Source organism: Acetobacter aceti (assembly GCF_002005445.1).
Classification (GTDB): domain Bacteria; phylum Pseudomonadota; class Alphaproteobacteria; order Acetobacterales; family Acetobacteraceae; genus Acetobacter; species Acetobacter aceti_B.
Genome location: NZ_CP014692.1, coordinates 3,660,686 through 3,717,527 on the forward strand (window position 1 = coordinate 3,660,686; position 56,842 = coordinate 3,717,527).

54 protein-coding genes (2 of these 54 cut by a window edge) are annotated in these 56,842 nt (G+C 57.8%); 28 read left to right on the forward strand and 26 right to left on the reverse strand.

Going from position 1 to position 56,842, the window contains the following annotated elements; all coding sequences use genetic code 11:
- The 3 genes from A0U92_RS16775 to A0U92_RS16785 form a co-directional block, all read left to right on the forward strand.
- Positions 1-77, forward strand: partial view of a sterol desaturase family protein gene (locus A0U92_RS16775; RefSeq protein WP_077814107.1) — the final stretch only. Its footprint begins 718 nt before the window's first position; only the last 77 of its 795 coding nucleotides appear in the window; its start codon lies beyond the left edge, outside the window; it ends in the stop codon at positions 75-77.
- Positions 74-847, forward strand: a complete 774-nt coding sequence (locus tag A0U92_RS16780) for a nucleotidyltransferase family protein (RefSeq protein WP_077814108.1) — start codon at positions 74-76, stop codon at positions 845-847. Before A0U92_RS16775 ends, A0U92_RS16780 begins: the two co-directional genes overlap by 4 nt.
- Positions 848-1,143: 296 nt before the next feature.
- Positions 1,144-1,980, forward strand: a complete 837-nt coding sequence (locus A0U92_RS16785; RefSeq protein ID WP_077814109.1) for an aldo/keto reductase — start codon at positions 1,144-1,146, stop codon at positions 1,978-1,980.
- Positions 1,981-2,187: 207 nt separating this feature from the next.
- On the opposite strand, the gene A0U92_RS16790 is transcribed toward A0U92_RS16785, so the two are convergent.
- The 5 genes from A0U92_RS16790 to A0U92_RS16810 all read right to left on the reverse strand — a co-directional run bounded on the left by A0U92_RS16790 (position 2,188) and on the right by A0U92_RS16810 (position 7,254).
- Complete coding sequence (locus A0U92_RS16790; protein ID WP_077814541.1) at positions 2,188-2,751, reverse strand: NifU family protein; 564 nt, start codon at positions 2,749-2,751, stop codon at positions 2,188-2,190.
- A gap of 339 nt (positions 2,752-3,090) precedes the next feature.
- A complete protein-coding gene (locus A0U92_RS16795) occupies positions 3,091-4,344 on the reverse strand; it encodes an O-antigen ligase family protein (RefSeq protein ID WP_077814110.1) in 1,254 nt (417 codons plus the stop codon).
- Positions 4,317-5,363: a glycosyltransferase family protein gene (locus A0U92_RS16800; protein WP_077814111.1), complete on the reverse strand. Its 1,047-nt coding sequence runs from the start codon at positions 5,361-5,363 to the stop codon at positions 4,317-4,319. The genes A0U92_RS16795 and A0U92_RS16800 overlap by 28 nt, the downstream gene beginning before the upstream one ends.
- Positions 5,364-5,536: 173 nt before the next feature.
- A complete protein-coding gene (locus A0U92_RS16805) occupies positions 5,537-6,868 on the reverse strand; it encodes a hypothetical protein (protein WP_077814112.1) in 1,332 nt (443 codons plus the stop codon).
- A 74-nt stretch (positions 6,869-6,942) separates the two neighbouring features.
- Positions 6,943-7,254: a hypothetical protein gene (locus tag A0U92_RS16810; protein ID WP_236748198.1), complete on the reverse strand. Its 312-nt coding sequence runs from the start codon at positions 7,252-7,254 to the stop codon at positions 6,943-6,945.
- Between the two features lie 125 nt (positions 7,255-7,379).
- On the opposite strand from A0U92_RS16810, the gene A0U92_RS16815 reads away from it, so the two are divergent.
- The gene (locus A0U92_RS16815; RefSeq protein ID WP_077814113.1) at positions 7,380-8,861 is read left to right on the forward strand and encodes a sodium:solute symporter; all 1,482 of its coding nucleotides are present in this window, start codon (positions 7,380-7,382) and stop codon (positions 8,859-8,861) included.
- A 72-nt stretch (positions 8,862-8,933) separates the two neighbouring features.
- On the opposite strand, the gene A0U92_RS16820 is transcribed toward A0U92_RS16815, so the two are convergent.
- Together A0U92_RS16820 and tcuC are read right to left on the reverse strand one after the other, a co-directional pair.
- A complete protein-coding gene (locus tag A0U92_RS16820) occupies positions 8,934-10,628 on the reverse strand; it encodes a porin (protein ID WP_077814114.1) in 1,695 nt (564 codons plus the stop codon).
- 49 nt (positions 10,629-10,677) lie between these two features.
- Positions 10,678-11,994 (reverse strand): MFS transporter, encoded by a 1,317-nt coding sequence (tcuC, locus tag A0U92_RS16825; protein WP_077814115.1) that lies wholly within the window; start codon positions 11,992-11,994, stop codon positions 10,678-10,680.
- Positions 11,995-12,266: 272 nt separating this feature from the next.
- On the opposite strand from tcuC, the gene A0U92_RS16830 reads away from it, so the two are divergent.
- Together A0U92_RS16830 and A0U92_RS16835 are read left to right on the forward strand one after the other, a co-directional pair.
- Positions 12,267-12,518, forward strand: a complete 252-nt coding sequence (locus A0U92_RS16830; protein WP_077814116.1) for a GNAT family N-acetyltransferase — start codon at positions 12,267-12,269, stop codon at positions 12,516-12,518.
- A gap of 104 nt (positions 12,519-12,622) precedes the next feature.
- Positions 12,623-14,083 (forward strand): mannitol dehydrogenase family protein, encoded by a 1,461-nt coding sequence (locus A0U92_RS16835; protein ID WP_077814117.1) that lies wholly within the window; start codon positions 12,623-12,625, stop codon positions 14,081-14,083.
- Positions 14,084-14,297: 214 nt separating this feature from the next.
- On the opposite strand, the gene A0U92_RS16840 is transcribed toward A0U92_RS16835, so the two are convergent.
- The 3 genes from A0U92_RS16840 to A0U92_RS16850 all read right to left on the reverse strand — a co-directional run bounded on the left by A0U92_RS16840 (position 14,298) and on the right by A0U92_RS16850 (position 17,984).
- Positions 14,298-15,908, reverse strand: a complete 1,611-nt coding sequence (locus A0U92_RS16840) for an AAA family ATPase (protein ID WP_077814118.1) — start codon at positions 15,906-15,908, stop codon at positions 14,298-14,300.
- A 359-nt stretch (positions 15,909-16,267) separates the two neighbouring features.
- On the reverse strand, positions 16,268-17,377 hold the full coding sequence (nagA, locus tag A0U92_RS16845) for an N-acetylglucosamine-6-phosphate deacetylase (RefSeq protein WP_077814119.1): 1,110 nt from the start codon (positions 17,375-17,377) through the stop codon (positions 16,268-16,270).
- 160 nt (positions 17,378-17,537) lie between these two features.
- Entirely contained in the window at positions 17,538-17,984 is a 447-nt protein-coding gene (locus A0U92_RS16850) for a hypothetical protein (protein WP_077814120.1), read from the reverse strand.
- Positions 17,985-18,137: 153 nt separating this feature from the next.
- Between A0U92_RS16850 and guaA the strand changes: the two genes are divergently transcribed.
- On the forward strand, positions 18,138-19,739 hold the full coding sequence (guaA, locus tag A0U92_RS16855; RefSeq protein WP_077814121.1) for a glutamine-hydrolyzing GMP synthase: 1,602 nt from the start codon (positions 18,138-18,140) through the stop codon (positions 19,737-19,739).
- A gap of 357 nt (positions 19,740-20,096) precedes the next feature.
- Here the strand turns inward: guaA and A0U92_RS16860 are convergent, their stop codons facing one another.
- Positions 20,097-20,711, reverse strand: a complete 615-nt coding sequence (locus A0U92_RS16860) for a PadR family transcriptional regulator (RefSeq protein ID WP_077814122.1) — start codon at positions 20,709-20,711, stop codon at positions 20,097-20,099.
- A 164-nt stretch (positions 20,712-20,875) separates the two neighbouring features.
- On the reverse strand, positions 20,876-21,958 hold the full coding sequence (locus A0U92_RS16865) for a glycosyltransferase (RefSeq protein ID WP_236748199.1): 1,083 nt from the start codon (positions 21,956-21,958) through the stop codon (positions 20,876-20,878).
- 246 nt (positions 21,959-22,204) lie between these two features.
- Here A0U92_RS16865 and A0U92_RS16870 point away from each other — a divergent pair, with 246 nt between their 5' ends.
- Positions 22,205-22,444, forward strand: a complete 240-nt coding sequence (locus tag A0U92_RS16870; RefSeq protein WP_077814124.1) for a (2Fe-2S)-binding protein — start codon at positions 22,205-22,207, stop codon at positions 22,442-22,444.
- Between the two features lie 160 nt (positions 22,445-22,604).
- Here the strand turns inward: A0U92_RS16870 and A0U92_RS16875 are convergent, their stop codons facing one another.
- Together A0U92_RS16875 and guaD are read right to left on the reverse strand one after the other, a co-directional pair.
- Positions 22,605-24,308, reverse strand: coding sequence for an OprO/OprP family phosphate-selective porin (locus tag A0U92_RS16875; protein ID WP_077814125.1), 1,704 nt, complete (start codon positions 24,306-24,308; stop codon positions 22,605-22,607).
- 120 nt (positions 24,309-24,428) lie between these two features.
- Positions 24,429-25,766: a guanine deaminase gene (gene guaD / locus A0U92_RS16880; RefSeq protein WP_077814126.1), complete on the reverse strand. Its 1,338-nt coding sequence runs from the start codon at positions 25,764-25,766 to the stop codon at positions 24,429-24,431.
- A gap of 202 nt (positions 25,767-25,968) precedes the next feature.
- On the opposite strand from guaD, the gene A0U92_RS16885 reads away from it, so the two are divergent.
- The 3 genes from A0U92_RS16885 (at position 25,969) to A0U92_RS16895 (ending at position 30,831) form a co-directional block, all read left to right on the forward strand.
- The gene (locus A0U92_RS16885; protein ID WP_077814542.1) at positions 25,969-27,006 is read left to right on the forward strand and encodes an ion channel; all 1,038 of its coding nucleotides are present in this window, start codon (positions 25,969-25,971) and stop codon (positions 27,004-27,006) included.
- 346 nt (positions 27,007-27,352) lie between these two features.
- On the forward strand, positions 27,353-29,791 hold the full coding sequence (locus A0U92_RS16890) for a membrane-bound PQQ-dependent dehydrogenase, glucose/quinate/shikimate family (RefSeq protein ID WP_077814127.1): 2,439 nt from the start codon (positions 27,353-27,355) through the stop codon (positions 29,789-29,791).
- 143 nt (positions 29,792-29,934) lie between these two features.
- The gene (locus tag A0U92_RS16895) at positions 29,935-30,831 is read left to right on the forward strand and encodes a transporter (RefSeq protein WP_077814128.1); all 897 of its coding nucleotides are present in this window, start codon (positions 29,935-29,937) and stop codon (positions 30,829-30,831) included.
- A 113-nt stretch (positions 30,832-30,944) separates the two neighbouring features.
- Here the strand turns inward: A0U92_RS16895 and A0U92_RS16900 are convergent, their stop codons facing one another.
- The 3 genes from A0U92_RS16900 to A0U92_RS16910 all read right to left on the reverse strand — a co-directional run bounded on the left by A0U92_RS16900 (position 30,945) and on the right by A0U92_RS16910 (position 33,588).
- Entirely contained in the window at positions 30,945-32,384 is a 1,440-nt protein-coding gene (locus A0U92_RS16900; protein WP_077814129.1) for a glucoamylase family protein, read from the reverse strand.
- Positions 32,385-32,878: 494 nt separating this feature from the next.
- Positions 32,879-33,298 carry an EVE domain-containing protein gene (locus tag A0U92_RS16905; protein ID WP_077814130.1) on the reverse strand — a complete coding sequence of 140 codons (420 nt, stop codon included), beginning with the start codon at positions 33,296-33,298 and terminating at the stop codon, positions 32,879-32,881.
- Positions 33,295-33,588, reverse strand: coding sequence for a YciI family protein (locus A0U92_RS16910; protein WP_077814131.1), 294 nt, complete (start codon positions 33,586-33,588; stop codon positions 33,295-33,297). The genes A0U92_RS16905 and A0U92_RS16910 overlap by 4 nt, the downstream gene beginning before the upstream one ends.
- A gap of 217 nt (positions 33,589-33,805) precedes the next feature.
- On the opposite strand from A0U92_RS16910, the gene A0U92_RS16915 reads away from it, so the two are divergent.
- From A0U92_RS16915 to A0U92_RS18070, 13 genes are all read left to right on the forward strand, one after another.
- Positions 33,806-34,588: a heme ABC transporter permease gene (locus A0U92_RS16915; RefSeq protein ID WP_077814132.1), complete on the forward strand. Its 783-nt coding sequence runs from the start codon at positions 33,806-33,808 to the stop codon at positions 34,586-34,588.
- Positions 34,585-34,743: a hypothetical protein gene (locus A0U92_RS17930; protein WP_187668806.1), complete on the forward strand. Its 159-nt coding sequence runs from the start codon at positions 34,585-34,587 to the stop codon at positions 34,741-34,743. The genes A0U92_RS16915 and A0U92_RS17930 overlap by 4 nt, the downstream gene beginning before the upstream one ends.
- Complete coding sequence (ccmE, locus tag A0U92_RS16920; protein WP_077814133.1) at positions 34,740-35,252, forward strand: cytochrome c maturation protein CcmE; 513 nt, start codon at positions 34,740-34,742, stop codon at positions 35,250-35,252. The genes A0U92_RS17930 and ccmE overlap by 4 nt, the downstream gene beginning before the upstream one ends.
- Before the next feature lie 190 nt (positions 35,253-35,442).
- Positions 35,443-37,422, forward strand: a complete 1,980-nt coding sequence (locus A0U92_RS16925; protein WP_077814134.1) for a heme lyase CcmF/NrfE family subunit — start codon at positions 35,443-35,445, stop codon at positions 37,420-37,422.
- On the forward strand, positions 37,419-38,012 hold the full coding sequence (locus A0U92_RS16930) for a redoxin domain-containing protein (protein ID WP_077814135.1): 594 nt from the start codon (positions 37,419-37,421) through the stop codon (positions 38,010-38,012). The genes A0U92_RS16925 and A0U92_RS16930 overlap by 4 nt, the downstream gene beginning before the upstream one ends.
- A 23-nt stretch (positions 38,013-38,035) precedes the next feature.
- On the forward strand, positions 38,036-38,494 hold the full coding sequence (locus A0U92_RS16935; protein ID WP_187668807.1) for a cytochrome c-type biogenesis protein: 459 nt from the start codon (positions 38,036-38,038) through the stop codon (positions 38,492-38,494).
- A 33-nt stretch (positions 38,495-38,527) separates the two neighbouring features.
- Complete coding sequence (ccmI, locus tag A0U92_RS16940; RefSeq protein WP_077814137.1) at positions 38,528-39,256, forward strand: c-type cytochrome biogenesis protein CcmI; 729 nt, start codon at positions 38,528-38,530, stop codon at positions 39,254-39,256.
- A gap of 247 nt (positions 39,257-39,503) precedes the next feature.
- Complete coding sequence (gene metX, locus A0U92_RS16945) at positions 39,504-40,715, forward strand: homoserine O-acetyltransferase MetX (RefSeq protein ID WP_077814138.1); 1,212 nt, start codon at positions 39,504-39,506, stop codon at positions 40,713-40,715.
- A gap of 1 nt (position 40,716) precedes the next feature.
- Complete coding sequence (gene metW / locus A0U92_RS16950; protein WP_077814139.1) at positions 40,717-41,319, forward strand: methionine biosynthesis protein MetW; 603 nt, start codon at positions 40,717-40,719, stop codon at positions 41,317-41,319.
- A complete protein-coding gene (locus A0U92_RS16955) occupies positions 41,316-42,218 on the forward strand; it encodes a glucosamine kinase nucleotide-binding domain-containing protein (protein WP_236748200.1) in 903 nt (300 codons plus the stop codon). Before metW ends, A0U92_RS16955 begins: the two co-directional genes overlap by 4 nt.
- A 359-nt stretch (positions 42,219-42,577) precedes the next feature.
- Positions 42,578-43,873: a DEAD/DEAH box helicase gene (locus A0U92_RS16960; RefSeq protein ID WP_077814544.1), complete on the forward strand. Its 1,296-nt coding sequence runs from the start codon at positions 42,578-42,580 to the stop codon at positions 43,871-43,873.
- A 206-nt stretch (positions 43,874-44,079) separates the two neighbouring features.
- The gene (ybaK, locus tag A0U92_RS16965; RefSeq protein ID WP_077814140.1) at positions 44,080-44,562 is read left to right on the forward strand and encodes a Cys-tRNA(Pro) deacylase; all 483 of its coding nucleotides are present in this window, start codon (positions 44,080-44,082) and stop codon (positions 44,560-44,562) included.
- Between the two features lie 63 nt (positions 44,563-44,625).
- Positions 44,626-45,288 (forward strand): hypothetical protein, encoded by a 663-nt coding sequence (locus A0U92_RS18070; protein ID WP_222927834.1) that lies wholly within the window; start codon positions 44,626-44,628, stop codon positions 45,286-45,288.
- 444 nt (positions 45,289-45,732) lie between these two features.
- Here the strand turns inward: A0U92_RS18070 and A0U92_RS16975 are convergent, their stop codons facing one another.
- The 4 genes from A0U92_RS16975 to queG all read right to left on the reverse strand — a co-directional run bounded on the left by A0U92_RS16975 (position 45,733) and on the right by queG (position 48,420).
- Positions 45,733-46,560, reverse strand: a complete 828-nt coding sequence (locus tag A0U92_RS16975; RefSeq protein ID WP_077814141.1) for a TerB family tellurite resistance protein — start codon at positions 46,558-46,560, stop codon at positions 45,733-45,735.
- 90 nt (positions 46,561-46,650) lie between these two features.
- On the reverse strand, positions 46,651-46,827 hold the full coding sequence (locus A0U92_RS17940; RefSeq protein ID WP_187668809.1) for a hypothetical protein: 177 nt from the start codon (positions 46,825-46,827) through the stop codon (positions 46,651-46,653).
- Between the two features lie 268 nt (positions 46,828-47,095).
- Complete coding sequence (locus A0U92_RS16985) at positions 47,096-47,305, reverse strand: ribbon-helix-helix domain-containing protein (protein ID WP_077814143.1); 210 nt, start codon at positions 47,303-47,305, stop codon at positions 47,096-47,098.
- The gene (queG, locus tag A0U92_RS16990; protein WP_077814144.1) at positions 47,302-48,420 is read right to left on the reverse strand and encodes a tRNA epoxyqueuosine(34) reductase QueG; all 1,119 of its coding nucleotides are present in this window, start codon (positions 48,418-48,420) and stop codon (positions 47,302-47,304) included. Before queG ends, A0U92_RS16985 begins: the two co-directional genes overlap by 4 nt.
- Positions 48,421-48,962: 542 nt before the next feature.
- Between queG and hemF the strand changes: the two genes are divergently transcribed.
- Together hemF and A0U92_RS17000 are read left to right on the forward strand one after the other, a co-directional pair.
- On the forward strand, positions 48,963-49,892 hold the full coding sequence (gene hemF, locus A0U92_RS16995; RefSeq protein ID WP_077814145.1) for an oxygen-dependent coproporphyrinogen oxidase: 930 nt from the start codon (positions 48,963-48,965) through the stop codon (positions 49,890-49,892).
- Between the two features lie 128 nt (positions 49,893-50,020).
- A complete protein-coding gene (locus A0U92_RS17000) occupies positions 50,021-51,166 on the forward strand; it encodes a type 2 periplasmic-binding domain-containing protein (protein ID WP_077814146.1) in 1,146 nt (381 codons plus the stop codon).
- A 48-nt stretch (positions 51,167-51,214) separates the two neighbouring features.
- Here A0U92_RS17000 and ptsP read toward each other — a convergent pair whose 3' ends face one another.
- From ptsP to A0U92_RS17025, 5 genes are all read right to left on the reverse strand, one after another.
- On the reverse strand, positions 51,215-53,056 hold the full coding sequence (gene ptsP / locus A0U92_RS17005) for a phosphoenolpyruvate--protein phosphotransferase (protein WP_077814147.1): 1,842 nt from the start codon (positions 53,054-53,056) through the stop codon (positions 51,215-51,217).
- Positions 53,057-53,168: 112 nt separating this feature from the next.
- Complete coding sequence (locus tag A0U92_RS17010) at positions 53,169-53,477, reverse strand: HPr family phosphocarrier protein (protein ID WP_077814148.1); 309 nt, start codon at positions 53,475-53,477, stop codon at positions 53,169-53,171.
- Positions 53,477-54,013 (reverse strand): PTS sugar transporter subunit IIA, encoded by a 537-nt coding sequence (locus A0U92_RS17015; protein ID WP_077814149.1) that lies wholly within the window; start codon positions 54,011-54,013, stop codon positions 53,477-53,479. Before A0U92_RS17015 ends, A0U92_RS17010 begins: the two co-directional genes overlap by 1 nt.
- Positions 54,010-55,080: an RNase adapter RapZ gene (gene rapZ, locus A0U92_RS17020; RefSeq protein ID WP_077814150.1), complete on the reverse strand. Its 1,071-nt coding sequence runs from the start codon at positions 55,078-55,080 to the stop codon at positions 54,010-54,012. The genes A0U92_RS17015 and rapZ overlap by 4 nt, the downstream gene beginning before the upstream one ends.
- Positions 55,081-55,281: 201 nt before the next feature.
- Complete coding sequence (locus tag A0U92_RS17025; protein ID WP_077814151.1) at positions 55,282-55,749, reverse strand: HPr kinase/phosphorylase; 468 nt, start codon at positions 55,747-55,749, stop codon at positions 55,282-55,284.
- Between the two features lie 158 nt (positions 55,750-55,907).
- Here A0U92_RS17025 and A0U92_RS17030 point away from each other — a divergent pair, with 158 nt between their 5' ends.
- Positions 55,908-56,342, forward strand: a complete 435-nt coding sequence (locus tag A0U92_RS17030) for a Rid family hydrolase (protein WP_077814152.1) — start codon at positions 55,908-55,910, stop codon at positions 56,340-56,342.
- Positions 56,343-56,500: 158 nt separating this feature from the next.
- Positions 56,501-56,842, forward strand: the start of a protein-coding gene (locus A0U92_RS17035) for a glycosyltransferase (protein WP_077814153.1). The gene runs 2,016 nt beyond the window's last position; 342 of the gene's 2,358 nt are visible here — the first part of the coding sequence; the start codon lies at positions 56,501-56,503; its stop codon lies off the right edge, out of view.

The following is a 56,842-nucleotide window of genomic DNA, read 5'->3' on the forward strand; positions in this document are numbered from 1 at the left end:
TGACCGGCTCTCCGCCACGCGACCGGCCCGATGGTGGCCGTCCTGCCGCCCGCCCAGCCAGCCGTGACGCCGCGTGAGTGAGTCCGGGCTGACAGCGATCGTTCTGGCCGGGTCACGCGCAGGAGCCGCTGACCCGATGGCCGTCACCGCCGGACTTTCGCACAAGGCGCTGCTCCCGATTGCCGGAACACCGATGATCTCGCATGTGCTCGATACGCTGCGTGCTGTGCCGAGTGTCGGGCGGATCATCGTCTGTATTGAAAACCAGAATGTTCTGAAGGGGATTCTGCCGGACGGCGTGGAGACCATGAGCGCCGCACAGGGACCGAGCGCGAGCGTTCTGGCGGCCATTCGTGACTGTGGGACTCCTCTGCTGGTCACCACGGCTGACAATCCGCTTCTGCGCCCGGAATGGGTGCAGTTTTTTCTGGATGACGCCGGAACAGCCGATATTGCCGTCGGTGTCGCCAGCGAGGCTTCTGTGACGCGGGATGTGCCTGGAACCAGCCGGACTTTCATCCGTCTTTCCGATGCCGCCTTTTCAGGGTGCAATCTTTTTCTGTTCCGTACACCCGCTTCCGCAAGAGTCGCCATGCTCTGGCAGAAGCTTGAAAAGGAACGCAAACACCCGGTCCGGATGGGGTGGCTGCTTGGTCCTTCCATCCTGCTGCGGTTCCTGCTGAAGCGTCTGGCGACAAAAAACCTGCTTGCACGTATTCGGAAACTCACTGGGGCGCAGGGGAAATTTGTCTTCATGCCGGATGGACGTGCGGCTGTGGACGTGGATAAACCTGCTGATCTCGTGCTGGTAAGCCGTCTGATGGAAGCGACTCCGGACTTTCGGTGATTGTTCAGAGAGAGTTATGGTTTGTTGGAAGTCGTCTTGGGTGGAATGTTTTCCTGCATGATACTCTCTGAAGCTTTTTGAAAAGAGTTTCTTTTGGTTTTCACGGCCGGTATTTGAGCGCCATATCGTTTCGAAACTTCGGCGCCTGTCGAAGGTTATATTTTTATCGTGATAAAACAGCTTAACGCTGTCGTATGAATTTGCATGCGCCTGTGATGCGTTGACGTCTGTCTGATGCCCGGTGCAGGCGTGACGCCGTCTCGGACATCGGGCGTTATCAAACCAGGGAGATCACCATGCACATTCCTGAACTTACGCTGAATGATGGGCTGACATTCCCCGTTCTGACGTTCGGAACCTATAAGATGAACGGCAATCCGGGCGTCGATGGTATGAAAAGCGCCATTGAGGCGGGGTACCACGCTCTGGATAGCGCCTTCAATTACGAGAATGAAGGCGCGGTAGGAAAAGCTGTTCGTGAAAGCGGCCACAAGCGCGGGAATCTGCGGATTGCGTCCAAACTTCCCGGTCGTCATCATAAGTTTGACGAAGCCATCCTGACCATTGAGGAATCTCTTTATCGCGCCGGGCTCGATTATTATGACCTCTATTATATCCACTGGCCCAATCCCAAACAGGGACTTTATGTCGAGGCATGGAAGGCTCTGATTGAAGCGAAGAAGCGTGGTTATGTAAAATCCATCGCTGTCTGTAATTTTCTTCCCGAGCATATTGATCGGCTGAAAGAAGAAACCGGCGTTCTGCCGAGCATCAATCAGATTGAGCTTCATCCCTATTTTCCACAGGAAGACATGCGTGCCTACAACAGGAAGCACGGCATTCTGACGCAGTCATGGAGTCCGCTCGGTCGCGCCAGTGATCTTCTTACAAATCCTGTGCTGGAAAAGATTGCGGAGAGTCACAGCAAGTCGGTCGCGCAGGTTATTCTGCGCTGGCACCATCAACTGGGATGCGTCCCTATTCCCAAAGCCGCCAGTCACAAACGTCAGATGGAAAACAAATCGATCTTCGATTTTTCCCTGACCGATGAAAATATGCAGAACATTGCATCACTGGCCCGTCCGAATGGACGACTGAACGGTCAGGACCCTGCTGTTTACGAAGAATTCTGATCCCACAAAAAAGGAGTGTCCTCCACTTCAGGGAAGGCGCTCCTTTCTGCTTTCATAACCGCAGACAGAGCGCTGCCGGCAGAATTCCTGAAAATCATAAAGAAAGCTTTTGGTGACGCTTTTTTCAAAAAAGCTTCGAAGAGCATATCTCGTTTAAAAGATGCACTCCTCGAACGCTCAGCATATTTATCTGGAAACTCCAGTATATCAGTCGACAACCTGTTCGACGGACACGATTTCCGGAACATAATGCCGAAGCATGTTCTCGACGCCATGCTTGAGTGTTGCCCCTGAAGACGGACAGCCTGAGCAGGCGCCCTGCATGCTCAGGCGGACAATGCCTTCACGATAGCCGCGGAAAACAATATCACCGCCGTCACTGGCGACGGCCGGACGGACACGCGTCTCAAGAAGCTCCTTGATCTGCTGGACAATCTCTTCGTCACCCGGAGCCACAGGATCTTCAACCGAGGCAGCACCGGCTTCGACGGTCGGCCGGCCGGAGACGAAGTGATCGACCAGCGAAGACAGCACCAGTGGCTTCAGCTCTGACCAGTCTTCGGAATCCGCCTTGGTCACGGAGACGAAATCCGATCCCATGAAGACCCGCGAGACACCGGGCAATTCGAACAGCGCTTCAGCCAGAAGAGAGCGTCCAGAGACAGCGTCCGCATCGATAAAGTCAATGGTCCCGGCCTCGCCAGTGACATCGCGACCGGGAAGGAACTTCAGCGTGTTGGGGTTGGGCGTACCCTCGGTTTCGATAAACATGACAAACTCTCCTTCAGGCGCACCACTGGCGCTGATTCTGCCAGTCAAAGCATCCCGGCCACCAAAGAGGACTTTTCAAGTCCTGTATCTCTTTCAGGAGATGAGCCAGCCGCCCCGGAAACGCAAGCCCTCCCCGGTAATATCAGTTCTCCGTTGCACGGAAAGCGAGAGAGGGCTTGATCAGAGATACCGGTATGTCGCGCATGGAGGTCTGAGGCCGCCTCACGGAGACAGGGGAAGCATTATAAGATATTTTTCAAGGCGTTACCCCTACGCCACAGAGGAACTGGCTCTTTTGCGGGACTGTTCACAAACGGCACGCATCTCATACAGAAGGGTTTAAACCGGAGGGGAGGGAGGCGCCTTTATCTCCGGTTCTCCCGGTGACCGCGGACTGATCTGCGCCACGAACAGCGTGGTCAGCCAGAACATGTACCACATGGGCGCCGGTCCTTTCACAAGCTGCGCGAAATCTGTCATCGCACTGACCAGCGTATGCAGCAGGATGGCAACGCTCAGAGGGCGAGCGCTCTTTTCAAAAGACATGAACAGGCTTTTGCACACGACAGTCAGATAGATCAGAAGAGCCGCGACTCCGACAGCGCCGGCGTAAAGCCATGTGGAAAGCAGCAGGTTGTGAGGAAACGGCTCGTCGGGCGTATTGAATTTCCATGCCGGGCCGTGTCCGAAAACAGGCATGTGCCAGATATCGCGCCAGGCGAGCGCCCAGAGTCTGAAGCGGTGGGAGTCTCCGCGTCCGATCTGCTCCTGGATCAGGTGGAATACTCCGACATCCGCCCGGAGTCCGATCACCATGATGACGGCAAGGACCGGGAGCGCCATCAGGATGATTTTTGGATGCCGCATGCCCGCCAGTACCGGCACCGCCACCAGGATGCCCACCAGAGGCCCTCGACTTCCTGTCAGGAGAATAAACAGCAATGCCGCACAGGCAGCGCCCCAGTATTGCCACTGGTGCCGGGACAGCGCCCTTGAGAGGGCCATCAGCAGGACGCTGCCCATGATGACGGCACCCAGAATGGGATGCCGCGTCAGCCCCCACCCCTGCATTCTCATAATATCGCCCTGCCATTCGAGAGACCGGAAACCAAGCCGCAGGATCAGGGCGATCAGGATGTTGATCATGCCTGCCGTGATCATCAGTGTGACCAGACGGTTTCGGTAGTCGCTCCGGTTCGCAAATCCATCCGCCAGCAGGAAGACAAAAATGGATGTGCAGATGATATTCCACATCCAGAAAGCCGCTGCGCCGATCTGGGAAGTGGCTGTCACATTGGCGAGCGTGCTGATGCAGAAAGAGAGTATGACACCAGCCCCAGCAAGAAGGGGAGCGGGAGCGGATGTCCAGCGAAGATCAAAGTCCTTTTTACAGGCCGCGCAGATGAACAGTGGTATGATTCCGATATAGAATACATCGGACCAGACGGGCTCATTGGGAAGAATGAAGCCTGAACCGATGAAGAAGAGCATCAGTTCATGCAGGAGTGCACGGCGGTCTTCCCGCCATAACCGTATCAGAACGCGGGGAGAGGCGAGCATGTTCGTCACCAGGGCATCGCTTCTGGATGACATTCGTCCATGATCACGTCGACCATGAACTGAGCCACTGCCTGCTCATTGAAATGCTCCGCATAACGGGCGCGACCTGCCGTGCCGGTGCGCATACGCATGTCAGGCTCGGCGGAGAGCCGGGCAAGTTTTTCGATCAGTTCATCAAGATCGGAAAAGAACAGCATTTCCTCTTCAGAGAAGTAATCCGTGTAACCCGTTGCGCGTTCAATCGCCACCACACAGCCATTGCCGGCAAGATGCGCAATGCGGTCGGACGTGTACAGATAATAGTCGGCGCGTCGCGAAATATTCAGCCCGACAGCACTGGTTTCCAGAACCTGTTGATAACGCGCGCCTGAAAAATGCGGGCGTCCTTCAATTCCGCCTAGCGCCATGCGCAGGGAAGGCAGGCGTGAAGAAACAAATCCGATGAATTCATCCATGTTCCACTCCCGGCCGCAGATCTCACGAAGAGGACGGGAAGGATGGCCGCAGGCGTAGAACAGGTCATTGGGAAGATTGCTGACCAGATCCGCGCGTCCGGTTTCGACTGAAAAATCAACCGGATTGGGCAGAAAACTCATGGCATGGCCACCGGCCCGCATCAGATCAAGCGGTTCTCCCGCCGTTGAAATGAAGGTCTTGTCGACCACTCCCAGCTTGTTCCGGATGCGCTGCACATTATCCGGCTCGAATAACGGGTCCACATTCCACTGCGCAATCCGCACGCCCGGAACGATGCCCCTCACGGCGGCGACCGTCTCCGCGTCAATCATGTCCGCATGCCCCATCAGAAGAATGTCGGGACAATGCTGACGGCAAAATGCCAGAAGCGCTTTGTTGACTGCGCGTCGCCCGAATTTACGGCTCCCGAAAAGAGAGCTGGCGCGTGCGACATCGCGGTCGGCGAAGTTGAGCACGAGGTGGCCTCGTCTGATGAGGCCGTTCGACAGTTTGATCTGGACGGAATGCTTCGGTCCCACACGCAGGCCGGTCATGAACGGACCGACATGAACGATGGTGAGAGAGGGCTTGTGCATGCCTTGAAATACTGCCTTGTCTGTCAGGGCTCCTGAACCCGTAATAACGGACAGATTATGGCAGGCTTTTGGCAGACGCCATACAGCCGGCAGATCTTTTATCGGCTGATCGATCTACTGCGGTGGACAGTGCAGGCAGCGGGGACGCTCCTGCGGCTTCTGCGATGCGTCGATTACAGCAGTATCTTGGAAAAAGTCTCGTAACTCAGACATTCCTGTGCCCATCCCGAAACGAAATCCGCCACGATCGAGACGAAGGTTCCATCTTCCGCAAGGATACAGCTGCATTTACCCTGTTTCACCACAGACAGGTTGCCCGGCGTCGCTCCCAGCGAAATCCAGCCCTCCCGTTTTTCAGGAAAAAAGTTTTTTCCAAGGTAGGAGACTGTCGGATAGACGACTCCATCATATTCAATGGAGCTGACAGGCACTGCATCGCCTTCCATCCAGACGATGTTCGAACTCGTGAACTGACGCCGTTTCAGCGAGTATCCAAGCGTTCGCCCCCGATGGTCCAGAAAGATGGGACGGCCTTCGATAAAAGGCTCATCCTTAAGGGAATACAGACGAAAATCCCCGGTTGTATGGTAGCGGATCATGGCCCTGAGCAGGGTCCGCGCCTGATGGGTGTATCCCCGATTGTTCAGGATGGCCGCGAGCCTGTAAAATATCGTTTCATCATTCAGGATGTCGTCAACTTTCCGCACATCCGCAAAGCGCCTGCTGGCAAGCAGTTGCCATGTCAGCAGCGGATGCCGTTCAAACCCGGCCCGAATGCGGTTGTAGATATTGACGGCGTTCTCGCGTCGGAAGGCGCGTGTCTGTTGCGCCAGCAGGGCCTGACGCTCCCGCACGGGGAGGGTGGAACTGGCCGTCTCGATCAGCGCCATCAGGTTTTTGCTGCCCTTGAGGCTCTCATAGACAATATGGCCTGCGCTCGGGACGTTGACGAGCCCGACCAGAACGTCTGAACGACCAAGCGTATAGCCGAGAATGGTCTCAGCCGACTGCCGGTCGTCACGGTGATGTCGGTCATGGAGAATGAAGATATCGCCGCTGATATCTTCCCGCTTGATCCCCATGCCACGCATTGACGATGTACATAGCGCCGCCCATTCAGGGATAACAGCCGTCTCCCTGTCATCGATGGAAAGCTGAGGCGCAAAGGCTATCGTGACGTCGGTCTTGAGCACCATTGAATATTTGATGGCGGCGTAGGCTCCGGCGGACAGACCGATGGCGATTGTCTTTCTGTATCCTGCGGAGTAGCGCCAGATGACTTCCAGCGCCTTATGCATGTTGGGAGAGTAATACCAGTTGCGCTGTCTGGTTGTAATGCCGATGCATGAAATATCGTATTTCTGGAAAACGGGTTTTCCAAAATAAAGGGTTGAGGCGCTTTCCTCGTGACCGATACCGATAAACGTAATGACAAGAAAGTCTGAGCTGCCCTTGTGAAAATGGACAACAATATCATCACTGTCGAAAATAATCTGGTCGTCCATTTACGCACCCGGGAATAATAACGCACCTCACTCTTTATAGATCAAAATATAAAAAAAGATAACAGTTGGCGCAATCACGGATCAGTGTCTGTTTTTATGGCAGCTCTTCTGCCAGGCAGATGTGGAGGAGGAATCCGTACTGCAGGAAGGGGGGCAAGGACAGGAGCCGGAAGCGGGGTATCCGGAATCACCATCTGCCAGGGCAGGATCCTGACGGATATCCGCTGGACGATGGGCGGCACCATGATCTTGCCGGGGCGGGTCATATAAAAGAGACCGGCGGCGTAAATAACGAGCAGACAGAGAAAGACACCGATTTTCCAGCCCCGTTTTCCGGGACGTTGCGGCATGCCGGGGACAGGAACGGAAAGGAGGGCGCGCTTCATCTTTCAGCCGCTAGCCCATCAGCCCTCTCCATGCAATCCGTTTGCTTTCGTTACGATCACGCTCCACATTCTCATCACAGCCATTCAGAGACCGCCGTGCCTTTCCTGCCCAAGCCCATTTCTCCATGATCAGCGTGCTCGATCCTATCGTCATTATCCTCTGGCTTGCGGCGCTCATCACAGGGTCGCTCGTTCTGTCCGGGGTTGTGCCGTGGAGACGCAAGAAAGCCCGCTCGCCGGAAGATCTGCTGGATGCGCACCGCAGTCTGCCCGCATGGGCCATCTGCCTGTCGATTGTTGCAACCGAGACCTCGACGCTGACAGTCATCAGTGTGCCCGGCATCGCTTACATGCAGGGCATGGTGTTCGTCGGTCTCGGTGGCGGCTATCTGCTGGGCCGTATCGTGGTCGCCCGTTATCTGCTGCCGCTTTACATGCGCGGAGACCTCGCCAGCGCGTACCAGTATCTCGCCCTGCGTTTCGGACGCCGGATGCAGCGACTGGCCGCCGTCACCTTTCTCGTCACGCGCCTGCTGGCGGAAGCCGTGCGGCTGTTCGCCTCCACGCTCCCCATCTGCGCCCTGCTCGCCGCCCGCGGTCTGTCGCTGTCCCCCCTGACTGTCCTGCTCGGCCTGACCGGACTGACCGCGCTTTACACCGCAATCGGAGGACTTCGTGCCGTCGTGTGGTCAGATGCGGCGCAGTTTCTGCTCTACAGCTTCGGGGCTGCACTCTGTGCCTTTCTGCTCTGGCGGCAGCTTACGCCGGAACAGATGGCTCTTCTTCCCCACTCCGGTCATCTGCTGCCCTTCGCATTTCATGCGCCCATTCTGACAAGCCCTTACGCGCCGCTGACAGCTCTTGTCGGGGGGGCGGTCCTCGCGATGGCCTCTCACGGCACGGATCAGCTCATGGTGCAGAGGGCTCTCGCCGCCCGCTCCCTGCGTGATGCGCAATGGGCGATGATCGGAAGCGCTGTTGTGGTGACGGTGCTGTTCGCCCTGCTGTCACTGGTCGGCGTCTTCCTGTGGGCACGACACGGAGGGCTCTCTCTTCCGGCATTGGGATTCAGGTCGCCGGACGAACTGTTTCCCCGTTTTATCGTCAATGAACTCCCTGCCGGTCTCTCAGGATTGCTCGTCGCCGGGATTATCAGCGCAACAATGGGGTCACTGTCTTCGGCTCTGAATGCGATGACCGGATCGACCTTTGCGGATCTGATCGGAACAGCTCATCCCGCCAGCCGGGCCGTGACGTGGGCAATCACCGGATTCTGGGCGCTGGCGCTCATCGCCACGGCCTGCGCATTTTCAGCCTCGGCCCGGTCGGTGCTGCTGTTCGGTTTCCAGATCGCCGGATATTCTTATGGCGCGCTTCTGGGAGCGTTTCTGCTCGGCCTGCTCTGTCGGTGGGCAACCGAATATGTGGCGATTACGGCTTTTGCAGTCACGGTGCTGACCATGGCTGTGGTGATCGCCAGCGTTCATCCTGAAGGCGCCAGCATCGCCTTTCCATGGCTGGTCCCTCTTGGGGTCTGCATCACCTTTCTCGTCGGTCTGCCGCTCTCTTTTGCGCTCGGACGTTCAGAACAGCCTCTTGTGAAATAGGGACGTTCTTTGAAATCTTGTTAAAAACTTCAAAGAACGGGCTGTCGTCATAAGCGCCGGTTCGGGCAGCACTCAGAAAGTGATACCCGCCCGCATGCCCACGATATTGCCACCGGTCACGCCGGGGTACGGGCTGGTGCGGTTGTTCACATGGGCATGGCTATAGTTCAGCATCAGGCGGGCATAATTCACGAGATACCAGTTGACCCCGGCCGTCGCTACCCACGCATTGCCGCCTGAAGGGACGTCTTTCGCATCCATCCAGTCGCCGCGCATCGCCACTTCCCACGCTCCCGGCCCCCCATCCAGAACGGGGGAAAGCACGCGGGGAGATGCCCACTGGCCGGTATGGGCGAAGTAGTTGGGGGTTTCGCCTGTCAGGAAAATGCCTGCCTGAAGACTGGCGGCCTGTATGGTGCCTGCATGTCCGCCCATGTCCGCTCCGTCATAGGTTCTGCGGAACTGCATGTGTCTGGCTCCATATTCGCCCAGAAGCCATGCCGTTTTCCAGATTGCGAAAAACTCTGCGCCACCAGCAAGGGAATTTGCCAGAGGTGTTGTATTGATGCGGGCGGAAAAGGCGTCATCGGTGCGGGCGAGAAGCCTGATATTCTGCGTAAATTGCGCTGTGGGTTTGACGTCTTCATAAAATCCCCATGCGCCGAGATGAATCAGTGATTCTTTCGAGCGATAGGGGATCCAGTGAGCACGGGCTTCGTAGGTCAGATCATCACGCAGATTATTCGAGCTGTTTACTGAATTGACATCGTCGCCCGAGATCTGGGCGACAAAATGCCAGCTTTCACCAAAAATCTTGAAGGCTCCGCCTAAACCGTACCATCCCTTGACCGGCACAATGGTGTTGGCGACCAGATCACGGTCCAGAAACACGGTGGCGTCCGAACCCGTGGAGCCATCGAAACCGCGTTCGTTGAATTTGTTACCCAGAGTGAATTCGGTCAGATGACCACCAAATTTCATGCTCCATGTCGCAAAGGCGCTCATGATCGTGGGCGTATTGTCAGCGAAATCGGCCTCGAAAACCCATGACAACTGCTTGGCGCGGCCCTCCACACCCAGTCGGGCGGCGCGAAGACGGGTGCGGGAGACATTCTGGTTGTGGTAATCGGAGCCGAACGATGCACCGTAATCCGCCAGAATACGGCCACGAATGCGAATGGAATACAGACCGTCAGGCGTGGTGATCGCGGGAAGTCCCCGTCCCCATTTCAGCACCAGCCCTCTCACTGTCGTTGTGTGGGAGGAGTAGGGAATGGAGGATTCAACGCCATAGACCGGGGATGAACCTGAGGGCATGGCTGAAACAGCCCCCGACGTTCCAGGGGCTGCTGCCGTGAGAGGGTAGGATGACAGACCCGCATCAGCGGACGCTGTGGAGGTCGCATGCATCATCGTCGTGTCGTTAAAAACGGGTGTGACATCGGGATCGGATGTGGATTTTTTTGCGGCCATGGAAGGCGTTGTCTGTGTGTCTCCATGAATAGGCATCCGTACATGGGCCTGGGTCACTTCAGCGACATCCTGATGGTGTGGTGATGGCGCTGGAGCTTTGCGGGCCGGAGAATGTTCAATGGCGTCCAGACGACTTTGCAGGGCCTGAATCTGTTTGGCCTGTGATTTCACCAGTTCGGCCAGAGCGCGGACATCGACGCCCCCCGTGTCCGCCATGGCCTGAGCCGACCAGAACAGGGAGGCAGTGCCTCCAGACAGAAGCAGGTTACGCAGGGATTTTTTCTGAATACGCATCGGGTGCAATTCTTATGAATTGAAGTGTTGGTTGCTGACTGATGGCGTGTCAGGAAGCAGAGCCTGTCCTGTCGTAAGGACGCGCAATCAGTGTGGCGACCAGACCGCAGGCTGCGGCAAGCGAAAGCCATAGTCCGGGCATGGAACGATCATGTGTTGTTCCTATCAGCCAGGTGCAGATGGCCGGGGTGAAACCACCGATGCAGGTCGCCAGACTATACGCCAGGGAAAATCCTGTTGTCCGTATGCGGGGAGGCACTATTTCCGTCAGGAATGGGACAGCTCCGCCGTTATAGGCGCTGTAAATGAGTGCAAGCCATAACTCGACAACCATCAGATGAAGGAAGGAAGGATCTGCTGTAAGCCATTTCATGGCTGGCCACGCCGTTGCGATCGCAATGAGTGTTGAGCCAATCAGAAGAGGTTTGCGCCCGACACGGTCAGACAGCGCGCCAAATAACGGCAATGCCAGAAAATTTGTCAGTCCGACGAGCAGTGTCACAATCAGGGCGTCACGCGATGACAGATGCAGAACGGCGTGTCCGAAGGCCGGTGTATAGGCTGTAATGACGTAGAACGATGTGGTGGTCATCAGAACCATCATGATGCCGGTCAGGCAGATCCGCCAGTCTTTCAGGAGAGCTGAAAGCGTTTCCCGGAATGTCGGATGGTGATGGATTTTCTCAAAGGATTCAGTTTCTTTCAGATTACGCCGTAGAAAAAAGAGAACAGGCACAATCAGGCAGCCGATAAGCAGGGGAACGCGCCAGCCCCATGACGCCATCTGCTCAGGAGCGATGAACGCCGTCAGGGCCACGCCGATTGCAGCGGCGGCCATCACGGCGACCTGCTGGGAGGCCGACTGAAAGGCGACGATAAAGCCGCGCGTTCTTTCTGTTGCGATCTCGGAGAGATAGACGGATGTTGATCCCAGTTCGACACCGGCGGAGAAGCCCTGCAAAAGGCGGCCGCACAGAATGAGCAATGGGGCGACAAACCCGATTGTCGCATAACTGGGTGTCAGAGTCAGGGAGAGTGTTCCCACTGACATGAGGGCGAGTGTGAGCAGAAGTCCTTTTCTCCGGCCGATCCGATCCACGTAAGCGCCCAGAATGATGGCTCCCAGCGGGCGCATCAGAAATCCCGCGCCGAATGTCGCGAATGACTGCAAAAGCTGGGCTGACGGATCTTTCGAAGGAAAAAAAGCCGCGCCAATGGCCGCCGCGTAATAACCGAACACCATAAAGTCGTACATTTCCAGCATGTTTCCGCTGGTGACCTGAATGATGGCCCGCACAGGATGCGGTGTACGCCGGTGTTCTCCGGAAACTGGCTGGGACGTGTCTGACGCGGAGGTGCTGTTCATGGACTGGTCACATTCTCGGTTTTGGGCTGGCCTCTAATTCACTTGACGCCTTACGCTCAAATTCATGCATTTGTTTCAAATGTGTCCATCCATAAAATACCGCCTGTCCGCTTTACGACGAAAAAGTGATATGTTTGTCGCACTTCAGGATCAAGACCGGAAGCATCGAGACACACAGTCTTTTTGGGGCTGCAGAAACTCTCTCCCGGTCAGGCGTTTATGTGAGTGGCGCGTGTTTTCCGACAGGTGGAACCGGCGAGACAGGAGGTTTTATGAACATACGCGACAATCAGGCCGATAATCGTTTTGAAACGGAAGTCGACCAGATCACGGCATGGCTGGACTATCAGAAATCAGACGGGAACCTGATTATCCTGCATACGGACGTGCCCGAAGCTCTGGCTGGGCGCGGCGTGGGGTCGGCGCTCGTGCGTCATGCTCATGACGTTGCGCAGGCCGAGAATCTGAAACTGGCATCGCGCTGCTCATTCGCAACCGCGTGGATGAAAAAGAATATGAAATAATAATAGATTATTGGAAATTAAAAATTCATTATTCACCGTTATTTGAAAAATATCTCATTCTGCCATATGGTATTAAAAATTATATGTGGAGTTGAACGGAAAACATGATTACGGAAAAGACTCTTTCCAGTCTTCCGGCCGGAGTGAATGGGCCTCTTTACGATATCAGAAAGATAAAGAATGGCATTCTTCACTTTGGTGTCGGCAATTTTTTTCGTGCTCATGAAGCCTTCTATGTTGATGCAATTCTCAAGGATGATCCGGAATGGGGGATTGTCGGAGTCGGGCTTACGGGCAGCGAGCGATCCAGAAAGAAGGCTGAAACCTTTACCAGTCAGGATTGCCTCTACTCGCTGACAGCAACCGCTCCGTCCGGGGAACACTCCACGCGGATCATCGGATGCCTGCGAGACTACCTTCTTGCTCCCGCAGATCCTGAGGCTGTGCTGAAACACCTCGTCGATCCGGAGATCCGTATCGTCTCCATGACCATCACTGAAGGTGGTTACAACATGGATGAGAAAACGGGTGAGTTCGATCTCAATGATGAAGACGTCAAGACGGACCTTCAGAATCCGGACAGGCCAGAAACAGTCTTCGGCTACGTGGTGGAGGGACTTCGGCGTCGTCGTGAGGCCGGACTGCCCGCTTTTACTGTCATGTCCTGCGATAATCTGCGGCATAACGGCAATGTCGCCCGCAAGGCGTTCCTCGGCTATGCCCGCGCCCGTGACGCCGATCTGGCCAGGTGGATCGAGGAAAACGCCACATTTCCCAACAGCATGGTGGACCGTATCACCCCTACCGTCACGCCCGATATCCATGAGAAACTGAACAGGGAAAGTGGCCTGAATGATGATCTTCCAGTGATTGCAGAAGATTTTCATCAGTGGGTGATGGAAGATCGCTTTGCGAACGGCCGACCGCCTCTGGAAAAAGCCGGTGTGCAGTTCGTTGAGGATGTGACGCCCTATGAGCAGGTGAAGATCCGCATGCTCAATGCCTCGCACATCATGCTGTGTTTCCCCGGCGTTCTCGTCGCCTGCGACACGGTGGCGGAAGCGGTGCAAGATGCTGATCTGCGCGGCAATGTCGAGACTTTCCTTAACGAGGATGTCATGCCTGCACTCAGGGCGCCAGAAGGTCTGAGCCTTGAAGAGTATCGAGACAGTGTGCTGCACCGCTTCTCCAATGCAGCGATGGGCGATCAGACACTTCGGATTGCGGGTGATGGCTGCTCGAAGATTCAGGTCTTCTGGACGGATACGGTCAGGAAGGCGCTCGAAAGCAAGCGAGACATTGCCCGCATTGCGTTCGGCATGGCGGCCTATCTCGAAATGCTGCGCGGTGTGAACGAGAAGGGCGATCACTACACGCCAAACGAACCGACGTTCAAGGACGCTCAGTGGAAACTCGCAAAGTCTGACGACTTCGTCGCGGCGCTAGGTCTGCCCGCTTTCGACGCCTGGCGGGATCTGGATACCACGGCTCTCGATCAGAAAGTGATTGAAATCCGTAAGATTATCCGGGAAAAAGGGGTGAAGGCGGCGTTGCCTGTACGCTGATGGCGGGGGCTTTGCCCCCTACCCCACAAAGGGGCGCGGCCTCTTTGATTCTGTTTATTGACGGCGTTTCAGTGTATCGAGTTTTGCCTTGTATCGGATATAAATTCTACGAAAGAACTTTCCGCATAGTAGAGTAGACATGATTTATTCAGATGCGCACAGAATCTCCACCATATAAAAAGCCCAGATTGCTCCATCGCGTGGAAAATTACGATCAGATTTCAAGGTCTGCAGGAAGTAGTCCAAAAAGTCCTCGCACAAATGCGAGCGCGTCATTATCAACCGTAAGCAAATGGCGCACTGCTTTCTCGTATTCTGCGATTGTGCGGAGTCCAAGCGTCGCAACGATATTATCGAGCGCCTTACACTCCCGCACTGAGCACTGCGTGAGAATTGTGATCCAGTCTTTGGCCACAACAGCCCTGTCGAGTTTTGCTTTTTTCGTAGCGTGAATATGAGGGCCGTTATTTGTGACTGCGACTTCTTGTCCGTCGAGAAGATCATCGTCGTTCGGAATTTGATCCATGATCAGCTTGCGTAATGCCTTTTTTGCAATATTTTTGCTCAAGCGTTCCGTGTGAAGAGCGATACCCTCGATACCGCGCAAGATAGCTTTCTCTGCAATTGCAGCTGCGTCCCCTCCGACAGCGTCTGTATGGCGAATAGCGATTTTCTTTATGACCTCAGGATGGAAGTAGATCGCTTCAACTGAGTAGAACGGCAGCACATAGACGCCACGTAGCCGTTTTGCTTCGATCTGATCCTGATCGTAACCGTCACCATCAGCAATGCCGAACGCTTGTAGCCAGTGGAAATTTTCAGCAGAACGGCCTCCGGCAACGGCATTTTCGACTTCTCGGCAACTTCCTTTCGGTATCACAGACACCATCGGAAAGATGAGACTATAAAGAGGCTTATCTAAACTGCTTTCGGTACCTTCGACGAACAGCACTTTCCTGCGAGCGCCAAGAAGGTCGCGTTTAAGAATATCGTCAATTGGCGCGTCTGCGGGCAATTCATCGGCTTCCCATTGCCACGCATGTTGACCTTGGAAATCGCAAGCGCGGATCAAGAGCGTTCGTGCGCGCGGTAACTCAAGAGGAAGATCAAGGTCATGTGTGGAGACAGCAAATCCACAGTCTGAGCGTCTTTCAAATAGCAGACTAAGAAGTGGAGCGATAATCGAGCGATGAAGATGCCTCTCGGGCTCGTCTATGATTAAAAGCGTTCCCGGTGGCGCGGTAAGGACGTCGCTGGCGATCATCAACGCATTGCGTTCACCGTCAGATAACTCTGCCGCGCTGTATTCAGGACCACCGTCTTTACTTGCCATCAGGCGTTCATTTGCGTGGATTGAAATTTTGATCGGGATGTTGGACTGTCGTAATAATTCGTTAATAATAGCAATCGGCGCTTCGATTTTTTTAGCTTCGTTGACACCTTCGCTGTCATTAGCATCAACCGCGGCAGCTATAGACCTCGCCCGAATATTCTCCGCGTTCACTAATTCGTACACAGTCATGCTCGCGCGTTGTGCTGCATAGATGTCTCTATAACGAGCTCGCGTTTGGCGATCTTCGTTTTTTATACTCATCTCTATCTGTAATTTCGTCGCCGGCGTCAGTTCAAGCGCATCGTTGTTCATCCAAGTCTGCCGATGAGCGGAAATCTTGCGAACATTCTCCGGATTCTGGTTCACGAAACGTTGCATCAGACTTGACTTGCCGGTACCGTTAGCGCCCAAGACAAAAATCAATTCACCCGTATTGAGTTGAATATTGGCAACGGCTGCATTCAAGCAGGGAAAGCTAAGATTAAAGTACATGTGTTCCCCAATACACAAATGCTATAATGTATATTACATTACGCAATGGCGATATAAGTGCTGAATACAAGTGCGGTAGTGACAAAGCTTTCCGCCCAGAGTAAGTTTGAGCAATCCCTGATCAATCGGAACATACAGAGAATATCTTCATTGACAAGCTATAAAGACGTATAACAGTGGTATGTTTGAAGTTGTTTTGGGGGGACCGCTGAGCATCCGGTTAATTGCTTTTTTGACCGACAAAATGAATGCTCGATCCAACCTGGGGCTTTCATAGATATTAATGCAGCGAACGGCAGTTTGCTTAATATCCACGCCTAGAAGCCCACATTCCACATTCTTGCCTAAGCACCCTACCCTCAAACCACCCTCTCCCCACCCCCAAACACCTCCACCACCTCGAACCCTTCATTCATCACCACCAGATCGGCCCGCAGTCCCGGCGCGATACGTCCGCGATCATGCAGACCGAGATAAGCGGCGGGGCTGGTCGAGGTGAGGCGGCTTGCGGCGGGGAGGGACACGCCGCCCACCGTCACGGCGTTGCGTAACGCGACATCGAGCGTCAGCACGCTGCCCGCAAGAGTGCCGTCGGGTAGCCGCACGGCGCCGTCACGGATGATCACATCCTGTCCGCCAAGCTGGCTCGGTCCTTCCGGTTGCCCGGTTCCGCGCATGGCGTCGGTCACGAACAGCAGCCGCTCACCCATGACGCGGGACGCAAGACGGAACGTGGCCGGGTGGACGTGGTGGGTGTCGAAGATCATCTCGGCATACCCGGCGTCGCTACACATCAGCGCGGTGACAGGACCGGGATTGCGGCTCTGGATCGGGGCCATGGCGTTGAACAGATGGGTCGCGCCGATGGTGCCTCCAGCGGTGCAGACACGGCAGATCGCCTGTTCCGTTTCTTCATAACCGGCGACGGTATGGCCAAGACTGACGCGCACACCGGCTTCCGCAAAGCGGCGCATGGCGGTGTCGGCGTGATCGAGTTCCGGCGCGAGCGTGACGACGCGGACGATGCCGGTCTCCAGCGCCTCCTTCACACGGTCGGGTGTTGGTGGAATGGCGAACGGTGGCTGTGCGCCCAGCTTGTGCGGGCTGACGAACGGTCCTTCCAGATGCGCGCCGTGAATGATCGGCCCATTCCCCGGTGATGCCCTGCGCGCCTCCGCAACGGCCCGCAGCGCGTCCATCACCTCGGGCCAGGGGCTGGTGATGGTGGTGGGCAGGATGGTCGTGGTGCCATGCGTCAGATGGAAGCGTGAGAGGCGGTGAATGGCGGCGACTCCGTCCATGGTGTCGGCTCCGTCGCCGCCATGGACGTGCCCGTCGATAAAGCCCGGCAGGATGAAACGCCGTCCCGCATCGGGACGCGGCGTGACGGACTGGATGCCGGTTTCGTCAAAGACCACCTCACCGGAAACAACGCGATCAGGGAGAACGATCTGGCCGGTCAGTTTCATGGCGGACGGTCTTTCAGTTGCCGGAAGGGATCTTGGGAATATGGTGCGAGGTCGCCCCTCGCAAGCCTGTCATCCGCATGTAGTTACGCCATCACACTCCGAAACCGATTAACTTGAAAAAGTTTTTGGTGAAGCTTTTTCCAAAAAGCTTCAGAAACCTTCACTGACCTCCCATAAAGTTCTTCCACGCACTCCCCTGAGGACGCGTCAGCACAATATGCGCCCGGCAGTTCGGCGTGCCGTAATCGCCGACAATGGTGTCGCCTTCCGGATGGCCTTCGAACACCATCGGCAGGGGGTGACCCTTCATGTCCTTGAGCAGAAGCTGGGCGTGAAAGCGGTTGTGGTTCTTGTCCGGCACACCGCGCAGCACCAGCGTTCCGGTGCCCGGCGCAAAGAACAGCCTTTCAGACCTCACCTGCAGAACGGAAGGGTGCTGATCGGGGCAGGTTCCCTTGTCGGTCACCAGCGTTCCGATCCAGTCGCCGAGCGGATCATCCTGCGCTGAAGCAAAGGCGGGCAAGGCCATGCCATCAAGCAGACCTCCGGCCAGCAGACCTCCGATCAGCAGATGGGCGCGAAGCGTGTGTGAAACGGAAAAGCGCATGAACGGGACCTCTGGCTGACACGGGTTGCAGATGCCAACCTAACCCGAATATGTGGGAAACGGGTGACGTCGGCGCACGCTCGTCCTATACCGCGCGAAAAGCATGCCGCAATGTAGTACGTCATCCCGATGTCGTGCCTTAAGGAGCCCTTCATGTCCGCCACCGATCAGGACGCCGCCACACCCGCCCTCGATGCCTCCCTGCACGCCGATCGGATCCTGATCCTTGATTTCGGCTCACAGGTGACGCAGCTCATCGCCCGTCGTGTGCGCGAGAGCGGCGTTTACTGCGAAATCTGGCCATTTACGGCGAACGAGGAGCGCATCCGCAGCTTTGCGCCGCGTGGCATCATCCTCTCGGGTGGTCCGGCCAGCGTGCATGATGAAGGCGCGCCAACCATTCCGGACGTGGTGTTTGCGCTGAACGTACCGGTGCTCGGCATCTGCTACGGCCAGCAGGCCATGTGCAACCAGCTTGGCGGCAAGGTCGAAGGCTCCGACCACCGTGAGTTCGGCCGCGCTTTTGTGGAGATCACCGAGGACTGCGCCCTGTTCCGTGGCGCATGGGCGCGTGGCGGTCGTGAGCAGGTGTGGATGAGCCACGGTGACCGGGTAACGAAACTGCCGCCGGGTTTCCGCGCCGTGGCGACGTCCGAGGGGGCGCCGTTCGCGGTGATCGCCGATGAAGGACGCCGCATGTATGGCGTGCAGTTCCACCCGGAAGTGGTCCACACACCGCATGGCGCGGCGCTGCTGAAGAACTTCACGCACAATGTCGCGGGCTGCACCGGCACATGGACGATGGCCCGTTTCCGCGATGTCGAGATCGAGAAGATCCGTCAGCAGGTTGGCGACAAGCGGGTGATCTGCGGCCTGTCGGGAGGCGTGGACTCCTCCGTCGCCGCCGTGCTGATCCATCAGGCCATCGGTGACCAGCTTACCTGCATCTTCGTCGATCACGGTATGCTCCGTGCCGGTGAAGCCGAGGAAGTGGTCAAGACGTTCCGTGGCCAGTTCAACATCAAGCTGATCCACCGCGACGCATCCGACATGTTCCTCTCTGCTCTGGAAGGCGTGACGGACCCGGAGATCAAGCGCAAGACCATCGGACGTCTGTTTATCGAAGTGTTCGAGGAAGAAGCCGCGAAGATCGGTGGCGCCGAGTTCCTCGCGCAGGGCACGCTCTATCCGGATGTGATCGAAAGCGTCAGCTTTACGGGTGGCCCGTCCGTCACCATCAAGTCGCACCACAATGTTGGTGGCCTGCCCGAGCGCATGAACATGAAGCTCGTCGAGCCGCTGCGTGAGCTGTTCAAGGATGAGGTTCGTGATCTTGGCCGTGAGCTGGATATTCCGGAGAGCATTGTCGGTCGTCATCCGTTCCCCGGTCCGGGTCTGGCCATCCGCATTCCGAGCGACAGCATCACCCGCGAGAAGCTGGACCTGCTGCGCAAGGTGGATTCCATCTATCTGGAAGAGATCCGTAACGCTGGTCTGTATGACGCCATATGGCAGGCCTTCGCCGTGCTGCTGCCTGTTCGTACTGTCGGTGTTATGGGCGATGGCCGCACCTACGATCAGGCCGTGGCGCTGCGTGCCGTCACCAGCACGGACGGCATGACGGCGGATGTCTATCCGTTCGACATGGGGTTCCTGAACCGCGTGGCGAGCCGCATTGTCAACGAGGTGCGCGGCATCAACCGCGTGACGTATGACATCACGTCCAAGCCGCCCGGCACGATTGAGTGGGAATGATCCCACGTCTGGCATAGGGTAGCATCACCCGGCATGAAAGCGCCTTAAAGCCCGCAGAAATGCGGGCTTTTTTGGTTTTTGGTCCGGCACTGTCTGGCACCGAACGGTATCGCCAAGCAGTTATTTTTTATGGCATAGTGCGTGGCACTGACTGAAGCTGATGCCATGATTTTTATCGATACCATGTCGGACACTTTGTGGGTGTCATGGTGTTAATTTCCAGCAACCAGTTGAATAAAAAGAGATTTCTCTGATTATTTTGGCGGTTTTTGATCATGGTATCGTTATGTGGGTGCCACGAGCCGATGCTGACCGCGACAAGGGGTTCATGCGCATCTCCACGGAAAAGATTTTGATTTATTCAGGTTTGTTGAGAATTTCAGCCGTGGCGCGCTTGAGGATATCGATGATGCGGCTCTTTTCTTCAGGACGACATCCCCGCTGACGCATCAAGGCCTGTTTGAAAGCATGGCGGGCCTCATGGAATTCGTCGGAAGCGCGTGGGTCTGCGTCGTCGACGCCTGAGAAGGCGTCCCGCACCTCGCCCATGCGGCTGCCGATTCGCTGCAGGGTTTCGATGATGCTGTCAGCCTGTTCCCGATTTGCTTCGAGAAACGCCCGACCTTCATTGGTCAGCGTATAGAGTTTGCGATTACCTTCCGGAGACGATGTGACCTGGCCGGTCTCATCAAGATAGGTGAGGGCAGGATAAACCATGCCGGGACTTGGCGTGTAAAAGCCGCCGGATTTTTCTTCGAGAAGACGGATCAGTTCATAACCGTGCGCAGGCTGGGTCTCCAGAAGAGCCAGAAGAACCAGTTGCAGTTCACCGGAGCTGAGCTTGCGACCGGCAGGAAAATCACCTTTGCCGAAACCGTGACGGGAACCGCCACCGAACCGGCTGCGACTTTTTGAGCGTTCGCCTTCTGCGTGTCGGGAGGGGTGATGTCTGGATACATGATCTTTAAACATGTCTTACGATATATATGTTTTAAGATATAACTCAAGACTGTTTTTGTGACATTGAGTCTGGATTGATTGCGTATTGTAACTATCGACGTCCGGCTGATTCGATATGCCGCCCACAGGATAATCTTATCCAGGGATAACCGCCCGCCTGCGATAAGGAGGCGGGATCAGACCGAAGACAGGCATGTGTCATAGATTGCCCGCCACCGGTCGATGACTGCCTGCGGCGTAAAGCCGTGCTCGTAATCAGCCAATCCACCAGAGACAATCCGGTCACGCAGAGTGCTGTCATCCAGAACCGACCGGAGGGCGCTGACAAGTGCTGGAAGATCGTCGATCGGTGTCAGCATGCCGTTTTCGCCCGTGCGAACGTAAGCACGCGGACCAGCCGCAGCGCAGGCCACCAGAGGCGTTTTCGTGGACCATGCGTCCAGAATGACGGTTCCGAACGGCTCGTAGCGTGAGGGCAGCACACAGATATCGGACGCCGCGAGAAGAGCGCCGCGATCGGTGCGCCACCCGGCGAAGCGAATCCGGTCGGTCACGCCTTCCTGTCTTGCCTGTTCCTCCAGCGCGGCGCGCAGCGGACCGTCGCCTGCCATCCATAAATAACAGTCCGGCAACTGCTGCATGGCCGAAATGAGCGTCTCGAGCCCTTTTGCTTCATGCAGGCGGGAGAGCGTCAGCAGAACACGGGCATCCTGAGGCGTATCGAGTTCCTCGCGGGGGAGTGCGGGTTCGGGTGTGACTGAGGAAAAGGTCGGCGCGGAGAATATGCGGTCTGTCGCTGTGGCGTTGTCTGCGGGATGCCAGTCCGGATCGGCGCGCATCCGCTCTGCGATATCAGGCGTGCAGCCCACGAGATGCGTGCAGTGAGTATATGGTTTGAGGTCGCGGTAATTGCCGAACCAGCCGATGACGGGACGATTGCCGGAAAGATGGCTGGCGTTGGCGGGCATGCTCTCCGCTGCGCGCCGCATCCAGCAGTGAATGAGGGAAGGCTCAAGCTGGCGCACAAGCTTCGTCATGCGCCATTTTCTCCATAAGGGGACGGGGCGCTTGAGAATGTCGGTTTCGATTGCGAGTCCCGCGTCTTCGAGCTCTTTCAGGCGTGGAGCATCCGGATGGAGAACGACTGTCTGCCGGACGCCGGCCTTGTGCAGGCCCAGTATGACATCGGTGGAATAGAGTTCCGCTCCACCATGCCCCCGTGCCGCCATGACCTGTAGAATGTGCGGAGTGTTGCTCACATCGCTTCCCTCGCAAGTGTTTCGGGTGACATATCTTCCTGATGGCTGAAAAACGAAAGATGAAATATTTGTAAGAACGGAAAGAATTTACCTCCTTTCCGGTCGATCTGACGTCAGATCATGCCGCACAGCGAATGCAGCCTATCTTCTGGGCGCAGATTTTGTAACTGAGTGACAGGAATGTTATTGCGAGGCGTTCTCATTATCTGCTAATGTGGCTTCAAGTTGAGGCTATGAGGCGCGTAGATGTATATCTGCTCCTGTAACGGGCTGACCGATCACGATGTAAGCGCTGCGGTGGAAGCCGGAGCGACGCGGCCCGGAGAGGTCTACGCGGCTCGAAAATGTCGGGCGCAGTGCGGCAATTGTGTCAAAGGTGTTGTCTGTTTGCTGCGTGAAGCGTTGAAGCAGCGCAATGCGCCAGCCGTGGTCATGGCGTCTCTGGAGCTTTCGGCGCAGCAGGATATGCCCCGCGCCGTTGCCTGAACAGTCGCCGGTTTCGTGTGCCCGAAGCACCATGCAAAAAGGCAGGGAGTTTTCACTCCCTGCCTTTTTGCATGGTGTCAGACGATCAAATCTGCCGAAAAATCAGATCTGCTCATCCGGTAAAGGCGGAATGTTGCCCGCCTCTCCTGACTGTTCTGGATCAGAAAGCGGCCTGCACACGGGCAGCGACGGAGTTTCCGTTGCGGCCTGCGATGTTGACCAGGCCGTCGTGATTGGTCCGCTGATCGATGAAGTGGTTGTAGTCCAGCATGACACGGAAGTGGCGGTTCGGATACCAGTTCAGACCACCGGACCAGACAATCTGGTTGCCGCCACGGACGCCTGTGGCGGAGTTCGGCTGGCTGTTGAGATTCGTTTCACTGTAGCGACCCGTGACTTCAAGCGCACCCCAGTGACCGGTTGCAGGATTGAATTCCTGATTCTCTTTCACGCCCGGAGCTGCGAAAGCGCCTTCCTTGTAGTTGTAGGCACGTGGTGTACCGAACAGGGTGTAGTTCGCAGCCACATACCAGCCGGAAAAGTTCAGGTTGCTGAGAGACTGGCCGGATGCGTCACGTGAGCGGTTGACGCCGATATGGTAGTATTCACTCTTGATAAGGAAGCTTTTCCAGCGAAGGCCAACTTCGGGACCCGCTGCCCAGACCTGAGCCACATTCGTAATGGCTCCGGTACCGAGAAGACTGTCCTCACCGAGGTTAACTTCCGGGCGCTGGCTGAAGGTGAAGGAGCGGCCATGTGCTCCATTGTTTGGCTTGAAAGCCGACATGGCGGAAATACCGAGATGCAGGTCCCAGTTTTTCGTAGCGATGGGACGACCAGCGGCACGAAGCATGCCGCCCGTCTGGCTGTCGCTGATAGCGCCATCGCCGCCATAGTAACCGTTGCCGTTACGTCCACCAAACTGCTGGCCCGTAAAATACGCGGCGAGCCACCAGCGTTTTTCGTAGTGCAGACCACCGACGACGAAACGAGCGTCACTGGCGGAGATATTACGCACGATATCGGTAATTCCGGGCCGCTCCATCATCTCGAAGTCGTTCGAGCTTTCGGCGTCTTCTTCGGTAACGCGTGGCTGGAAATAACCGACCGTCAGGATGGTGTTGCGCAGACCGGCGTAGTTCAGGTTCGCTTCGTATAGACCGACTGTGCCGTCATTGTTACCTGCACCGAAGTCAGGCGTGACGTTGGCGACCCAGTCCTTGTACCGGAAGGTGAACGGAATACGCAGACGACGTGCGTTGGAAGTAAAGCTGTTGAATTTTCCTGTAGCTTCACCGCGACGGGGAGTTACGCCCATGAAACCACCAAAGTCTTCATGGAACGCGAGGCCGACCGAGAATGCGTATTTGCCATCTTCGGACTGGATTGTCGGACGGCCATTAGGAAAGCCGATTTTCATACCACCAATCTGTACGACTTCGGTTCCGGCAGAGGCGCGCTTGAAATCTTCCCACGAGCTGGTGATGCCACGATCAGAAGCCGGACGACCATCACCCGAAGCGTGATAGTTGATCCTGGCCTGCTGATTGAAACCGATGCCAGCTTCCGGAGCGCCGTTATAATCGTTCGGCGTGTGGGCTGCTGCTGCGCGAGCATTCTTCCAGGAATGCGCTTCGCCACGATCGGAAGCCGGACGACCGTCATGATTGGTGGGGAATGTGTTCCGGTGACGCAGCTCGGAGCGCATGCTCAGCATCTCCTGGCGCATTTCGGCCATTTCACGACGCAGGGCAGCAACTTCGGCGCTGTCTGAGGTTGCTGCATGCGCAGAGGAAACTGACAGGGCTGATGCTCCGCTCAGTGCTGTCAGTGAAAGAAGTAGGAAACGGGAGGACAGGGTCATCTCTCTCTTGATCCGGAGCCGTGGGATGACGCCCTGTTAATCGCTACTCACGAAAAACGGCGTGAAGCTTGAATGACACAGGTATTTCAGTTTTGTTGCACACGCAGAATCCTGCGGTTTCTAGCCGTATAAAGAGCCATTCGCGCGCGTGTGGACGCACTCCCCGCCCACCCATGTGGCTAAAATACAACGCTCATCACCGAGGGTCATCAGCGTGAAAAGCAGCTCTTCGATATTTTCGCAGCGCGACGTCCTGTAATCGAGCAGAGGAAAGGCGTGTGGGTCGAGCACGCACAGGTCAGCTTCCATGCCCGGCGCAAGTGTGCCGATTCTGTCTTCCAGATGCAGGGAGCGGGCTCCTCCGGCGGTCGCCAGCCAGAAAGCCTGCGCCGGATGGAGTGAGCGCCCCGTCAGTTGCGCGACCTTGTAGGCTTCCCCCAATGTCCTGAGCTGTGACAGGGAGGTGCCTGCGCCGACATCGGTGCCAAGCCCTGTGCGCACCGGACGCAAGGGAGACAGTACTTCGAAAAGTTTGAAGAGACCACTGCCCAGAAACAGATTGGAGGTCGGGCAGTGCGCCAGACCTGCGGCGCTCTCATGACACCGGCAGAACTCCTTTTCGCCGATATGGATTCCATGACCGAAGATGCTGCGAGGACCGACCAGCCCGGCATGATCGTAGACATCAAGATAAGAAGACCGCTCCGGAAACAGACGGGCGACAGTCTCGATTTCATGCAGATTTTCGGAAAGATGCGTCTGCATGAAAAGCCCGTCATGCTGACGGAACAGGTGCCCGGCGGCTTCAAGCTGCTCCGGTGTGCTGGTGATCGCGAACCGGGGTGTTACAGCGTAGGATAGCCGTCCTTTTCCGTGCCATCGCCCGATGAGCGCTGCCGAGTCGTCGTAGCCTGTCTGCACCGAGTCCCGCAGGGCGTCGGGAGCGTTGCGGTCCATCAGCACCTTGCCCGCGATCATGCGGGCGCCGATCCGCTCGGCTTCTGTGAAAAAGGCGTCCACGGACTGCGGGTGAACCGTGCAGTAGACGGCGGCCGTCGTCGTGCCAGCACGCAGCAACTCGCCGAGGAACCGTCTGGCGGTGTCCCGCGCCACCAGCGGATCGGAGAACGCGGCTTCCGCAGGGAAGATATACTGGTCCAGCCACTCCAGAAGCTGCTGTCCCCATGATGCGATGACCGGCAGTTGCGGGTAATGCACATGGGTGTCGATGAAGCCTGCCGAGATCAGCGCATCGCCGTAAGAGACAATGACCGTCTCTTTCTTCAGTGTGTCACGGAGTGTTGTATAGGCGCCGACCTGTGTGATCAGGCCGCTCTCCATGATGACCAGCCCGTCCTCTTCCACCAGCAGGGCCTCTGACGGCGGAACGCTGAACGGATTGTCCCGAAAGGTGACGATGCGGCCCCGGACTGCGGTTTGATTGCGGCTGGAGGTCATTCACGCATTCCCTGTCTGATCTGCGAATGGACCCGAAAAATCGTGTGGGACCGGCTTCGCTGAGGATAGGGAATTTTTCGTCAAATGGGGAATGCGGGGGTTCCATGCGCAAGCTTCGGTAGCTGGAAACCGGGCAGGCCGGTATGGGGGGAGAGGGGTGGCGCGGCCTGTTTTTCCGTGTCTTTTCATCCTTGAAGAGGTCATGATGAAGCGGATCTGGCGGCGACTGAATGAACAGCGTTCCGCTCCCTTGCGGGAAGGACAGGAGGGAGCGTCCCGAGAGGATACAGCGCACGCACCATCTGCCGAGGACGCTCACCGCAAGACGAAACGGCATATTTCCACAAAAGAAGCGATCCGCCGTTTTCGGACCCATGCTCTCGATGAGAAAAAGCACATCGATGTGGTGCGTGTGGGTGTGCAGGACGCGCTTTGGTCAGACCTTTATCATCATGCTCTGACCGCAAGCTGGGTGACCTTTACCTTCTGGGCGTTCGTGTCTTATGTGCTGGTCAATCTCCTGTTTGCCGGTCTCTATCTGCTGGTTCCAGGTGAGGTGACGGGTTCGCACCCTCTGTCATTTCTGGATCTGTTTTTCTTCAGCGTGCAGACGCTTTCCACCGTTGGCTATGGCGGCATGGTGCCGAGCGGTGTCGCCGCCAATGTGATCGTGTCGTTCGAGGTGTTGCTGGGCATGATGGTCAATGCGCTTGCCGCAGGCGCTGTTTTCGCCCGGATTGCACGGCCTCGGGCGAGGATCATCTTCAGCAACAAGGCGGTCGTGTCGGATGAAAACGGTGTTCCCGTGCTGTGTATCCGGATCGCCAACTGTCGCCGCAGCCTTATCCTCTCTGTGGATGTCGAGGTGGCGCTGTCACGACTCATAGTCACGCATGACGGTCACCTTGAGCGGCGTTTCGAACCTCTGACGCTTGTGCAGGCGCATGTGCCGGTGCTGCGTTTCGCTTTCGTGCTGGCGCATGTGGTGACAGAGACCAGTCCCCTGCACAGTTGCTCACTGGAAGAGCTGAAGGCGGAAGAGGCCGAGATCATTGTGACCGTCACGGGGACGGATGAAGCCATGGGCCAGACGGTGTTTGCCCGGACGGCTTATGCGTTTGACAAGGTTCTGAATAATCATCGTTTTGTAGACATCATTCACACACGACCCACTGGTGGTCTGGCGGTGGATTACTCAAAATTCCACGATACAGAGGCGCATGCCAAGCCTGAAGGTTGAAGGCGCCGTCACGTCTTGTATCAGGATTCTGTATAAGAGGTATGAGAGGGAATTCATGCCGCTGTCAGGAAGCGCAAAAATTGCGCTGGGCCGGAATTATTCTTTTATAAACAATACACAAGAAAAAAATTCTGGCGCTGTTTGCATCAGCTGACCACCCAAAACTGTATCAGATTCGATACAGTTTTGGGTTAAGAAAAACAACTCCCTGTGATTCTGATTTCTAAATTCTTGTTTTGGAAATGGCGTTTGGCGTGAATGCGTCATCGATCCGCGCAGTTTTCTGTTTCGAGACAAAAATAAAAATTTCGAAACAGATAGAAGTTGTAGAAGAAAGAAAATAAAAATGAAGAAGGATGGCGTGAAGTTATGGTCAATAATAACCTCTGTTATTTTCGGAATTTTTGGATTATTTCTTTTGTTGGGAGGGATTAAACTTCTTTTTCTTGGTGGTTCCTGGTTTTACGCTCTGGCGGGTTTTATCATGCTTGCCTCAGCGGTTCTGGGGCTGCGCAAGCCACAGACGGCAATGCGCCTGTATGCGGCGTTCCTGCTGCTGGCGACGGTCTGGTCGCTGTTTGAAGTCGGTTTCGACATCTGGGGACTGGAAGTTCGCCTTCTGACGCTCGTGGGTCTTGGCGCGTGGCTGCTGATCCCGGGTGTCTGGCGTGCGGGCTCAGTCTGGCTGACCGACAAGCGGGAGGTGCTGGGGGCGCTGGCGGTTTCCTGTCTTGCGCTCCTTGTCAGCTGCTTTTCTTCCTACTCCATCAACGGCACGGTCGCTGCTGATCGCATGGCAGCGAGTCTGCCGGACATGCATGATGGCGTTCCCGCCGGTGACTGGCACTATTATGGCCGCAATGCCCAGGGGCAGCGTTATACGCCGCTGGATCAGATCACTCCGGCCAATATCGGCAACCTCAGGCGGGCGTGGGTCACACGGACCGGCGACACGCAGCAGATGGGCGAAGACGTGGTCGCGGGTCCTGATGCGGGCCACGAGTTCAACCTTGAACTGACTCCCATCAAGGTCAAGGACACCCTCTATATCTGCACACCACATAGCTGGGTGATGGCGCTGGACGCCAGGACAGGCAAGGTCAAGTGGAAGTACGATCCCAAGCCGGCCAAGGCCGATCTGGATTCGAACGTCTATCTCGCCTGCCGTGGCGTGTCCTATTATCGCATTCCGGACGAAATCCAGACATCCTGCCGTGAGCGCATCTACTCGCCGGTTGCTGATGCCCGCATCGTGGCGGTCAATGCCGAGACCGGTCAGCCCTGCGATGACTTTGGTGATCACGGCTTCATTTCCATGCGCGACTACATGGGCAATGTGCCGCTGGGTTTCCACTTCATCACCTCGCCTCCGATGGTCATGAAAAACCGCCTGATCACAGGTGGCTGGATCTTTGACAATCAGGCCAACTTCGAACCTTCAGGCGCTGTGCGCGCCTTCGACGCCACGACAGGCAAGATCGCCTGGGCGTGGGATGCGGGCCACACTCCCGAGACATGGACGCCGGGTCCGGGTGACATGCTCACGCGTGACACACCGAATGCCTGGGGTGTTTACACGGCCGATCCCGAGCTTGGTCTGGTCTATTTCGGCACGGGTAACGCGCCGCCGGATAACTGGGGCGGGTCACGTCGTCCGTTTGATGACGCAACGTCCAGCGCGACTGTGGCCCTTGATATTGTGACGGGTGAGCGTCGCTGGCTCTATCAGACGGTCCACCATGATCTGTGGGACATGGACATTCCGAGCGGTCCGACGATGGTCGATCTCCCGGATGCAGGCGGCCAGACGGTTCCGGCTCTGGTGCAGAGCACGAAGCGCGGCGAGTTCTTCGTTCTCGACCGTCGCACCGGCCAGCCGGTTCCCGGATATCCGGTCGAGGAACGTCCTGTTCCGACAGCCGGTGTTGCGTCCGATGACCGGGTCAGTCCGACGCAGCCTTTCCCTGTGGCCATGCCGAGCCTGACGCCGGCGGACCTCAAGGAGTCCGACATGTGGGGCGCCACCCTGCTGGATCAGATGCTGTGCCGCCTCGAATATCGTGAGTCGGCCTATGAGGGGCAGTTCACGCCACCGCATGTCGGCAAGACCACAATCGTCTATCCGGCTTTCTACGGTATTGTGGACTGGCAGGGCATCACCATCGATCCGGCCCGCAAGCTGATGTTCGCCAACGCGAGTTATCTGCCTTTCCGGATCAAGCTCGATCATCGCAACAAGCTTGAGCAGGAAGGCGTGCTGCCGAAATGGCAGGGCGAAGGAAACGAGCCGGCTGCAAAAGGCAACGCTCTGGCCATTTCACCTGACTACGGCACGCCGTATGTCGCCTACACCAATCCCTGGCTTAATCCGCTGCAGATCCCCTGCAAGGGTCCGGTCTGGGGCACTCTGACCGCGATCGACCTCGTGACGAAGAAGATCGTATGGCAGCACCCTGTCGGCACGACACGCGATACGGGTCCATTCCGGACGCACACCAATCTGCCGTTGCCCACGGGCATGTATAACATCGGCGGAAACATCGTGACCAAGGGCGGGCTGCTGTTCATGGGCGCGACTGCGGATGACTATCTGCGTGCGTTCGATGTCGCCACGGGCAAGGTGATCTGGGAAGACCGTCTCCCGGCCGGTGGTCAGGCAACGCCCATGAGTTATGAAGTCGACGGCAAGCAGTATGTGCTGATCGCCGCCGGTGGTCATGGTGGGCTGGGTACCCGTTCAGGCGATTACATCCTCGCCTACACGCTCGACGGGGCCGCGAAGTAAGAAGCGTAATACGGGGGCAGAAGTCGCGGCACAGTCATCCGCTTCTGCCCCTCATCTTCTGCTGATCTGAACTGGTTTCAACAAGGACTGCGTGAGTCACACAGCGTGGCTCGTGCTCTCCTGACTATTCCGGAACGAAATCCATGTACTCTACAGAAAGCGCATTCTGGCGCCGTCGGCTGGCGCCGTGTGTTCTGGTATCGGCGCTCAGCTTCGCGCCTGTCGTGAGTGCGGAGGCTGCGGATGTCACGCTCGGGATCATTGGTCCGCACGAGTATGACCTGCCGGTCGATTTCAAGCCTTTCAATGTTCTCGTGCAGTATGGCGACGGCAATGCCGCCGGTAACTACTATAACTCCGGCGGCCAGCGGACGCCGGGGCAGGGAAGTCATACCTGGTCCGGCATGACGAAATATGTGCATTTCCGCACGTTCGACGCCATTCCCCATGTCGGCTTTGCTTTCGAAATTATCCAGACAGAAAATTACACTCTTGCCAATGGTGCCAGCTACGGTGGGCTTGGTCCGACGATTGTGGGGCCGGCAGCGTGGTTCAAGCCGAATTCACACAGCACGTTCGGCATACAGACCTTCATGCAGACCAACTCAGGCACACGGGATTCGTTGACGCCGGGTTACTGGTCGAATATTTCAAGTATTATCTTTGACTATGAATGGAAGCATTTCAGTTTCGATGGTGACGTGGGAACGGTTGTAGGGGCTACAAAACACAAGAATGGAGAACACAGCTATTCGCCGGGTGTGGTATTTTACAGCAATCTGCGTTTCAGCTGGAAAGCCACCAAGCTTGTCGAACCGTTCTTTGCGTTCGACTGGCAGAATGTGACTGGCACATACGACAGGACAGCGGATCGTTATGTGGATGATTCGAACAGCCGGGAGGTCGCGCTTGGAACCGGTATCATGTTTAATATTTCATGGGATTTCAGTCTGACGGCCCGTTACAGTCATTCCGTGGAAGGGCGCAATATTCCGGAAAGTAACGCCTATTATATAAAGCTTGTCTATCTCTGGCCATGAAGCCTGATTACGAAAACGCTTTTAAATAACAATGAATTTTTTTGATAAGGGTTTTTGCGAAAAACTTCGCAGAGCATCGCCTTTCCAGAAAAAGACGATGCTCTGCAAGCCTGTTATTCTGACTGAGGTTTTTTTGTCTCCAGCCACCCGCCGGAAAATCCCGCGCGTTGCAGGCCCGTGCGGATATACGGGTTGCGCTTCATGACATTCCACACAAATCCGTCACGCCAGTTTTCAATCATGAGCAGAATGGGGCCCTGATCGATTCCGACATATTCCCGATCAGACCAGAATGTTTTTCCATCCTGGAAGCTCGGGTTGAAGGCGTCGACAAAACCGTATTTGCCATAAACCTGTTTTCCATACCGTTTTTTCATTTCACGTATGGCGGGAACTACGATTTCGGGAGCAAAGGCAATGGACCCTGCGGCGGCGGTCGGTGCGATCGTTCCGTCATCCTGCACATAGTCCCGACCTGTGCCACGAGCGACATACGACATGAAGCGTTTGTCCTTGCCGTCCACCTTCTGCGTGATTTCACCGGGGCCATCGGAGGCGGTCAGTCCCCAGACAGTCGCGCTGTAATCATGCCAGCCGCCAGGGTTGGCCATGGCGTAAGCGCGTTGCGCATAGACAGCCCGACGACTGTTCTCGAAATAATCAACGCTTTTCCCACGGACCCATTCATCCTGAATGCCGCGAAAATCGATCCAGGCGTGGCTGTACTGATGCCCGAAGAGCGGTGCAAAGTTCAGAAAGGTCTGGCCGTAATACTCACCCCAGCGCCTGTCATTGGTGCTGAGCCACGCCTGCCATGATGCCGGGGTCAGGGCATGATCCTGCTCGGGCGAACCGAGCCCGAGAATGTAGGCCATCATGCCTTCGCTGTAGCCTTCCCAGTAGTTCGAGATGAACTGATGTTCCGGTCCCCAGCCCATGCTCAGGCGGTTGTCGGGGCGCTTCATCCACCGCCAGTCGACCCGTTTGTAAAGAGTTTTGGCCAGACTGCGGATTTCCGTTTCCTGCGGCGTGTTTCGATCATAGAAACTCTGGGAAAACAGAATGCCCTGCATCAGAAGCGCGGTGTCTATGCTGGAAAGCTCGATGTCCGGGTTCAGGCGCAGCCCTGTTTTCGGATCGAGGAAGTGGTAGAAAAATCCATGAAAGCCGGATGTCTGATCCCTGGTGTCATTCTCCGGCAGGCGGGACAGATAACGCAGGGTTGTCAGCGTGCGCTCGGCGGCCTGCTCGCGTGTAATGTAGTGACGCTCCGCCCCGATGCCGTACGCCGTCAGGCCGAAGCCGATGGACGCGACACTATCGAAGGTCTGTGGGGAAGGGTAGCGGTCGGGAATCAGTCCCGTCTGTGGGTCGGCCGCCTCCCAGAACCAGAGAAAGGTACGATGCTCCAGATCATCAACCATGGCGCGATCAGTTGTGGTCATTCTGACGACTGAGGGAGGGGCCGCTGTCTGGTTGGCCTGTGCCTGAGAGGAGAGACCTGCAAGGATCAGGCCCACTGCGCAAAGTCCGGATTTACGGGCGATAGTCATTCTGCTTCCTGTGTGACCGTTTGTTCCGGGCCAGCGAACAAACCCGGGGACAGTAAAACAGCCTTTGCTTTTAGCGAAGCGCATACCTCCCATTACCGGCGGATTTTTACACTTTATGACAAACAGCTTCGCTTCAGCCCTCCGTCTGCTCTGTTGGAATGATAGCGATCGGGAAGCTGTATGTGGGCCGTTTCCGAGGCAGCCACGCGAACCTTCTGTGGTCGGGTATGAAATCGGGTGCTGGGGGAGGAGGGCTGCCCGGCCTTGCTTCTGACGATACAAAAGGCTGAGACGGATGGGGTGTTCGTTTCCACCCCGGCGCAGGATAAAGCCTGTCTTGTACGTTTACGGATTGGCAAACAGGTAGAGAAAGCAGGGCTCTTGCCCTGCGCCCGGAAGGGATCACAGATCCCTTCACCTCTTATATTAAAATAGAGGAATCAAAGGGGCTGCGTCTCTTTGTGAGGCTTGGGGCGAAGCCCTTGAAGGCCACGTCAGACCGGCCAGCCCCCCATCCCGCACAGAATGTCCCAGTGTTCTTCCGATACGGGCACGACCGAGAGTCGGGACTGCCTGACCAGCGCAAGGTCTTCGAGTTCGGAGGACGCCTTGATTTCCGCAAGCGTGACCGGGCGCGGCATGGGGCCGACGGCCTTCACATCCACGCAGACCCATGACCCGCTTTCGGCTGATGGATCAGGGTAAGCCTCTTTCACAACTTCGACTACGCCGACAATCTCGCGTCCGACATTCGAGTGATAGAAGAACGCCAGATCGCCCTTCTTCATGGTCGCGAGGTTTTTCTTGGCCTGATGGTTGCGAACGCCGGTCCATGGCTCGATGTCATTGGCGACCTGCTCGTCCCATGAGAAGGCGTCGGGCTCCGATTTGACGAGCCAGTAGTGCCGGCTCATTCGGCCAGTTTTCCGTCACGGAAAACCGTGCGCAGGGGGCGGATGACAACGCTTTCGAACAGACCGACCTTTGCATAGGGGTCGGCGGCGGCGAAGCCTTCCGCTTCCGCCCTGTCGGTGGCTTCCAGCATGACGATGCTGCCGGAAGGCTTGCCGTCCGGTCCCATCATCGGTCCGGCGAACTGGATGCGATCGACATAGGTCTTGAGAAACGCGAGGTGATCCGGCCGTGTGGCCGAACGGGTTTCGAACTGGCCGGGTTTGTCAGTGCAGATGATGGCGAACAGCATAGGGGACTCCGGGTTGAAAGGAGGGAGTGCCGCCCATGCAGCGGGCACCCCGTGCCAATATCCGCATGATAGTGTAGGAAGACAGCCCGCACGACCCCCTGCATGAATCATCAGGGCCTGATTGCGTGCCGTCTTCCGTGCTCGCGGACGGTGCGCCATAAGGAATGGTTTACCCACATGGGCGTATTGATGCGCCCTGCCAATGAACGGACGGACCTTGAGCGCGACGCCGACACTGACAGAGCGGGCCGGAGCCCTGTTTCACCGCTATGCCAACCCCGGCCGCTTCCTGCGTCTGGGCGACAGGATCCAGCCCTGGCTGACATGGTCCGCCGTGCTCGTCACGCTGACCGGTCTTGGCTGGGGGCTGTTCTTCTCGCCTGCCGACTGGCAGCAGGGTGATTCTGTGCGCATCATGTATGTGCATGTTCCCTGCGCCTGGCTGTCGTCCTCGGGGTATTTCGCGCTGGCCGTCTGCTCCGTGCTGTCTCTGGTGTGGAAGCACCCCCTCGCCGATCTCGCGGCGGTTGAAATCGGTCCGGTCGGCGCCTGCGTGACGGCGACGTGTCTGGCGACCGGGTCGCTGTGGGGCAAGCCGATGTGGGGCACATGGTGGGTCTGGGACGCCCGGCTGACCTCCGTGCTGGTGCTGTTCTTTCTTTATCTCGGCCACATCGCCCTGATCCATGCGTTCGACGACCAGCAGCGCGGCTACCGGGCGGCGGCCATTCTGGCGCTGGCCGGGGCGGTGGATCTGCCGATCATCAAATTCAGTGTACAGTGGTGGAACACGCTGCATCAGCCCGCCAGCATCACGCTGAGCGGCGCGCCAACCATGTCGCACGCCATGCTCTGGCCTCTGCTGATTTCCACTCTTGGTTTCACGCTGGGGTTCGCTGCGATTGTTGTCGCGCGTCTGCGGGCGGGTGTGATGGAGAGCCGTATCCGCAGTCTGCTCTCAAGCCCGCGTCGTGCCGCATCCGGGGAGGCTTCCGCATGACCCATCTGCCCTATATTCTGGCGTCCTATGGACTGGCTGGCAGTCTGGCCATCATCCTTTCCGTTGGCGCGGCGCTACGCCTGAAACGGGATCGTGTGAAGCTGGCGTCGCTGGAGGCAACCCGGGGGCGGTCGCAGGGAGGAAAACGCGCATGAAACGCAAGACCCGTCGTCTCTGGCTTGTGATCGCGTGTGTGGCCGGCCTTGGCACTGCCGCCGGTCTGACGCTTTCGGCCTTTTCCTCCAACATCCAGCTTTTCATGGCGCCGTCTCAGATGGTGGACCATCCTCCGGCGGCGGACCGCACGGTCCGGCTTGGCGGCATGGTCGTGGCAGGCTCGGTGAAGCGTGAGCGTCAGGGCGAAACGCCCATCAACCTGTTTCAGGTGACGGACGGGCAGGCGGCGGTGACCGTGCGCTTTGAGGGTATTCTGCCGGACCTGTTCCGCGAGGGGCAGAGCGTGGTGGCTGTCGGCTCCATGGCGCCGGATAAGACCTTTGTGGCGTCCGAAGTGCTGGCCAAGCATGACGAGACCTACATGCCGAAAGAAGTGGCGGAGGCGTTGCAGAAGTCGGGAAAATGGAACCCGAAATTCGGACCACCGCCCGATGCCGCAAGCTGGAACGCCATGACCGGCAAGGATACGGCGGTCGGGAAGAACTGATGCCTTCCCTTTCTCTGGTTTCCGAATGTCTTTTTCCGGCGGAAGCGTACGCCCGGCCTCGTCGGTCACAGGAAGGCGCTGACTTCCACCTCATCCATAATCACGCAAGGTTTCCAGAGGCGAGCCTTTGGCGGGGTCTGCGGGGCAGAGCCTCCAGCCCCTGCATATCCAGAAAGAGAAGTGAGGCCGTATGAGCCCCGAACTTGGTCGTTTTGCGCTGGCGCTGGCCTGCGTGTTCGCGCTGGCGCAGGCCATTCTGCCGGTGATGGGCGCCCGCAAGCGTGACCGGCGTCTGATGGCGCTCGCACCCGGTCTGGCGCTGGGGCAGCTCATCGCGCTGGTCGCCTCCTTTCTCTGCCTTGTGAACGCGGCGATCACCAACGACTTCTCGGTGGCGAACATCCTTGAGAACAGTTCGGTGACCAAACCGCTGCTCTACAAGATCACCGGTGTCTGGGGGAATCACGAAGGATCAATCCTGCTCTGGGCGCTGATCCTTGGCATCTGCGGCGCGGCGGTGGCGGCGTTTGGCCGCAACCTGCCATCGGCCCTGCGGGCGCGGGTGATCGGTGTGCTGGGCGGAGTAGCGGCCGGGTTCGAACTGTTCTGCCTGACGACCTCCGATCCATTCGACCGGGTCTGGCCTGCGCCGCTCGACGGGCAAGGCATGAATCCGCTGTTGCAGGACCCCGGCCTCGCGTTCCATCCGCCGATTCTCTACACGGGCTATGTCGGATTCGCCGTGCCGTTCGCTTTCGCCATCGCGGCGCTCATGGAAGGGCGCGTCGATGCGGCGTGGGGTCGGTGGGTGCGCCCTTGGGCCGTGGCGGCCTGGTGCTTCCTGACCTGCGGCATCGCGCTCGGGTCATGGTGGTCCTATTATGTGCTCGGCTGGGGCGGCTACTGGTTCTGGGACCCGGTGGAGAACGCCTCGCTGATCCCGTGGCTGTCCGGCACGGCGCTGATGCATTCCGCCATCGTGGTCGAGAAGCGCGAGGCGCTGAAGATCTGGACCGTCCTGCTGGCGATCGGCACCTTTTCCTTCTCGCTTTCCGGCACGTTTCTGGTGCGGTCGGGTATTCTCAACTCGGTCCATGCTTTTGCGCAGGACCCGGCGCGCGGCATCTTTATTCTTGCCCTGCTGGGACTGGTCATCGGTGGGTCGCTGGCGCTCTTCGCATGGCGCGCGCCCTCGCTGACGGCCGGCGGCCTGTTCGCCCCCGTCTCGCGTGAAGGCTCACTGGTGCTGAACAACATCCTGCTCTGCTCGATCTGCGCCGTGGTGCTGACCGGCACGATGTATCCGCCCTTCATGTCGCTGCTGTTCGGCAGGACGATCTCGGTGGGCAAGCCGTTTTTTGATGCGGCGACCATTCCTCTCGCCATTCCGCTGTTCATTTTCATGGGTTTCGGGCCGATGCTGCCATGGAAGCGGGCGCAGCTCTGGCCAGTCCTCAAGCGCCTCTGGGTGGCGGCTCTGGCCACGCTGGCGGCGTTCGCCGTGACGGTGATCGGCCTGTCGGGCGTGCTGCCCATTCTGTGCGCGACGATGGCGGTGTGGATCATCGGTTCAAGCCTGACGGATATTGCCGGTCGTCTGGCGTTGTTCCGGGTGTCATTGGCGCAGAGCCTCCAGCGGGCGAAATCCCTGCCGCGCTCCGCGTTCGGCGCGGCGCTGGCGCATATCGGTGTCGGCGTGAGCGTGCTGGGGCTGGCGGTCATGTCGCAGGCCCAGCACAGGATTGTCGAAGTGCATGTCGGTCAGAAGGAAGAACTCGCCGGCTATGAATGGACCCTGACGGATGTGCGGACGGTGCCGGGACCGAACTACATGGCCATGGTGGCGACCATCGAGATCCGTCACAACGGGCATCTGGTGACGGTCATGCATCCGTCCAAGCGCAGTTTCAATGCGCAGAACCAGACGACGACCGAAGTGTCGATCCATACCAATGGCCTGTCCGATCTGTATGGTGTGATCGGCGACAAACATGGACCGGAGAGCAATCCGACCTATGTCCTGCGCCTGCATTACAATCCGCTGGCGCCGTGGATGTGGTTCGGAGCGCTGATCATGGCGATGGGCGGGGCGCTGTCCCTGTCCGATCGTCGCATGCGCGTGGGCGCTCCAAGACGGGCTCCGGTCCCGGATGTGGTGGCAGCAGAATGAGCAATGAACAGACTTCCCCTGATGGCCAGAGTGCTGTCACCCGCCGTCGTCTCCTGCTTGGCGTTCCGCTGCTGGGTGGGGCAGGAATCTGTGGCGTGGCGTTCTGGAAAATGCTGTCCGGGATGCAGACCGGCTCGTTCAACCCGCACGACATCAATGCGCCTGCGACCGGGCGTCCGGTTCCTGACTTCACGCTGCCGGACCAGACGCCAGGCACGGGGTTTGCGACGGCTGATCTGAAGGCGCTGACCAGACCGGTTCTGATCAATTTCTTCGCCTCATGGTGTATCCCCTGCATCGCGGAGATGGAGGCGCTTCTCGCGCTTCAGAAACAGTTGCCGATCTGGGGCGTGGCCTACAAGGACAAGCCGGAGAACGCCGCTGGTCTGCTGAAACATGCTGGCAACCCCTACACCCGTATCGGCAGCGACCGGGAGGGGCGAGTGGCCATCGACTGGGGTGTTTCCGGGGTGCCCGAAAGCTTCCTGATCGCGCCCGGCGGTATGATCGTCTGGCATAGCGCGGCAGGACTCGATAGCCCGGAAGTGCGTGACGGCCTGAAGAACGCGCTGAAGGCTGTGAGCGGATGAGAACACTGTTCCGTGGAAAGCAAATGTTCAGGCTGAAGGCGGCTCTGCTGCTGGTCTGCCTGTCCGCGCCTGTCATGGCGTGGGCGGTCGATGATCCGTCCGAGATGCTGCCTGATCCGAAGCAGGAACGGCAGGCCGAGGCGATCGGGGCGCAGCTCCGCTGTCTGGTGTGTCAGAACGAGTCGATCGAGGACAGCAGCGCTGGTCTGGCGCGGGATCTCCGCAAGGTGGTGCGCGAGCATGTCGCCAGGGGTGAGAGCAGCCAGCAGGTCATCGACTGGATGGTGGCGCGGTATGGCAACTTCATCCGTCTCAGCCCACCGGTGACGATCGCCACGCTGCTCCTCTGGGGCATGCCGGTTCTGGCGTTACTGATCGGGATCGTGTCCGCCATCATGATTTTCCACCGACGCACGGCGATGCCGACTCCGCTGACTGAAGCCGAACAGGCTCGTCTCAGGGAACTTGCCGATGACCGGTAATGTTTCTTCTGCCTTTTGCCCCGGGTGTGACTTATGATCTGGCTCAGCATTGCTCTTCTGAGTGCGATAACCCTTTTGCCCGCAGGCTTTACGCTCTGGCGTCGGGCAGCGGCCCGGGACGAACGCAGCACGGCGCTGGCGCTCCACGAAGCGCAGCTGATCGAACTCGACCGTGACCTTGATATCGGCATGATCGCGCCATCCGAGCACGGCATCGCCCAGCTTGAGATCCAGCGACGGATTCTGGTCGCGGACCGGGCGCCTGCGAGCATGGTGGATCGATCGGCGCGTGCGAAAATCCTGCTGGCGCTGGCGCTGATCCCGCTAGTGGCGGCTGGCCTCTACGGAATCGGGGGGCATCCGGGATTTCCGGCCCAGCCCCTGCAGCCACGTCTGGAAGCGCTTGCCGCGCGTGACATGCGGGCAAGCAAGGTGATCGATCAGCTCAGGGATGCCCTGTCGAAAATGTCGATGACTGATCCACAGCTTCGGCAGGGATACATCCTGCTTGGACAGGCCGAGGCGTCGCGGGGGCATGATCAGGCTTCCATGGACGCATGGCGCAAGGCGTTGGGGCTCAGGTTCGAGCCGGATCTGGCGATCGAGCTGGCGGAAGAGCAGGTCCGGACCGAAAAGCGGATCAGTGCGGACAGTCTGGCTCTTTATCGGCAGGCGCTGGATGCCGCGCCGAAAGACGCGCCGTGGCGGCAGGCTGTGGAGCAGCGGATTGCGCAGGGTGAACATGAACAGGAACAACCCTGACTCGCTCGCCTGGCCTTCTTTTTCATACGCCATTTCATGTCACAAAAGAGTGCCGTTTTTTTTTGAGAGACGGTCTGTGCCAGAGAGAAAACGCTTTGGTTACAGGAGTGTAAGCTTTTGCATTCTTGTGGCCTGCGCCGTTTTGCGTGCAGTCTGCGCCTCCTTTCTGGCAAGAGATATGATGTCTTGTTCTTGATCCAGACAATTTTGGCCTTTATGTGGCGATAATCTTTGGAAGCCCGGGTTGATGGACCAGACAGTCATTCCCTCTGCGGTTGAACACACACGTGCCGTATTCCCTGAAGGGTTGGCGCTTGATTGTGGAACTGTGCTTGCGCCGGTCGAGATTGCCTACCGGACGTATGGCGCCCTGTCTCCTGAACGGAACAACGCGATTCTTATCTGCCATGCCCTGACGGGGGATCAGTATGTGGCGGAAACCCAGCCGGTGACGGGAAAGCCCGGATGGTGGGGGCGGATGGTCGGGCCGGGCAAGCCGATCGATACAGACAAGTTTTTCGTCATCTGCTCGAATGTGCTTGGCGGCTGCATGGGATCGACGGGTCCACGCTCCCTTCGCACGGTGACCGCCGGAAATGGTGAGAGCCGCGAGGAGCCGTGGGGGACTGACTTTCCCCCCATCACTATCCGGGACATGGTGCGGGCGCAGCGGCTGCTGGTAAAGCAGTTCGGGATAGACAGGCTTTTTGCGGTTGTCGGCGGCTCGATGGGCGGGATGCAGGTTCTTGAATGGGCGGCGACCTATCCGGATATGGTCTTCGCAGCCGTGCCGATCGCCACGGCGCCTTTTCACTCCGCCCAGAACATCGCGTTCAACGAAGTCAGTCGGCAGGCGATTTTCGCCGATCCGGACTGGCACGGAGGGCGCTACTGGGAAACCGACGCCATTCCGGCCCGTGGGCTGGGAGTGGCGAGGATGATGGCGCACATCACCTATCTTTCCGAGGAAGCTCTGACCCGGAAATTCGGACGGCGGGTCCGTCGATGTGATGAGCCGACCACAGGCGGGAACACGCCCGGCGCATTGTCAACATTTGGTGAGATTTTCGAGGTCGAATCCTATCTGCGCCATCAGGGATCTTCTTTTGTTCGTCGTTTCGATGCGAACTCCTATCTCACCATCACCAGAGCAATGGACTGGATGGATCTCGGGATGGAGCATGACGGAGACTGCGCCGGGCCGTTCAGGGAAACCAGAACCCGCTTCTGCGTCATCTGCTTCTCCTCGGACTGGCTGTTTCCGACATCCCAGTCGCGGATCATTGTGCAGGCTCTGACGCGGGCGGCGGCGAATGTGTCTTTTGTCGAGATCGAGAGCGACAAGGGACACGATGCGTTCCTTCTCGATGAGCCGGATTTCGATCGTACGATCCAGGGGTTCCTGAGTGGGGCGGCGGAACATGCCGGGCTCTTTCGCCAGACGTCGAAAGGGCTCTGAGATGCGTCTGGATCAGCGTCTGATTGCAAAGATGATTACGCCCGGCACACGGGTTCTGGATATCGGAAGTGGTGACGGCACCCTGATCGATCATCTTTTCCGTACGCGCGGATGTGACGCGCGTGGCATCGAGATCGATATGGGTGAGGTCACGCGTTCTGTTGCGCATGGCCTGCCCGTGGTGCACGGAGATGCCGATCACGATCTGGCGCATTATCCCGATGACAGCTTCGATTATATCGTGCTGCAGCGTACCTTGCAGGCGGTGGAGCGGCCCCGCGAGGTATTGCGGCAGATGCTCAGGATCGGGCGATACGCCATCGTGTCTTTTCCTAATTTCGGCCACTGGGAAATGCGTCTGAAGCTCCTGCTTGGCGGTCGGATGCCGAACACGGCTGTCTGGCACACGCCATGGTACGCAACGCCAAACATTCATCCGTGCACAATCAGGGATTTTCTCGCGCTCTGTGACGAGGATGGTTATCGCGTGCATGAGTGGATGGCGATTGATGAAGAGGGGGATCGCGCTCCCTGGCGTCGGTCGATCCGCCTTGCAAATCTTTTTGGAGAGCAGGCGCTTTTTCGTCTCGGCAAGGGTCGTTGACCAAGAGGGTAACGCTTCTGGTCGCGATGGATGCCGGGGCGACCAAGACAGTCTTGCGCCTTGCGACGTCTTCCGGAGAAGTGCTTGGCGAGGGACGTGGCGGGCCTGGCAACGTAGCAACTTCCGTTGAACAGGCGGCAAAATCCATGGAGACTGCGTTGCTGGATGCAATGCGGGCTGCTGGCCTTGCGGACAATGTCTTGCGTGATGGAACGGTTAAATGGATTGCCGCCGCGGGCGCTGCTGGTGCGGAAGTGGCGGGACGACCGGAAAGACTGAAAGAAATTCTTTCATATCTAACGATTTTTGACGTTCGGACAGATGCCTATACCTCGTGCCTTGGAGCGCATGGCGGCAGGGATGGCGCGATTGTCGCCATAGGTACAGGCAGTGTTGGTTATGCGCTCTGTGGTGATCGTAACCATCGTGTCGGAGGGTGGGGTTTTCCGCAGGGGGATGAGGGAGGAGGCGCGCAGATCGGCCTTGCGGCTGTTCGACACATGCTTGCTGCATCTGACGGCCGGTTAAGGAAAACCGATCTTTCTGTTTCTGTAAGGCATTATCTGGAGGAACGGGGAGTGGACCCCATGACCTGGAGTGTTGGGGCGTCCGCGACGGACTTTGCCACCCTTGCGCCGCTCGTTTTGCGGAATGCGAAAAACGGGTGTGATGCTGCTGTGAAACTTCTCGAAAATGCCGGGCAGGATATTGCTGCGCTTGTGGATGCCCTGTTGAAGGAAGATGGTTTTTCAGAGTTGCGGGTTGCTTTTTCGGGCAGCCTTGCGTCGGAAATTTTGCCTTGGTGCCCTCGGAGTGTCAGAGATAACGTCGTGTTATCTCAGGGAACATCCCTTGATGGCGCGATGATGCTTGCTCTGGAAAAAGCATGTGCGACGTAAGGGAGATGGTTTTTCCAATTTTCTGTTGTGACAGACATTTTCTCCGGGTGAATGAAATCTGCAAATATGTATGTGTTTCGAAGTGTGAATCGATATCTCTCGCTTGAGTTGCGATGAAAAATGATGTAGAAGTCGTACAGTTTCTGTGAACGGTTTGTTAAAAAGCCGTGCAATCAGTTTCATATAAAATGTTTATATATCTCCAGATAACAGTGCGATGATGGCGACGGACTTCGAAGGAAGAGCTGTTGCATGATCGGCGGTTGATGGATCAGGAAATCGTCATGCAGGATCTGTCGCGAGGCAGAGGCTGCATGAAGCTTTTACCCCTGTGGTATTCCGAGAGGTGTCTTCGCTCAATGACCACGTTTGCCGACCTGCAGCTTGCCGAACCCCTGTTGCGGGCTCTTACCGAAGAAGGCTATTCGGAGCCGACGCCTATTCAGGCGCAATCCATTCCCTATCTTCTGGCCGGGCGTGATCTGCTTGGCCTCGCGCAGACTGGAACGGGCAAGACTGCCGCATTCGCGTTGCCTATTCTCCAGCATCTTCTGACACACCGTCACGCTGCGCCGCCCAAGGGCGCCCGTGTTCTGGTGCTGGCTCCCACACGCGAACTGGCTTCCCAGATTGACGAAAGCTTCAAGTCGTACGCACGTCATATGAAGCTGACACATGCCGTTATTTTCGGCGGCGTGGGGCAGGGACGTCAGGTCGAGGCGATGCGCCGTGGTGTTGACGTGCTGGTAGCGGCTCCGGGCCGTCTGCTTGACCTCATGGGGCAGGGTTTCATTGATCTGCGCGATCTCGAAATTCTGGTTCTGGATGAAGCCGACCGGATGCTGGATATGGGCTTTGTCCGCGATATCAAGCGCATTGTCGCCTCTCTGCCCCGTGATCGCCAGACCCTGCTGTTCTCGGCCACCATGCCGAACAGCATCACGGAGCTGGCAGGTGGCCTTCTGCGGGATCCTGCCAAGGTTGAGGTGACTCCTCCGTCAAGCACTGTGGACCGTATCCGTCAGGTTGTGATGTTTGTGGAGCCAGACCAGAAAAAGGATGCTCTTCTTCTGCTTCTGGAGTCACCCAAGGTTGTTCGGGCTGTTGTGTTCACGCTGATGAAGCATGAAGCCAACAAGGTCTCCGAATTCCTGAATAAAAACGGCATCACAGCGGAAGCCATTCACGGCAACAAGTCGCAGGGCGCCCGTGAGAGAGCAATGAGTGGTTTCCGTTCAGGAGCTGTGAAGGTTCTGGTGGCGACCGACATCGCCGCTCGCGGTATCGATGTTGATGATGTCTCGCACGTCTTCAATTACGATCTGCCGAATATTCCGGAAAGTTATGTGCATCGTATCGGACGTACTGCGCGAGCAGGACGTGATGGCTGGGCGGTATCATTCTGCGATCCTGAACAGCGCGCCTGGCTGAAAGATATTGAACGGACGATCGGGAAAAGCGTGCCTGTTGTCAGGGATCATCCTTATCATTCTGAAGCCGCGGAACATTCGACACAGCGTCCGCCTGTACTTGGCGGTGGTCGTGGTCGTGGTGGCGGCGGTCAGAACCGTGGTGGCCCCAGCCGTAATGGTGGCCGTAACGGCGGTGGCGGCAGCGGTGACCGTCGTCCCCGTGGCACACGCAGGGTTGCCTGATAAATCCCTGAGACAGAAGGCTGTCACCTGATTGTGTGAGAGCTTTGGGGTGGATGGTAAAATGTTGAAAGCCCTGAGTCTGAAAGGACTCAGGGCTTTTTTTATGTTCTTCTGAAGTACAATCGGCGATTTTTGTATCACGGGCCACGCTGCGTTATATGTCGCCTGACAAGGATTATGATTTTATAAGGTATCGTAGCGGGGTCATGAGCAGGGCAACACCGGCGAGCGCTTTCCTGAAGCGAAGCAGCATCTCATTCGAGATGCTCCAGTATGATTACGATCCCTCTGTGACCAGGCTGGGCGTGCATGCGGCCGCAGCGGTCAATGAACCCGCCGAGCGGGTTTTCAAGACATTGATGGCTGAAGTTGACGGAAAACCGGTTTGTGCGGTGATCCCGGTCGCGCAGGAACTGAGCCTCAAAAAACTGGCGACAGCGTCTGGTGGTAAAAGCGCGAAGCTCATGAAGCCTGCGGATGCGGAACGTATCACCGGTTATAAGGTCGGGGGGATCAGCCCCTTTGGTGGACGGCGGAGTGTTCCGACTTTTCTTGCACAAGAAGCGTCGGAGCAACCGTATATTCTGGTAAATGGTGGTGGACGGGGTCTGCAGGTCAGGCTGGCTGTGGCTGATGCGCTTGCGGCGATGGAGGGTCGCTTCGCTGATCTTGTGGCGCCGCGTGGGTAGGTATCTTTCTTCGTGATTTGATGGGTTTTGTAATTTTATCGAAATATGTTGAAGCAATTCAGCTTGCTGTATACTGTTGCCGGCGATTTCCCTCATCATATCAGTGAGAAGTTTTTTGCCGCTTTGCTTGCTTCGCGCCACGTGCCTTTTCTGGCGTGTCAGCTTTTTCTTCTGTCTCTGTCCAACTGTGGGTATTACGCCTCCCGAGTGGCGCACAAGGCGCAGGCAAGCATGATCGGCATGAATGAAAATGATATGCAGGCATGTGCAGGCATACCCGATAAAATCAAAAAAATTGATGATCACATGACGATTTATGAATATCAGAGGGTCCGTAATATCGGGGTTTCAGCCAATTCAACGCTGATCCCGGTGCAATCCGTGCAGAATATTGTCAGTGCGATGGGCGGCGGAGACGGAAAGAACTGCATAGCTGATTTTCGGGTCGTCGATGGAAAAGTGCAGGATATTTACTATAGCGGTGATAATGACATGCTGATCGGCACGGATGGCGTATGCTCTACCGTCGTGCGGGGATGTGTGAGGCGGAATGTTGCATCCGGCAGCCGTCCAAAAGGCTGGATTTCGGCTTTCATGGAGCCGCAGCCAGAGGAAAAGAGCGCTTCAGTTGTGCAGACCGCCGGGGACAATATACAGCCCACAACCACACAGCCCCGCCTCTTCAATACGAACGGTGCGACCATCGCCGCAGGAACAGGCCATTAGCTGTTTAGTCTTGGTGTTTGACCGGGCAGGCCGCTCGTCAACATCAAAGAAACCAGACTGCTTCAATGAGCCATCTCATCCAATCACAACATGAGGAATGGAATCACAGCGACGGGCATAGAACCAGAGGGTTTTTAGAACCCACCAACTGTTCCGAATGTATATAGAACCAGACGGAATGTCATTGCGCTTCGTTGGAGCACAGGGGGCGACTCTTCCGGCTCGCTGGAGAGACCCGTCTTGGTATTATACGAAGGACTGATAGCGATGCGCTCCCCGGAGCGTGCAGAAGATGGAAACAGGCTTGTTCTCTCAGATGAGTGGGCAAAGGGATGGTCATTTGGCGACCCAAGCGGCTCTGTGAAAGCTCAGGCAACGGAGCCTTTCAAGAAAAGACAGCCAAAAACTTCATTGCTACCACGGTTTGATTGCGAAACAGCTGTCTTACAGACCACGATCCCGCTTGATGACATCCCAGGCTGCATTGATACTGGAAATCCTGACAACTGCCGCATCAATTTCAGACTGGGATGCATTCCGAGCCGAGAGAGTATCCGGATGATTGGCCCGAACCAGAGTGCGCCATGTCGTCCTGATTTCTTCGTTCGAAGCTTCTATGGAAACCCCCAGCACAGCATAGGCTGCGTTCTCCGCCATGGCCGGACGGGAACGTCCGCCTTCTGCCCGGCTCCATGCTCCCGCGCTCAGACCAAAAGCCTTATGCACTGTTTTGAGAAATTTTATCTCAGCAGGGTGGAGAGCATCGTCTTTTGCACAATCCGCCCGCGCCACGAAAAAGAGCACGCCGAGCAGATCCTCAAGCATGAGATGGTCATCACGATAAGCCTGACCCAGTTCACGGGCGAATCTTTCGTAATCGTCCGTCCTTTGACGGGCGAGATCGAACAGACGACCGACTTCAGACGCGTTTTCCGGCGGAATTCTCAGGCGCGACTTGAAGGCGTCGATTTCCTTGCGATTGACCGGCGCATCGCACTTCGCAAGTTTGGCGCATAACAGCACCGTACAGAGCGCGTAAAGCTGGTCCTTCCTGCCTGTGACCGCAGCCAGTTTGGCGGCGACAAAAGCGGCCGCGCTATTGGGGTCCGGCGCAGCGCGCGCAGCCCAACGATCACTCCATCCGCCTGCCGGCGGCTCCAGCAGAGACCCACGATCAGCCGCATGCCCAAGAGCCGCGCCGAGCACCGCTCCCATTCGTCCGCCAACCGCAAACCCAGCCACGGTTCCGAATAGTTTGCCCCAGATAGCCATGTGAAGACTCTAGCACTCCCTGCCGCAAGGACTAAAGCCCCCTTGTTATCGGGGCAGCCCACCTCGCACAGCAGAATGAAAAGTCCGTTCTTACAGGGTCGTTTCCGAAGGCCGGTCAATAGCTGAATGGGCGAGACTCACCAGATCATTTGCCAGACCTGGCAAACCGGCCTGCCAGACGACATCGGCCAGTTGAAGCAGGGAGTGCGAGATCAGAATCGGGCTGGCCTCGGGGCAGTGCGGCAGGCGCAGGATATTCCCTGACATGGATTTCTCATCTGAAGTCATGCGGTTGGAGGTCGGTGTTTTCCGGGCATGTGACGCTAGGAGCGTCGAGGTTTCTGACGGGTTAATAAAATAAGAAATTGGGGTGCTCTTCATTTTGGTAAAACTGCATATTCCTGATGGGGCAGAGAGTGCCGCCTCAGACAGATTTTACCATTCTTCCTTATGGAATGAGGTTTTCTGCCAGCTATCAGAGATCGGGAAGCGGCAGTGCGACTGTATCCTGTCCCAAAGACGAAACAGTATCTGATCAGGTGATTTGCAATGCTGCAACACGTAATGCTGACGCCAGAGGACGATTCGGATCGCGGTTGCCGTCTATTGCTTCTACCAGTTTCCCGATTGTCAGCCCTCGCTGCTCCGCCATCGAGTCCAGAACGGCCCAGAATTCGGGCTCGAGCGCCACGCTGGTGCCATGACCGGAGAGAATGAGGCTGCGTTTGAGAAGATGGCGGGTCATGGTCGCCCGCCAGCGGAAGCCATGGAAGAAACAGTGCCCGCAACCTGTTTCGTCAGCCGGTCCATCGCCCAGGCCGCAGCCTCCGCCACAACCGGATCCGGGTCATGACATAATGTCTCGGCGGCCTGCGTCATCGTGCTGTCACCTGAGTTTCCGATAGCGATAAGCACGTTGCGCACAAAGCGGTTGCGCCCGATCCGCTTGATCGGCGAGCCTGAAAACAGAGAGCGGAAACCGGCATCGTCAAGAGCGGCCAGATCAGACAGACTGGGCGCAATCAGGTCTTCCCGTGCTTTCAGCTTCATCACGTGCGATTCCTCGGCGAAGCGGTTCCATGGGCAGGCGGACAGGCAGTCGTCACAGCCGTAGATATGGTTTCCCATCGCTTCGCGGAACTCAAGAGGTATCGGTCCGGCATATTCAATAGTGAGATAGGAAATGCAGCGACGTGCGTCCAGTTGATAAGGCGCGGGAAAGGCGTTGGTCGGGCAGACCGCGAGGCAGCGGGAACAACTGCCGCATCGGCCTGCGCGGTGAGCTGTCGGTGGCAATGCGAGTGTCGTGTAGATTTCGCCCAGCAGCAGCCAGCTTCCATGATCGCGCGAAACGAGATTGGTGTGTTTCCCCTGCCAGCCCAGCCCCGCCCGTTCAGCCAGAGGTTTTTCGGGTACCGGAGCGGTGTCGACAAAGACCTTGACCTCAGCCTTCAGCTCGACGCGGCGGGTTTCCGCGACAAGATACTGAGCAAGGTGTTTGAGCATCCCCTTGATGATGTCATGATAATCCCGGTTGCGGGCATAGACCGAGATATTGCCACACCCTTTCTCGGACAGTGTGGCCAGTGGATCGCCTTCCGGTGCGTAGGACAATCCGAGCGAAATCACGCTGCGGGCTTCCGGCCATAATCCGTTGGGGTGCGCACGCGATTCCACCCGCTCGGCCATCCACGTCATCGTCCCATGATGTCCCTGTGCAAGCATGTCCCGTAAACGGACTCCGGTTTCCGTCCCGATCTCAGCGTCGCAGATTCCAAAGGCATGAAAACCCAGTTCCCGGGCCTTGGTCTCCATTCGCTCAGCAAGCCTGAGCATGACTGTGGAGGAGGAAGAAGACATTCCTGTTTCCTCTGATGGAAAGAGCGGGAGGATAATCCGGACCCCGGGTCGCTCTGCGACTGGACTGATGACGAGCCTTCTTTCGCCATGAGAAAGAGCAGGCGGGCTTATCTGAAAGCACGCTATTGATATCAAAAAAATCGGGTGTCATCTGTTTTCAAGGAAAGGACAGTCTCGGAAGTTTTTCCGAAAAGGCTTTCACCAGAATTTTCTTCTTTATTTACAAGAGTATTTTGGAAATAAACTTTTAAATCAAAAAAGACGAACAATCCGCGGCAAGGGCGTCTCTGACCCTGGTTTTGCTTCCCGATACTGTCCACTCATGGCGTGGAAAGACCCGTCGATAGCCCGATTGTAGCCGCAAAACGCCTCTGTCAGGATTTCAGACGCTGCCGTCCCGTGACCCGCTCCCTCTTGCAATAACGGCCCGGATATCGCACCCCATAGGCGCGTTCTGCGCGTCCACCACGGAACTGAAGCCCATACGTGCCCAGCCGGGTGACTACTCAGGATGCGCTGACAGGATCAGGAGATATCCGGCTATGGATGAAATCACCGCCCCTTTCTCTGCCGACGCCCGGCATTACGAACCTCTGAAGCCGGAAGCGCAGCAGTGGTTTGAGTCGCTGCGCGACCGGATCTGCGCCGCTTTCGAGAGCATCGAAACAGATGCAGCGGCAAGCGACGCCCCGACATTGCCGGGACGCTCCAGGGCCGCCGGGCGGTTCGAGCGCACGGCGTGGACACGCGAAGCTGGAGAAGACGCCCATACCGAAGGCGGCGGCGTGATGAGCGTCATGCGTGGGCGTGTGTTCGAGAAGGTCGGCGTCAATGTCTCGGCCGTCTCGGGTGAGTTCAGCCCTGAATTCCGCAAGTCGATCCCTGGTGCGTCCGAAGATCCGCGTTTCTTCGCGACCGGCATCAGCCTGGTCGCCCATATGTGCAGTCCTGTTGTGCCGGCGGCGCATTTCAATACACGGATGATCGTCACAACGCAGGGCTGGTTCGGCGGCGGCGGCGACATCACACCGATGTTCCCCGAAAGCGAGGAGGCGCAGGACGATGCTGCGATCTTCCATGACGGCTTCCGGCTTGCCTGCGAAAAGCACGATCCTGAATATTACCCGCGCTTCAAGGCTTGGTGTGACAAGTATTTCTATCTGCCGCATCGTCTGGAGCCACGCGGTCTGGGCGGCATTTTCTATGACCGCCTGCACAGTGGCGATCCCCTCATGGATTTTGCCTTTACGAGAGATGTGGGGCTGGCGTTTCTTGAGACCTTCCCGAACATCGTGCGGTCCCGCATGATGGAATCATGGACAGAAGAACAGCGTGAGCAGCAACTGATCCGCCGTGGCCGGTATGTGGAGTTCAATCTGCTGCAGGACCGTGGCACACTCTTCGGTCTGAAGACCGGCGGCCATACCGAGGCAATCCTCATGAGCATGCCTCCTGAGGTGAAATGGCCCTGATGTCCACGACTCTGGCGTCCATGAGCCTGAGTGTCATGGTGCTGACAGCCATAGAACGGCCTTAACTTTATAGTGGTAATATTCCTTAAACTGTTACCACGACCATCTTTCAGGGAGACTACCGCGTCTTGTCAGCAAAAGACCTGCCATCCGACAGCCGTTTCTCACAAGGCCATCCGCGGCGCTACGACCGGCGGACTCTTCTGAAGGCGGCTCTCGGCCTCGCGGCAGGTTCTGGTGCAGGCTCCTTCCTGACCGCCCGCGCTTTCGCGCACAGTTCTGAAACTGATGGGCTTCTGCACGCTGCCTCGGCCGCTGTGCGCGCTCCGACGCTGGGTACTCCCGGCCTGATCGTCGCGGGCAGTCCGGGCACCGGCCCCGCCCGCTGGGCTCCCGTTCTTGCCCCGGCTCTCGAGGTGACGCTGCCCAGTGACGGGCCCATCAATCTGCAGAATGTGGCTGGCCAGGATGGTGTCACGGGCGCCAATCTTTTCGATGCTCAGGCTTCCGGTGAAAATGCCCTGCTGGTTCCGGGAACGGCAATCCTCGCCGCCCTGTCCGGTGATTCACGGGTGCATTTCGATTATCAGCGCTGGTTGCCGGTGGCGCTGATAGCGGGCTCTCCGCTGGTTGTCGGGCATGTCGATTTTCGCCGCTCCCTGCGCACCCTGCTGCAGAACAGACCCGTCCGCGTCGCCGTGACGACACCAACAGGCGCAGAGTTGCCGACACTTCTGGCTATGGCGATCCTGTCGATGCGGGCCATCCCTGTACGCGGACTTGCGACCCCGCAGACTTCCATCGAGGCGCTGCAACGGGGAGAAGTGGACGTTGTGCAGCTCTCTCCGGACAACGCCACACCGGAACTCCTCGCCGCGCTGAAGGATAAAGGCTTTGTGCCGCTGTTTTCCCTGACGGCAGAGGAGGGGGGAAGCCTTCCCGACTTTGCCGCCCGGTTTACCAGCGTGCGGGGACATGCGCCGGACCATGCGCTTTACCCAGCCTATCAGGCTACCGCTCATGCAGCATCCATCGAAGCCGCGCTGATGCTGCCCATGCTCACGCCGCCTGCAAACGCGGCGCTATGGCGACATGCGGCGCACCTGACCGCTGCCCAGCCCGCCATTGATGATGTCGCCCGGAAGAATCATACGCATCTCATCACTGAGGCGAATGTTTTCCCTTTTTATGCAGCGCTGACTCCACCGCTGGCAGGGATCCTCGCCTTTCGTCGGTGGCTCTCCGCTTCTTCCGTCTTCTGGCGGACCGGCTGACAAACCCGCCCGGGGTTATCGTAAAGGGAGCAATCGCAGGCTTGCCGGTCAGACGCTCTGAAAGCCGTCCAGCAGCCGCCCGATCTCTCCGGCATCCGTTTCGGCCAGAATGCGCCGCGCCAGCAGACGGCAGTCATTGTAATCGGTATGCCGCACGACCTGCTTCACACGCGGCACCATGGAGGCCGACATGGAAAAGGACCGGCAACCGAGCCCGATCAGGAGCGGGGTGAGGCGCGGATTGGCGGCGATTTCCCCACACACCGAAACGGGACATCGTTCAAGGAAGGCTGCGGAGAGGACTTCGCTGATCATCCGCAGAACAGCCGGATGAAGCGGGTTGTAGAGATCCAGCACTTCCGAGGATGCCCGATCCGCGGCCAGAGTGTACATCGTCAGGTCATTTGAGCCGATCGCCAGAAAATCAGCATGCTGCGCCAGATGTCCCGCCGTCAGCGCCGCAGCCGGGGTCTCGATCATCACGCCCAGCGGCGGCAGGGTCTCACCGGTTTCAATACCCTTGCGCTTCAGGCGGCGCGCCACCCGTTCGTAGATCTCGCGGGCCGCCACAATTTCCGAAGCGACAGTGACCATCGGCAGCAGGACACGCACCGGCCCTTTCGCCGCAGCCCGCAGAATGGCCGCGAACTGCGTCTCCAGCAGGTCGGGATGTTCCAGCAGAAGCCGGATGCCCCGCACTCCAAGAGCCGGATTGACCGAATCACGTCCGACAACCCCGGCGCGGATCAACGCCTCTCCCTGTTTTTCACCGCCCCAGTCCAGCACGCGGATGGTCGTGGGATCAGATCCCATGGTGGAGACGATTGCGGCATAGATGTCGTACTGGGTGGCTTCGTCAGGAAGCGTCTCGGCGTTGATGAACAGAAATTCCGTGCGCAGCAGTCCGATCCCGGCAGCACCCGACTGTGCGATCAGAGGCAATTCGGCCGGAAGCTCCAGATTGGCCTGCAGAGTGATTTTCTCGCCGCTGGACATGCGCGACGACAGCCGTCGCATCCGCCCGAGTTCCTGCCGCTCCTGCGCATAGGCCGCGACCTGTTTCCGGGCCTGCCGCGTGGTGCGGGCTGACGGGCTGACCGTGATACTGCCTGAATAACCGTCCACGACCAGCGTGGTGCCGTCCGTGACGTGATCGAACACTCCTTCGACCGCAAGCACGGCGGGAACGCCCAGAGCCCGCAACATGATGGCAGTATGGCCCGTCGCACCCCCATCCTCGGTGACAACCGCCGCAACGCGGGCCGGATCAATCAGCGCGGCGTCGGCGGGGCGGAGCGTATGCGCCACCAGAATCGAGCCGTCCGGCATATTGGACAATGACAGAAAGGCTTCCCGCATGAGATTGCGGATCACCCGGCGACCGATTTCCCTGAACTCGCCTGCCCTGCGTTCAGCAGCAGCGGCATCTTCTCCAGCGAGCTGCCGTTCCTCGCTGGACGCCAGCATCAGGTCCGCCAGTTCGGCAGTCGCCTCGTGCACAGCGGCTTCGGCGGTCATGCCGCTATCCAGACGACTGACAACGCCGTTCTGCAGGCGGGATGGTCCCAGCATACGCTGGTAAACCTCCAGCATCGGCCCGATCTCGACCTGCGTTTCTTCCGGCAGCCGGGCAATACGGTTCTGAAGTTTTTTCAGCTGGCCAATGGAACGCTCGACCGCCTCGCTGAAGCGGGTATGTTCCTGTTCCCGTGTCAGATGGCTGATCCGGGCCTCGGGTTCCAGCGAGAGATCTTCACCCACAACAAACGCCGGACCGATCGCGAAGCCTGCCCCGATGGGCTCGCCACGCAGAAAATATTCACCCCCCGGCTCGTCCATTCCGTTTCTGGTGGAATCTTCTCCGCGACTGGAACTTCGCTGAGCGTTCATTTCATCCCCATCAGAACATCACCCGGCCACACGAAAACACCTGACCGGGGAAGGTGTCCGTCAGATAGCCGCCCGACGGAGTGTCCGTGAAACGGTGTGAACGGCCACGACCTTAACCCGCCTCAGCGGTTGCTTCAGTATCTTCGCCAAATCCACCGCCGACAAGAGTGTCCAGAGCCTCGAGCGCTTCCGCCGCCTGCACCCCGATGGCGGACAGGGTGATCGTGGCGCCGACCCCTGCACCCAGAAGCATGAGTCCCATGATGGAGCAGGCTGACACCACTTCACTGCCGTAAGTGACTGTCACCTCGGCATTCCATTTCTCGGCTTCAGCAACAAACTTCGCCGAGGCGCGGGCATGCAGACCTTTGGCGTTCACGATTGTCACTGTCCGGGTGATGGCGGGTTCAGATTTTTCCATCAACCGACAGCCATCTTGCGTCCAGCCATCACGCTTATGGGCGACAGTGGCTCGGGGCAGGATTTTTCAGGACGTGACGGGAAGATGTGGACCTGATCGCTTGCGGCGCTCTCGGAGCATCGACGCGCACCCTCCAGACATTGCAGGGGAAGGTGAGAAGCGCGGCTGATATATTTGTGGGCTGCCTGCTCGGCAGCCGTCGCGCACTCTTCAAGCGTATGCAGATCGCGCATCTGGGCCAGCTTGACCAGCATCGGGAGATTGGCCCCGCCCAGCACTTCGATCCGCCCCGCTTCCATCATGGCGACGGCGAGATTGGAGGGCGTGCTGCCGAACATGTCGGTCACGAGCATGACGCCGTCGCCGTCATCAACCCTGGCGACGCAGGCTTCCAGTTCGAGACGGCGCGCCACCAGATCATCATCCGATCCCACACTGACAGCCTCCAGTCTTTCCTGTGGTCCCACAACGTGTTCAAGCGTTTCCCGCAAAGCCACACCCAGAGCACCCTGAGTGACCAGTACAATGCCGATCATGCGTTTCCTCGCGCCATAAACTGTGACGCCGACGTTCTGTTGCCGTCTGTATTCACGTTAGTACTGTCCACCAGTCGCTCCGCCAGATCGGTCTGGATATCACCCTTATCATCGGCGGGCTTCCTCGCCCACCGCCAGGCGCCTGTGCCGGGGCCGGCAATGCCAAGCCGGGCAAGCTCCCGGTGCACGACCGCGACAGGCCCTTCGCCGCCCGGACTGTCCGAGATATCGGCCAGCTTCCGGCCCAGCGCCTCCACCAGCGTGACGGAGCGATGACGTCCGCCAGAGCAGCCCACGGCGATGGTGGCGTATTTCTTGCCTTCCTGCACGAAGCGCGGAATGACCAGACGCAGCATCCCGAGAATCTGGTTCAGAAACGGCTCATAGTCTGGATCAGCTTCGACATAGGCTGCGACCGGACGATCAAGACCTGTCTGGGGAGCCAGCACCGGATCGTAATGCGGATTGCGCAGAAAACGGGCGTCGAACACCATGTCTGCTTCCCGTGGCAGGCCCGATGGAAAAGCGAAAGACATCAGTACGACAGTCAGCCCTTCATCCGGACCGCTGTGCCATGTGCCGTAGCGCGTCTCGATCAGACGGCGCAGTTCGGGGGTGGACAGGTCCGACGTATCGATGACCAGATCGGCGTTGGTACGAAGCCTGCCGGTCAGGTCTTTTTCCGCGTCGATCCCTTCCGGGACGCTGCCGTGCGGTGCGAGCGGATGGCGGCGGCGTGTCGCCGTATAGCGGCGCAGAAGCGTGGCTTCATCAGCGGCGGCATAGATCAGTTCGGCCCGAAGATGCGGGTTCATCCGCAGACGTGCGAGCGCTTCCAGCACGGTCGAGGTATCAAAATCCCTGGTCCGGGAATCCACGCCGATCGCAATCGGGCGGTTACCGCGCGCCACGATCTCATCCAGCATGGCAAGAGGCGGATTATCGATCACTTCATGCCCAAGATCCTCCAGAATCCGGAGAATCGAGGATTTTCCAGCGCCCGACAGTCCTGTGACAAGCAGGATCTGACGCAATGGAACCTCATCGGCGGCCTGAGACGTCACCATTGAAATCCGACAAACACCCCAAATCGAGAATAACGAGAGAACCGGCCTGTAAACGCGCTTTCCGGCGACTGACGCCTCCGGATGGCAACGCCGACCCTGACCGGATCATGCCTGAAGAACGACCGTCAGCGAAACATCGACCATATTCTTTGAGCAGACCATATCAGAAGCCGCCACCTGTCTGACACATTTTTGTCGTGTTCAGCTATCATGGGCCAGCATGGTGCCCTGCGACAGGAGAAAGGCTCGCCCCTCCAGACAGTCCAGCGCCAGGTCAATCCGCTCCGGCGCGGAGGCCATCATGCCGTCAAGCGTGAGGAGCGGGAGCCCCGTTTCCTCGTCAGTCACTCCTTCCTCAGGCAACCTGTAAAACGCCTCTCCCTGCCGGAGCAGCCTGACCGTCAGGCGTGGCGTGACCTCTGGTACAAAAGCGCGCCGCACGATGCCCCACCCCCGCACCTCGACCAGCCCCCGCAAGGATGCCGGGGCCCGGACAAGACCGCCTTCCATCTCGATCCGGTCATCGGCCACCAGATCATAGCCACGACCGAGCAGGCGAAGCAGCAGATCGGATTTGCCGGAGCCGGACACCCCGAAAATCAGCACCCCCAGCTTTCCTCGGGCGACACATCCGCCGTGAAGTTTTCTGATGCCGTCATGGGTTGTCATGGCGTTCTCGTTCTGAAATCGTTACGCTCCAACAGCGTTCCTCCCGAGAAACATCTTTCTTTGCGATTCTTTTCAGATTATGACAATTTTGTGTCGTCCGGTTGTGTCCCATGCACGTGGAACCCGACCAGAAGGCCTGACCATAAAGGATAACCGAAATGGAAGCAGTAGCCCTCATGCGGACCCGATATGATCGGCCACGCAACAATCAGACAGATTCGTTGCTGCAATTCGACTCCGTTCAGCCGAGCTATGAACACTCCCACGAGGGAATGCGTGTGCGTCGTCTGCGCGGATTCGATTCCCGCACGGGACATTTTCCAGCGCGCATCGGCGATCAGTGTAGACTGGCGTTCTCGGCGGGTGGCGTCGCCCTCTCGGCACGCGGCGCGACACTGCAGGACGTGGTGCGCGTGGTCTACCTGGTCAAGGACGCCAGCAAGCTCTCCTCATGCGGCAGTTTCGCAAGCGACGCTCTCGGCGCCAACCGCCCGGCAACCACCGTGCTTGTGGTGGAAAAATTCGATCGGCCCGAAATTGAGATCGAGCTGGAACTGATCGCCCGTATTCCAGAACATGCCCTGTCAGCCTGATCTTCAGAACGATATATTCACGCTACATTCCCTTTGAACTCATCCCTCTGTATGGATGAAGGCACAGGGCTTGAGCCTCACCGGCCATCGGACGCGTCAGCACTTTCAGTCAGGTGACAGCGGAAAGCCTCCTCCCGTTTCCGAGGCCAGATCCCGCAGTGTCCTTCTCTCCCGACAGCCGCTCCCGCTCTCCTTCGTCGGAAGACGAACAGGTCCGTCAGTCCGACGCTCCGCAGTCTCAGCGGTCCTTGCAGGATGAACTGACGCGGCTTCGTCTCCGGGCCGCGGCCTTTGAGCAGTCGGAAGCGACGGTCGAAGAGCTGGAACGTCGCATACAGGCTTATGAGGACAGCACCTTCTGGCGGCTCACAGGGCCGGCCCGCAGAGTCCTTGAACACTCTCCCCGACTGAAATATCTGCTTCGCGGCTCGGCCCGCTCCTGTCTGGGACTGGTGAAGGGCCAACTCCCCGGTCGCCGGCATGATGACAGGCAGACAGGG

Bases quoted from the DNA above. Each gene is read 5' to 3' on its own strand.
- A0U92_RS16785 (WP_077814109.1), top strand. From the start codon at position 1,144: ATGCACATTCCTGAACTTACGCTGAATGATGGGCTGACATTCCCCGTT.
- A0U92_RS16790 (WP_077814541.1), bottom strand. From the start codon at position 2,751: ATGTTTATCGAAACCGAGGGTACGCCCAACCCCAACACGCTGAAGTTC.
- A0U92_RS16795 (WP_077814110.1), bottom strand. From the start codon at position 4,344: ATGTCATCCAGAAGCGATGCCCTGGTGACGAACATGCTCGCCTCTCCC.
- A0U92_RS16800 (WP_077814111.1), bottom strand. From the start codon at position 5,363: ATGCACAAGCCCTCTCTCACCATCGTTCATGTCGGTCCGTTCATGACC.
- A0U92_RS16805 (WP_077814112.1), bottom strand. From the start codon at position 6,868: ATGGACGACCAGATTATTTTCGACAGTGATGATATTGTTGTCCATTTT.
- A0U92_RS16810 (WP_236748198.1), bottom strand. From the start codon at position 7,254: ATGAAGCGCGCCCTCCTTTCCGTTCCTGTCCCCGGCATGCCGCAACGT.
- A0U92_RS16815 (WP_077814113.1), top strand. From the start codon at position 7,380: ATGATCAGCGTGCTCGATCCTATCGTCATTATCCTCTGGCTTGCGGCG.
- A0U92_RS16820 (WP_077814114.1), bottom strand. From the start codon at position 10,628: ATGCGTATTCAGAAAAAATCCCTGCGTAACCTGCTTCTGTCTGGAGGC.
- tcuC (WP_077814115.1), bottom strand. From the start codon at position 11,994: ATGAACAGCACCTCCGCGTCAGACACGTCCCAGCCAGTTTCCGGAGAA.
- A0U92_RS16830 (WP_077814116.1), top strand. From the start codon at position 12,267: ATGAACATACGCGACAATCAGGCCGATAATCGTTTTGAAACGGAAGTC.
- A0U92_RS16835 (WP_077814117.1), top strand. From the start codon at position 12,623: ATGATTACGGAAAAGACTCTTTCCAGTCTTCCGGCCGGAGTGAATGGG.
- A0U92_RS16840 (WP_077814118.1), bottom strand. From the start codon at position 15,908: ATGTACTTTAATCTTAGCTTTCCCTGCTTGAATGCAGCCGTTGCCAAT.
- nagA (WP_077814119.1), bottom strand. From the start codon at position 17,377: ATGAAACTGACCGGCCAGATCGTTCTCCCTGATCGCGTTGTTTCCGGT.
- A0U92_RS16850 (WP_077814120.1), bottom strand. From the start codon at position 17,984: ATGCGCTTTTCCGTTTCACACACGCTTCGCGCCCATCTGCTGATCGGA.
- guaA (WP_077814121.1), top strand. From the start codon at position 18,138: ATGTCCGCCACCGATCAGGACGCCGCCACACCCGCCCTCGATGCCTCC.
- A0U92_RS16860 (WP_077814122.1), bottom strand. From the start codon at position 20,711: ATGTTTAAAGATCATGTATCCAGACATCACCCCTCCCGACACGCAGAA.
- A0U92_RS16870 (WP_077814124.1), top strand. From the start codon at position 22,205: ATGTATATCTGCTCCTGTAACGGGCTGACCGATCACGATGTAAGCGCT.
- A0U92_RS16875 (WP_077814125.1), bottom strand. From the start codon at position 24,308: ATGACCCTGTCCTCCCGTTTCCTACTTCTTTCACTGACAGCACTGAGC.
- guaD (WP_077814126.1), bottom strand. From the start codon at position 25,766: ATGACCTCCAGCCGCAATCAAACCGCAGTCCGGGGCCGCATCGTCACC.
- A0U92_RS16885 (WP_077814542.1), top strand. From the start codon at position 25,969: ATGATGAAGCGGATCTGGCGGCGACTGAATGAACAGCGTTCCGCTCCC.
- A0U92_RS16890 (WP_077814127.1), top strand. From the start codon at position 27,353: ATGAAGAAGGATGGCGTGAAGTTATGGTCAATAATAACCTCTGTTATT.
- A0U92_RS16895 (WP_077814128.1), top strand. From the start codon at position 29,935: ATGTACTCTACAGAAAGCGCATTCTGGCGCCGTCGGCTGGCGCCGTGT.
- A0U92_RS16900 (WP_077814129.1), bottom strand. From the start codon at position 32,384: ATGACTATCGCCCGTAAATCCGGACTTTGCGCAGTGGGCCTGATCCTT.
- A0U92_RS16905 (WP_077814130.1), bottom strand. From the start codon at position 33,298: ATGAGCCGGCACTACTGGCTCGTCAAATCGGAGCCCGACGCCTTCTCA.
- A0U92_RS16910 (WP_077814131.1), bottom strand. From the start codon at position 33,588: ATGCTGTTCGCCATCATCTGCACTGACAAACCCGGCCAGTTCGAAACC.
- A0U92_RS17930 (WP_187668806.1), top strand. From the start codon at position 34,585: ATGACCCATCTGCCCTATATTCTGGCGTCCTATGGACTGGCTGGCAGT.
- ccmE (WP_077814133.1), top strand. From the start codon at position 34,740: ATGAAACGCAAGACCCGTCGTCTCTGGCTTGTGATCGCGTGTGTGGCC.
- A0U92_RS16925 (WP_077814134.1), top strand. From the start codon at position 35,443: ATGAGCCCCGAACTTGGTCGTTTTGCGCTGGCGCTGGCCTGCGTGTTC.
- A0U92_RS16930 (WP_077814135.1), top strand. From the start codon at position 37,419: ATGAGCAATGAACAGACTTCCCCTGATGGCCAGAGTGCTGTCACCCGC.
- A0U92_RS16935 (WP_187668807.1), top strand. From the start codon at position 38,036: ATGTTCAGGCTGAAGGCGGCTCTGCTGCTGGTCTGCCTGTCCGCGCCT.
- ccmI (WP_077814137.1), top strand. From the start codon at position 38,528: ATGATCTGGCTCAGCATTGCTCTTCTGAGTGCGATAACCCTTTTGCCC.
- metX (WP_077814138.1), top strand. From the start codon at position 39,504: ATGGACCAGACAGTCATTCCCTCTGCGGTTGAACACACACGTGCCGTA.
- metW (WP_077814139.1), top strand. From the start codon at position 40,717: ATGCGTCTGGATCAGCGTCTGATTGCAAAGATGATTACGCCCGGCACA.
- A0U92_RS16960 (WP_077814544.1), top strand. From the start codon at position 42,578: ATGACCACGTTTGCCGACCTGCAGCTTGCCGAACCCCTGTTGCGGGCT.
- ybaK (WP_077814140.1), top strand. From the start codon at position 44,080: ATGAGCAGGGCAACACCGGCGAGCGCTTTCCTGAAGCGAAGCAGCATC.
- A0U92_RS16975 (WP_077814141.1), bottom strand. From the start codon at position 46,560: ATGGCTATCTGGGGCAAACTATTCGGAACCGTGGCTGGGTTTGCGGTT.
- A0U92_RS17940 (WP_187668809.1), bottom strand. From the start codon at position 46,827: ATGTCAGGGAATATCCTGCGCCTGCCGCACTGCCCCGAGGCCAGCCCG.
- A0U92_RS16985 (WP_077814143.1), bottom strand. From the start codon at position 47,305: ATGACCCGCCATCTTCTCAAACGCAGCCTCATTCTCTCCGGTCATGGC.
- queG (WP_077814144.1), bottom strand. From the start codon at position 48,420: ATGTCTTCTTCCTCCTCCACAGTCATGCTCAGGCTTGCTGAGCGAATG.
- hemF (WP_077814145.1), top strand. From the start codon at position 48,963: ATGGATGAAATCACCGCCCCTTTCTCTGCCGACGCCCGGCATTACGAA.
- ptsP (WP_077814147.1), bottom strand. From the start codon at position 53,056: ATGAACGCTCAGCGAAGTTCCAGTCGCGGAGAAGATTCCACCAGAAAC.
- A0U92_RS17010 (WP_077814148.1), bottom strand. From the start codon at position 53,477: ATGGAAAAATCTGAACCCGCCATCACCCGGACAGTGACAATCGTGAAC.
- A0U92_RS17015 (WP_077814149.1), bottom strand. From the start codon at position 54,013: ATGATCGGCATTGTACTGGTCACTCAGGGTGCTCTGGGTGTGGCTTTG.
- rapZ (WP_077814150.1), bottom strand. From the start codon at position 55,080: ATGGTGACGTCTCAGGCCGCCGATGAGGTTCCATTGCGTCAGATCCTG.
- A0U92_RS17025 (WP_077814151.1), bottom strand. From the start codon at position 55,749: ATGACAACCCATGACGGCATCAGAAAACTTCACGGCGGATGTGTCGCC.
- A0U92_RS17030 (WP_077814152.1), top strand. From the start codon at position 55,908: ATGGAAGCAGTAGCCCTCATGCGGACCCGATATGATCGGCCACGCAAC.